Genomic DNA, 55023 nt, shown 5'->3' with positions numbered 1-55023 from the left:
TCTTTTAAGGTGAATTCGGCGCCTTGTTTATCTACAACTGCTGCTTTAATTTTCAATAGATATCACTCCTTAATAGTTATAAATTGTTTTCATTGATAATTATTTCACATAATACTTAATAATTCAATTTATATTCGACCTACAGGGTAAAGTGCTGGATATTTGATAAATATGTAATTGGCGTTTTTCAGTATATGTAGGCGGATTCATGAAAAAGGAACTTATATATCAAAAAATATGTTACCATATTCACAGATGGAAATAGTGAAAGATATTTTAAATAATTAGCGATAGATTAAATTTTAAGCGCCGTTTCAAGCGCGCTTGAAATTTCGATTGATTTGGTAAATAAAGCTGGGGTATGTTCGGATTTTAGTATAAAATGGAGTAAAGCAAAGGAGTCGAAGTAACTGTGACCACAATTCAGGATGTCGCTAAGCGAGCCAACGTTTCAAAGAGCACGGTCTCACAGTACCTAAATCATCATTATAATTTCATGAGTATTGCGACACGAAAAAAGGTGGCGCAAGCAATTGAAGACTTAAATTATGTGCCTAATCAGCTAGCTCGGGGGTTACGACAAAAAAAGACGCATATGGTTGGAATTATTGTTTCAACAATCCGTTCACGCTTTACTACGGAAATCATCGAGGCATTAGAAGCAGAGTTTCAAAAGGTCAATGTGCAAATTCTAGTCTGTAACGTCAATGATGATCCAGAAAAGGAAGGCCGGTACATTACTTCTCTGGTAGCACGGCAAGTCGATGGCATTATCACCTTTCCTTTTCAGGCTAATCAGGCATTATATCAAAATTTAATTGATCAAAAAATTCCATTAGTTTTTTTGGATCGCCAAATTTCTGGTTTATCGCAGACAGTGGATACTATTTTATTGGACAATAAAGCAGCCGTAACTTTAGCGATGGATGAGTTTATGCAGAACGGCCATACTCGTATCGGCATCATCACGTTTCCGTACAAAAAACATCCAATCACAACTCGGGTTGAGCGCATGCAAGGTTACCATGATTATATTGCTACGCACAAGCAACTAATTGATTCACCGGATTATGTAGCAAGTGGTGATATTACACAAATCATGGATTTAGTGGCAAAGATGCGGCATTTGGAACAGCCACCGACTGCACTTTTAGCTGGGAATGATATGATTTTAGAACAAATACTACTTTACGTTCAGAAATATCAATTAAAAATTCCTGACAATTTTTCCTTGATCGGTATCGATAATATTGCCCCGGCAATTTTCTTTTCACCGAGTATTACAACAATTGCTCAGCCAACTTATGAGATGGGGACTAATGCTGCTATCCGCTTGATTTATAAAGTGGGCTATGATGACGTTAAGTTACCAGAAACCTACGAGTTAATTAAGCGTGCTCAGCCACAATTTATGCGCCGTAACTCAGTGAAAAAAATAATAATTTAAAAATTATTATTGACAGGAAATGTAAGCGCTGTTATTATGAATTTGTGAAATACTTGTTGATTAAATTTTATTTAGCAAATATTTTGTAGCGTTGCGCACGCAAGTTGTTGATGATTTTGTAGTCAGTTTTTATTTCTAACAAAACTAAATCGGTTTAGTTATTGATAAGGCTAGTTAGAAAATCCAATTTTTTTGGGAGTTTACTAAATCGATTTAGTTGTTTGCAATAACATGCAATATTAAAGCTTATTTTACCTATTAACAAAAACTAAATCGATTTAGTAGCAAGTGCCTTAGTTCATCTTTTAGCTTAATAGATTTTTCCGTAGCAGAATGGCTATCCATTGTGGAATAGAGGAGGAAAAAACGATGAAGACGTTCTTATCGATTGTTAGTCAACCGTCGATTATCATTGCGCTGGTCACATTTCTGGGCTTATTGTTCCAAAAGAACAAGCCTTCTAAACTGATCACAGGGACAATCATGTCCTTTATGGGTTTCACCATGATCAAAGCTGGTAGTGGGATTTTAAGTGGTGTTTTAACTTATTTTAGTCAGATTTTCAGTCATGCGTTTCATTTAACGGGGATCGTCCCTAGTAATGAAGCTATGATGGCGATGACGTTGGGAAAGCTCGGTTCAACAGCAGCCTTGATGCTGGCTTTAGCCTTAGTACTCAACATTATCATTGCACGTTTCACTAAATTTAAGAACATCTATTTATCACTACAATTGGTTATCTTCATGGCTTTTGCTGTCACTGCAGTATTGACGGATCTTAATTATGGTAAGACAATCACAATTATTATTGGGGCAATTTTTATTGGGTTGTACATGGCAATTATGCCGTACCTTTTACGGAAGTATACGCGAGATGTTGTGGGTAATGATGAATACACAATTGCTCATAGTGGCTCGATTGCGTATTTCATTGGTTCATGGTTAGGTTCAAAATTTGGTAATAAGGACAACGATACTGAAGATATCAAATTAAATGATAGTATCTTGTTTTTGAAGAATCCTAACGTTGCGACAACCTTGACTATGTTTATCTTATTCTTGGTCAGCGGTTTATTCGCTGGGACAGCTTACGTATCTAAACTTGCTGATGGCGCTAATTTTTGGGTTTTCATCATGGAACAATCAGCAATCTTTGCCAGTGGGCTATTCATTGTTAAAGCGGGCGTTAAGCTCTTTATTGAAGAAATCGTACCAGCATTTAAAGGGTTTGCCAAAGTCTTTGCACCAGGCGCAATTGCCAGTGTTGATGTGTTAGTTCTGTTTGAGAAATCACCTAACACAGCTTTAATTGGATTCTTAGTTAGTTTCTTAACTGGGGTTGTCTGTATCTTTATCTTCCCGTTTATCGGTTTACCCGTTATCGTACCTGGCTTAATGGCATGTTTTATCACTGGTGGTGCCGCTGGTATTTACGGGAATGCCACTGGTGGCTTCCGTGGCGCACTGATTTCTAGCTTTGTTGATGGGCTATTATTAGCCATCTTGCCAGCCGTTTCCTTGCCATTGTTCTCATTCTTAGGTGCACAAGGGACAACCTTTGCTGATCCTGACTTTATTGGGATCTCTGCATTAGTTTACTTTATCTTTAAATGGTTCTAGTCTCGTGCTTAGATTTGTATTACTAACTAACGTGTATAATGATTTTAATAAAAATATTAGGAGGAATTTACTATGTTCTATAAATACGATGATATCAAGGTTGATGAAATTGACGAAAACTCATACCGCAAAGTCTTGGCGCACGAAGGCACTTTAATGTATGCCCAAGTTTTCTTCAGAAAAGCAACACCAGATGTTGAGATTCCAACACATCATCATGTGCATGAACAAGTTACTTATATCAAAAAAGGCTCGTTTAAATTCGAAATTGTTTATTCTGATCATACTGATGTACAAGAAGTTCATGTTGGCGACAGTATCTACTTCCCATCAAACGTTGAACATGGCTGCATTCCGTTAGAAGACGATAGTCAAGTTCTAGATTGCTTCACACCACAACGGGAAGATTTTATTTAATGATATATTAGTTGTGTAACGCAAAAAAACGCCGCTGAGTCAGCAACCCTCAGTGGCGTTTTTTACGTTCAATTTAAAGTGGTTGCTTTGTCGGTCGTAACAGAATTTCATTGATATTAACGTTCTCTGGTTGACCAATGGCGTAAGCAACTGCATTGGCAATATCAACGTCGCTTAAGCCGTAAGAGCGTTCATTATTATAAGTGTTTGCACGTACCTTTTCGTCAGTGATGGTTGAATACAATTCTGTTTCAACTGCGCCAGGTGAGACGATCATTGAGCGGATATTATTTTTGCCTTCTTCTTGGCGCAGGCCTTCCATGATCGTCCGTACGGCAAATTTAGTGCCGGCATAAACGGCTGTGTTGGGGTGAACAAAGTGGCCGGCAACGGAATCGGTTGCGATGATCTGGCCGCTACCTTGTTGGCGCATGATTGGAAGTGCAGCTGCGATACCATACAAAACGCCTTTGATATTAACGTCGATCATGCGGTCCCATTCGTCGACCTTTAGTAAATGTAGTTTAGACAGGGGCATTAAGCCAGCATTGTTAAATATGACGTCAAGTCGGCCAAATTTTTCAACCGCTAGATCTACTAGTGCTTGAACTTGTTTATGGTCAGTGACATCTGTTTGTTGTGTGACTGCTTGACCGCCAGCGGTAGTGATTTCGGTCAGTAATTGTTCAAGTCGTTCAGTTCGCCGCGCACCGAGTACCACTTTGGCGCCTTGTTTAGCGAGTTCTTTAGCAGTTGCGGCACCGATACCGCTAGAAGCACCGGTAATGACGACAACTTTGTTTTTGATTGGCATGTGTAGGTTCCTCCTTATATTAGCTATCTATAGTAGATTAAAGAGATTATTTCATGGCTTGTCAACTCAGGCGTAGAAAATTTGATTAGTATCCCGTATACTAAGGCTAGTTTATGCCAGAAGAAAGTGCAGGTGATCATCATCAGCGTCACGTTAGCCCAACCATTAAAAAATCTACTTTTGGCGGCCAATTTAGGCTTGAATCACAAGCATCCGTTGGCCGGCTGGAATATTTTGATGATTTTATACCGCGATAGCACGACCAACGGGGTCCCCAACACGCTGGATTTTTTGGCGCATAAATATAATAGTGAATATTTGGACGTTGACAATCGAGAAGCGCCGATTTCTGATGATGTGTTGAAAAACGTGCTGGCTGTGCTAACTGAGCGCGCTAGGTTAGTCGAAGTTAGTGCGCGCAAAGTGCGCGATCATACTAAAAGTGGTAAACAACTGACTCATCAAACTTCAGTGTATAAAATTACCAGTAGCGGTATTGAGTATTTACGAATGATGCAAAAGGTTGTTGATGCGGAAAGTACAGTGACTGCTAACACGATGCGAATCAACGAGTATTGTCAGTTGCTGGCCAAAATCAGCGGTGCTGGAACTGACGCTGCCACGACACAACTTTATAATGATTTTGCCAATATGCTGGCGGCTTATGAAGATGTGATGAAAGGCATGCATAAGCTGGACGAGGATTTAGATGAGTTGGCCAATGACTTGGCGTTTAATCATGGCAGCAAAGCAGCAGACCATTTACAAGCGATGTTACGGGAAAAGGCGATCCCAGCTTACCGGCAATTGTTGCAGCAAGCACCCCGAATTCAGGGACTAAATGAAATGAGCGATTTTGCTGAGCGTGTGGCGCGTTCGCAACAAGGCGCTGATGATTTAGATGCTGCGCGTGCGGTCGGCGATACAGCAGGGATGTTACGTCGTTTTAATCGGACTAAAGCTTACGTCCAGCGGCAATTACAGCAAATGGCGTTGAGCTTTGATTCCAGTAGTCAGGCAATTGATAGCAGTTTGGACTCGATTTATTTATTGTTCCAAACTATTTTGAACGCCATCAAGTTATTGAGTCAAGAGTTCGAACATGTCCGCAATCAAGCTGTTGATATTAAGGCGTTAACTGGCGAAATCGATGCGTTGTTGCAACAGTTCAACACAATCCCAATTGCGGCAGCATTACCGCGCCATTTGCCCTTTGATCGTGATGTGGAAGATAACGCTGACTTGTTAGAAGCAGCAACTATGGGACCGGTAACTTATGTGGCCAAGCAGCGTGAGCAGCAAATTTTTACTGAAGCGGATAATCCGACAGTAGCGGTGGACAACATGGCTGAAGATGATGGGCAAGCAGCGTTGGCTGAATTTCAACAGTTAGTCATGCACGATGGGCAACACGCAGTTATTGATCATGACTTGACGTTCACTACAATGACGGCGCGGGATGAGGTGGTGCGTTTATTTAGCGCTACTGGATATACCCATTATGCTAGTTTTGCCCCCTTTGGTCGTTCGGTGAAAAAAGTGCAAGTATTGGCGGCAACTCCACCAATTCAATTGCATTGTCAGGGTGAACGCTTCAGTGTTTTTTTGCCTTGTGGCTTTGAAGCTTGGTTTGATTAAGAAGCTAAAGACAACGTTTGAAAATTTCACGTGTTCCCCTTTCGTTTGATTTAAATTCATGCTAAAGTGGATTCATGTTGGTGCTTGAATCCGCTTTTTTAATTGAGATGGTATAATGTGTCGCTAAAAATGGCGTTATTTGTCGTATTAGAAAGTAGGCTAATTAATGGTAGATTTACATGCAAATGAGCGCTTGATCATTAATCAATTGTTTGACCGCGGGATTTTTACAAGTACAATCACACCGGAAATGACTAATAATACAGTTAATGCAATTGCGGCGCTAAAACAACCGCTAGTACAGCGACGAATTACTAACTATTTGACTGATTTATTGGGGATGGGACCTTATAATTATCAGGAAAATTTATTGCTACTGGTTGGTGAGCAACAATTGACAGCTGAGGAAGTTCATGTGCTGTTAGCCACGTTAAAAGCGGTGATCAATGAGCCGAGTATTCAGGCTGATGAAGATGGACGTATTGTGTCTGCACAAACGATTATTCGCCAAGTTCGCAGTGAAGTGGTTGATCTAGATGAGAAGCGTATTTTCCGTTTGATCAAGCGTCTGTTTGTGGAACGGTTCAAGTTATTCACGCCAGAGCAATTAGAACAAGCACCAGGCGACCAAGCGATTTTAGTCGAAGAATATTGGAGCGTTAGCCCTGATTTTACCAGTGTCGCGCAGTGTTTGGTCAATAACTTGCGGACGGCACAACAACGCACGCCATTGACGGAAATTCAGCAGGTTAATCGTGGCTTATTGCGGCGGCGTTTTTTAAGTCCCAAGGTAACACCATATCTATGGACAGTATTAGTAGAAAATAAAGTTAAAATCGCCGAGAAATGGGCACAACTGCAGCGATTTGAATTGGAAATTGGCGATGACTATGCGTTGTTATTAGACCGACAACGGCAGCGTAGTGCGGCTAAACCATACATTATTGCCTTGGCTGTTGCCCGTTCGTTAGGGGCTGGTTTGCCACAGGAACAATTAAACCAGCGGGTGCACCAAATTGTGGAACGTTTATACGGGGCACCGCAAAACGTTAGCATCACGCTAGTTAAAGAAGCACTGTTTGAAAATGCTTTAGCTAGCAAACATGGTCAGAATATTTTGCCGACACCATTGGTTAAGCGTTTTGCCGTGCGTGCAACTGAGGAGGAGAAAATTTGAATTTACCTAATCATTTAACACCAGTCAGCTATCATTTACGTAATTTTAATAAATACGTTCAACTGGATTTAGCTGCCTCACAATTTGGTAATTTAACCTTAGTTGGTGAAAATGCTGCTGGTAAAACCACGTTAGCCAACTGTTTTTTTCCGATGCTGATCGATGGTTCAACTGCTACGCCGTCTTTTAATCCGGCTAAGGGTACCGAAAAAGTTGCTAAGTCAACCAACGCGCGTAATAGCCAACAGGATACGCGCACATTTAAAAGCATGTTGCTCGGTTGGGGACCTAGTGCGATGAAGGTTCGTACTGGCTATAGTTATTTGACGATGCGTTCCATTACACGACAGGTGATCCTGGGTCTAGGGGCGCGGAGGACAGACGATGAAACTTCTGGGGCAACGTGGTGGTTTGCGGTGATCAATGAGTCAGTGACGCGTCCATTGGAGTTGGTGACAACTGATGCACAAGGGCATAGTTTGACTGAAGATGAATTCAAAACCGCTAATGCAGCCTTAGGTGAGCAACTGCGCGTTTTTGCCAGTGCCGGTGATTACCGCGAATACGTTGCTGCCCATGTTTATGGATTCAATGATGGCGCAACGCTAGGGCAATTAGCCAATGTTTATCGGCTATTAGCCTCACCTATTTTAACTGGTGGTAATGCACGGTTTACACCAATTAAGGCGGCCTTGCGCGATGCTCAGCCGAGTATCGATGATTTAATTATTCATAATGCTGCCGGAACGCAGCGAGAAGTTAATCGCAAAAATGGCTTGTTGTTGCGTATTGAGCAGGCACAAAAACGCTTGGCTGCCATGAAGCGAGATATTTTTTGGCGAAATCTAAATCACATCAATGAAATTGGCTTGAAACCATATGGTGCGCTACATGTAGATTACGAGCAGCAAAAGGAAAAGGCGGCGCAGGCACAAGCAGCAATCGCTAAATATGATCAGCAACTTGATTTACTGACCAGTAGTTTAAAGGAAGCACAGACTGAATTACGTAAGTTGGACGTAGCTAAGGCTAAGCAAGCAGTGATTGAACAACAACGAGCGGCGCTAGCGGAACAGATTCAGCGTGATCAGGAGCGCTTGCAGCGATATACCAAACAGCAGGCACAATTAGAAAATTTACAGGTTGAGCTGACGACGATAACGGAACAGATTCAAGCATTGGTAGCTAAGCAACAAGCTGTGAATACTGATCGGTTAGCGCCGCTGCAAGTGAAGTTAAATGGACAAGCGGCACAATTACATGAGTTAGGTCAAGTCTTGGCGCAGCCGGATTTAGCAACCACTAACAAAAAATTCAACACCTATATTCAACGTTTAAACCAGTCGGTTGCACGATACGAAAGTTTAGCACAACAAATCAATAATCTATCGCAAGATGTCGCTATTGTTGGTGACATGCAAACGCAAATGAGCAATAGTATTGAACAGCGCACACAGGGGCCATTAGTTAGTCGTGCTCGCGAAGGTCTGCAGCAGGATAACCGGACGATTCATGAAAACGGCGCAGCTAAAATGAACCAGCAGTTTCAGCAACTAAAGACCCAACGTGACGAACTGTTGACAGCACATTCTGATTTAAAGATTGTTTTAGCAACTGCTGATTTGTTGGCTACTTTAACGACGCAACAGGCACAATTAGCGGCAATTGTGGAACAGCTGACCCAATTTGCGCAACAACAGGTGAGTTTAAAAGCACAGCAAGCGGGTGTACAACAACAAATTAAAACTTTACAAGTCAGTATGGAGCCAAATTTTGAGCCAGCACAAGTACAGCAGACGATTGCGCAACGGCAACAAATGTTGGCGGCGTTAGTGATTGATCATCAGTTAAATGATAAATTAGCTCAGGCCAATCAAGCAGTGATGGATTTAACGGCGGAAGAACATAGTTTATCCGAACGTAAAAGTACCCAGCAAGGCCGCCAGCAAGCTGCAGAGAGTAATATGCGGACTAAGGCAGCACAATTGGCGACTAGCGCAACACAAATTGAGCAGGTGTTAAAAGGATTAGCGCCATATTTACCAGCGGCAACGCATTTACAGACAGTGGACGATGCGAATACTTTTGCTAAAGCCCATGGTAGCGAGATTCGTAATAGTAGATACAGTGACATTGCTGATCGAATTCGTCAGCGAATTCATCGTAGCAACCGGGACGGTGTTGATCGGAGTGCGCTGGATACGTTATTTGCGGAACGTGGCCATGAAGAAATCGCTAGTGCAATGTATCAAGGAGCAGTTGAACAAGACGATGTAACGGCAGTAGCATTCGATATTAACCAGGCACAGTCGATAATGGCAGCTGAATTAGCAGGTGTAACCCAATCGTTGGCTGAGTTGAAAAGTGGTAACGATATGGCAAAAGAGACCTATTTGATTGCGGCAGTGCAACGAATCTCAACGCAGTATCGGGTGATCACCGAATACAATCAAATGTTGGCGGATGGTTTATCGAATACGCAAGGAATTAAATTGCGGGTTGCCTTAACGCCAGTCGATGTTGCAGCGTCAGCGATTACGGAGGCTTGTGATTTAACAGCTGAAAAGCGACCAACGTTACAAGCAGAAATTGAGCGCCGCTTACAACTTTTGGCTAACGATGCTGAGGTTGCCGACGATGACGTACAATTCATGCAGCACGCGCATGACTTATTGGACACGCGCCAGTGGTCGGAATTTCATGTGCAGATCAAGCGGCGCCAAAGTGCGGTTGATGCTTTTGAAGAGGTCGATGATAAGTTTGTTCGTTCTGGTGGATCAGGTGCAGAAAAAGCACAAGCCATGGTCTTGCCGTTGTTGTTAGTGCCTAAAATGTTGTTGCAACAGAGCAATGTTAACGATAAGCCGTATTTAGTAATGTTCGATGAATTTGCGGATAAGCTTGATCCAGAGACAGCAAAGTCGTTTGCCAAGACAATTGCTAATTTTGGCTTTGATTTTATTGCAACCATGCCTAGTGGGGCACAGAATAAAATTTTGGCGGACGGCGTGGCCAATATTGCGTATGAAGTAATCGCGCCAGCACAGCAAAATGATGGTCAATTTCATCAAAATCAGGTGCAACCAGTTTTGAGGTGGCAAAGTCGCGATGAATGATTATCAACAAGAATATGTTCAGGTGACGGGGCGGCGGCTACCAGCCAATGCTAATTTATTGGAGCCGCTGTTTGCCGATATTGCAGCAGGTAAGCAGTTGCCGCCACGAGGCCAACAAGCGGTGACCTTAGGTTTAACGGCTCATACGTTAACGGATGGGCAAACTGATCCAGCGCTGTTTGATTATTACCGCTGGGTGCTGGCCCATTATTTTACAACGGCGCAGATCAATGAGTTAACGGCAAAATTGATTGGGATGGCTTTTACCAGCGCCAATGTTTTCCGAACTGATTTACCGCAGCCGCTCACTTTAAATCCATGGCAGGCACCAGCCATGCATAAATTCCCGCTACAAAATCACCGCGTGATCGTGATTGAAAATAACGGTGTGTTTGTTTATTTGTTGCGTCGCCATCCGCAATGGCCGCTAGTGTTACAAGGCGGTAATGATTTTAATGCGACGTACGTTACTTTGATTCAACGATTAGAGCAGCGTAGTGTGCAATTCACTTATCTTGGTGACTTGGATGGCAAAGGCATTCAAATGGCGGAGCACTTCTTTAAGCAGTTACGGCAAACGCCAATTGAAGTCGTCAGTGCATTGCAACAACCAGCAGCAGTGGCTAAATGGCTAGTTTTACGTGGCAAAACCGACGCTAAGCGCACGCGGCGTTGGCAGGTGGATACGCCGCTATATCAAATGGAAATGGATTCGGTTGTCACGTTAGGCAAATTTGTCGAACAGGAGCAGTTGATTGATATTTACGAACAACAAATTGCGCAGTGGTTAGCTGAAGACTAGCGTACTTTTTTACCGGCCATTAAAACTTAACCTTAGCTAATAAATCAGGTAAAATAGGAACAACAATTGGTAGACAATGAGAAATGCAAATAGAACTTGGAGCGGATTAAATGGCAACAAGAATAATGCCGGTCAAAATTTGGAATCGTGGGCGTGATATTGCGGCTAATGGCAATGTCCAAATTGATTATATCGATAATGTAATGCAAGAAGTTGAAGCAACTGTCTACGGGACTAACCCGTATGGTGTCAGTGTTAACGCAGTTGATCCCGACGCTGATTTTTGTGAGTGCCCTTTTTTTCCAGATAACGGCTATTGCAAGCATATCGCTGCAGTCATCAAGCTATTAAAGACACAAAAACGGCCAATCGAGTCGCTATTTAACCACAACACGGATGATCTTCATTTTGCTGATTTATTTCCAGAAGAATATTTAGATATCAGTGCAGAGTTTGAAGCTAAGTTAGAAGCCAATCCACAAATTGCGGGGACTTTTTATTTGGATAAGCGGCGCTATGATGAACTTCGTGCTAGTCCAGAAGCGTGGAATAACTATTTTAATGGCAAAAAAACGATTGATAAGTTAATGCAAGCAAAAGCTATTCTTTCAGATCATTCTTTATTGCACAAAGCAGCGGATAAGCCCAATGGTAATGATTTTCTGCTGGATTTAGAATTACCAGAGCATCAATATTTTCAGCCTTTGGATAAGGTGACCGCTACTGCATTACGTTTAGAGGTGACCTTATTTATTGATGAAATCAGTATGGGGTGGCAAATCCCTGAGCAGCGGTTAATGATCGAGTTACGAATCGCCGACCAGGTAGATAATAAGTTCTATGTAATCAGCGACATTGATGCCTTCTTGGCTGTATATGCGCATAGTGCTGATTATCAAACTGGCGGTAAACGGCGCTTTAAGCTTTCACATAAGGCGTTCGCGGAACCAGAGCAGCAATTATTAGACGTTTTAACTGCTGTCGATAATGAGATGACTAGAAGTGATACTAATTATTATGGTGGCCGTAAAAATAAATGTTATTTATTGAATAATTATAGTTTTCAGCAGATTCTGCCTACACTTAGTCAGTTAACTGATTTTCGTTTTATTTCGCCTGAAAAGAAGCAGGTTTATAAGCAGATTGAGTTACACGATTTTCAGCCGGATAATGGTTTATTAGTTGGCCATTTAATTACAGTAGAAGATGGCTACGACCTAACGATTGAACGGAATTTTAGCGTTACGCTTGATAATAATAATTATTTGATTCAAGACAATAACTTCTATGCCGCTAATAGTGAACAAATGCGTATTATTATTCAAATTGTTAATGGCTATCAACAAACGTTATCGGATTACAGTGCTTACTACACGCCAGCGACGGCGCTACATTTTCCACAGAATGCGAGTGCACGCTTAAATGATTTTGTGGCCTATTTCAGAAAAGTTGGCGTAATTGAACTGCCAGCACAATTGACGGTTCAGCAGATGACGCCACACTTTGATATTAGTAAGTCGCAACAGACATTACGACTAACCTTAGCCTATGAATATGCTGGTGAAGTGATCGATAGTAATGTTATTAAACAACGCTCAGATATCAGCCGCGATTTAGAAAAGGAAGTACAAGCGCAACAATATTTGGAAAGCTTGGGTTTTCAGCAAGTAGTTGGGCGAATTTGGGTGAAAAGCTTCAAAGATAGCAACATATTATACCGGTTTTTTGTCGAAGAATTACCTAATTTACGCGTAAATGGTGTTGTTACGGTTTCAGATGATTTACAAGCGATGCTACAGGATTCAGCCGAATTAGAACCAGAAATTGATGTTGCCGAAGCGGATGGTTTCTTGGCGGTTAATTTTTCTTTTGCCGGATTAGCTGAAAATGAAGTTGATCAAGTACTGGGCCAGCTAGACGTTGAGCGTCCATTTATTGAACGTGGTGATGGATCGATTGTTGTGCTAGATGATAAGCTGAAAAAAATATCGACCGCGCTAGCTAAAATCCGTGCTCAGGGTAAAGTTAAGCATGGTCAAATTAAAATGCATGCATCACAGGCATTGGCAGTACAGGCGGCCTTAGGAACTACAGCTAACTTTGATGAAAAATTTCAACGCTTAACGATAAACTTAGCCCACCCAGAAAAATTTAAGGTTGCTAAGAGTCGGCCAGTCAACGCTACATTGCGGCCTTATCAAAAAGTGGGCGTTAAGTGGCTAGAAATGCTGGATTCCTACCATTTTGGTGGTATTTTAGCTGATGAGATGGGTTTAGGTAAAACGCTACAGATGATCTCGTTGATCAATAACCATTTAACGACCGACAAAGTGAGTCTAATTGTCTCGCCGGCCTCCCTGATCTATAATTGGCGCGAAGAATTTGCCAAGTTTGCGCCGGACGTAACGGTTGCAGTCGTTGATGGAACAAAGGCACAGCGCCGTGAGTTAATTGCAACTAGTAGCGTCAACGTTTTGATTACAAGCTACAATAGTGCGCGATTAGATACACCTGAGTATAAAAAACGGCAGCTGCAGTATTTAGTGCTGGATGAAGCGCAGTATGTTAAAAACGGTAATACCAAAACGAACCAAAATTTACGTGAACTGACACCACAGAATACCTTTGCGTTATCAGGCACACCGATTGAAAATAGCGCCGAGGAACTCTGGTCAATTTTTGCACTGGTGATGCCAGGTTTGTTGCCAAGCAAAAAAGCTTTTAATAAATTAGCACCAGCGGAAATTGCTGCACGCGTAAAACCATTTATTTTACGCCGTGAAAAATCTGCAGTGTTGAAGGACCTGCCGCCAAAAGTGGAATCCAATTTATATAATGAAATGACTAAGGAACAGAAGTTAGTTTATTTAGCGCAGCTCAAGCAGATGCAGGTCAAAGTTAAAGGAATGTCCAGCGAAAGTTTTGTTAAAAATAAAATTGCAATTCTTGCTGGGCTGACCCGCTTACGGCAAATTTGTGATACACCAGCGCTGTACGTTGAGGATTACAAACATGATTCAGGTAAATTAGAACAATTAAAAGAGATTTTAAATCAAGCTCGTGATAATCAACATCGGGTGCTGGTCTTCTCACAATTTACGAGTATGTTAGATTTAATTGAGCAAGATTTGAATAGACAAAATATGTCTACTTTTATGCTACAAGGTAACACTAAGCCGAAAGAACGGTTGGCTATGGTAGATGCTTTTAATGCTGGTGAAAAGGATGTTTTTCTAATTTCTCTGAAAGCTGGCGGCACTGGCTTAAATCTAACTGGTGCTGACACCGTGATCCTCGTTGATTTGTGGTGGAATCCTGCAGTTGAAGATCAGGCTACTGGCCGAGCTCATCGAATTGGCCAAAAGAAGAAAGTTGAAGTTTATCGCTTGATTACTAAAGGGACGATTGAGGAGCAGATTTATAAGCTACAAGAGAAAAAACGTAATTTTGTTGATCAGGTATTAAGTGGAACTGAGAATAAGGGCTCGTTGACCGAAGAAGAAGTCAAATCAATCTTAGGAATCGAATGAAGTAGTATCATTCTAAAAAATGTGGTCGCGCACTATTATTCTATATTTATTGAGTGATTAGCGGCTGTGGTATACTGGTACGTAAGCGAATACAAGCATTAATGGAGGAATTTTAAATGGCCTATGATTTAAAACAGATCACTAACGAATTAGAAGGACAAGTCAGCGCGTTGAATCAACAATCGATTGCTGACTGGCTACCAAAGTTTCAGTCAATCTATCGAACAGGGATGAGCACAGGCATTAGCGCTGCCTTTTTACGGTATTTAGCAGAAGCAACCGGTATGAAAATGGAAGAGCTGCCGACACAAGTGCCAAACTTTGCGAAGATTTCCAAAGAACGGACTGAACAGGTTTTCAATAAACTAAGCGAAAAGTTAGGCGACCAAGACTCGCAAGATTATGCTATTATGAACGCACGATTGACCAGTTTAATTGCTGTAGCCAAGGATGTAGATACTTGGGAAGAAGCGCAGACCGCTAAAACGTCTAATCTAAATTTGGATGCCTTGCTACATGTCTATTTTTACGGATTTCAATATGGGTTCCAAATTAGTTTTTGGGCAGGCATGGTGGAATACGATTTTGCCTATCAAGGCCGGCAAATTACGCAAAAAGAGGGCGCTGAATTAGCACAATCAGCTGCCGTTGCGGAAACCAACGAACAGATGCAATTTGCGCTGGAACATGATGATATTTTGGCGCAGACTTATTTCTATATTTTGAATTCGTTGAAGTGATCAAGGCTTAAACGATTTATGTAACATGATGTTATTAACAGTAGCCGATTATTGATGAATTACAGCTTAAAATTTTTGTAATTGTTTTAAAAAATAAGAGTTCTTTGTCAAATCCTGTTGATGGCTAGTTCTGTTTTTTGTTTTATTTGATCATTCAAGGATCATAAAAGTATCAACTCGAATCATAAGTGCTGATCATTACAAGCAGTGATTATAGTCGTTGTCACGAAGTCACTAAATTACTCCAAAAAATAACAAGGAATTTTGAAGTAATTAATATGGTACAGGAGTGATGCAGCAAATCTTTAGGGATAAGTAATTACAGTAATAGACAATATATGATAAATTAAAGTTCATTGAAATCAGGTAACGGTCCAAACTGATAAGGTGGTTCTAAAATTGCTATGCGTAATATGGTTTGTTATCAGTTTGAAACAGTGATATAGAAAATGAGATTTTTCAAAAGAACGACATACACATATAGTTAAATTGCGCTTATTATATTCATATTAGTTTACAATGTCCTGCTAAAAGAATACAATGTATTCATATAAAAGGAGGAAATGACTATGGCTAAAAGTACAATTAGTATTCGTGTCGATGAAGATCTGAAGAAAGAAACAGAAAAAACACTGGATAGTATGGGTTTAAATATTACGACGGCGTTTACCATTTTTGCTAAGACCTTGGTTAAAGAACAGAGATTTCCGTTTGAAATTACTGCGGACCCTTTTTATGGAAAAGAAAATCAGGCTTATTTAAAACGGGCAATTAAAGACTTAGAGGATAATGGCGGTAATGCGCATGAATTGATCAATGATTAAATCATGGTATGATCAAGCTTGGACTGACTATATAAATTGGCAAACGGAAGATCGAAAAACACTTAAAAAAATCAATAAATTAATAAAGGATATCGAACGTAATGGTACTAACGGTATTGGTCAAGCTGAAAAATTAAAGGCGGATTATTCCGGCTGGTATAGTCGACGTATTGATAGTAAAAATCGGTTAGTTTATAAAATAAAGGCTGATACTTTATTGATTGCGGCTTGTAAAACGCATTACGGCGATAGATGATAGTAGCATGAAAAATATTTACAAAATTAAAATTATTGATCTTCAAATCTTAATAAGAGTCAAGAAAATCCTAGTTGATGTTTGCTGTAAACAGCTAAAACATAACTAGGATTTTTAGATAGTCACTATACTAAGGTTGGTGTCATTATTGGTAGTGCGGTCAATATTTTGAAACAAGTAGAATTTAAAGGTAATCATAATATGTTGGTTGTCGGATTAAGTCTGGGTGTTTGTATGATACCAGCAACATACCCCAATTTCTATGCAACTTTTCCAGTATTAGTACAGAATATATTTGGTAGTGGGATATTATCTGGTTCGATCACTGCAATTACATTGAATATCTTTTTCAACTTTAAAAAACTAAGAGTTGATATGCGAATTAAATCAACTAAGCAGTTGGTAAAACAAGCTGTTGAACCTGTTCGTATAATTAAATAGTTTTGGCAATAAACTTAATTATAGCTACCGCAAACCATCAACTTAAGATAGAGGAGCGTAACTTGCTGATGATATTAGTCTTTTTAATTAATTTAATCGTTGGTGCATTAGTAGGTGTTAGTGGTATTGCGGGTTTTCTTTTACCTATTTTCTACATTAGCGTTTTACATTTAGATACTTCAGAAGCGTTAGCAATGAGTTTTGCTGCTTTTATCGTCTCAGGAGTTTTTGGTAGTTTTAATTATGCGCGGAAAAAGCTACTGAATTTTAAATTAGCAGGTGTAATGAGTATTGGTAGTTTTTTGGCTAGCTTTTTAGGTGTTAAAGCCAATTTACTTATTTCACCTAGAATTGTCATGTTGATTTTATATGGCGTGGTTTTCTTTGCTGGCTTATCTATCTTATTTCGAAAAGATAAACCAAGAACTGACAGTCATTATAATCAACCATTGCTTGTTGTTATCGGCTTTGTGACGGGCTTTATCTGTGCGGTTACCGGTGCTGGTGGTCCAATCATTGTTTTGCCAATTTTGATCATCTTGGGAATTGAAGTTCATGAAGCGGTTGGAATCGCACTTTTTAACTCGATCTTTATTGGGATTCCAGCTGTCATTGGCTACTTGAATCACTCAAATAGCCAAGCAATTCTTTGGCTATTACCGGTGGCACTGATTGCGCATGGCATTGGTGTTTGGTTCGGCAGTCGTAACGGTGATCGAGTTAATCAACGCTTGTTAAAGTCAGCCATCGCAATTTTTTCAATCAGCATCGCCGCGTATAAATTGTTAGGGGGATTACTTTGATTGATATATTATTGAAGGACAGCACCTATTTTGATGGGAACTTTCAATTGCAACACGGAGACTTAGCGATTCAAAATGGTTATTTTGTGACCTATCAGGGAGAGATTCATTCAAAGCGAGTTTGGTTACCTGGGTTAGTCGATAATCATGTTCAGGACAGTATTATTAATGGTAAGTTTATTATGGTAGATTGAGAATTATTGACAAGTTACGAGGACAAGATAGGATCTGAATACCAGATGCGTCAAGACATAACTTTAGTTCATTAAAAGTGTGATTTTATTTAAGGAGTTACTACACCATCCAATTGATCGTAGCTCTTTATTTTTGATATATAGCGTGATATTATGCAGTGGACGGTCTAACAAAACAAGATACGGAGTAGGGATTTGATTTGAAAAAAGCAGAGTTCATTACGCAAGATTTATTAAGTAAAATATTTCAACATAATTTTGTTGCTGGTAAATTACCCAATCAACGATTGCTTGCACAACAATATTCTGTTTCTAGAGATACGATTCAGAATGCATTGCGTCAGTTAGAAGATATGGGAATCATTAATTCAGTGCAGGGTGCAGGTATTTATGTTAAGGCAAGTGCATTACAAAATCCATTGATCTATAATTCATTAACCAAGAATCCATACAGCCATATCCAGTCAAAAGTTATCTTCTTACATAAGGTGCATGCTTCTCCAGAAGAAAAAAGAGTTTTCAGTTTAAATTCTGATCAATATATTTGGATATTCCAACGAATTAGAATCGTTAATATGCGAATTGTTCAGATTGAAACATCAAAAATGCCATTTTATCTTTTTCAAGACTTGGATGAATCTGTAATTGAACATTCGATTCAAAAATACGTTCAAGGAACAGAACTGGATATTTCCCACTATATCACGAGCTACACCCCAATCGTTATTGATAAGCACCAAGCAGAATTGTTACAATGTAAGCCACATTTACCGGCGATGAAAATAATAAATCGTTGTTTACTAAAAGATGGAAAACTATATGAATATAGTGAAGTTATTGCAATTGATTACACGGCAACTTATTTAGTACCCTTTAATAAAAAAATACATTCTGAACGGCAGGATGATACTAAAACCCACAGATAAAAAGAGTCTAAACATATTAGTTTAGGCTCTTTTTGAGTTAAGGTGTGACTAGTGTTCCATCAGGAATTCGGCTCTGCGTCCATTCATGTGGTCGATATTCAATCGGATATTGATCAATCAGCGCTTCATTAACATCGACACCGATTCCTGGACGGTCGATAGGATAGAAGAAGCCATCTTTTGCTACTGGTGTATGTGGAAATACTTGTTTGATAGTTTCAGGTACTTCAATGTTTTCTTGGATTGCCGCATTATGCAAATGAATATTCAAATGTACGTTTACGGCAATACCAAGTGGTGTCATATCTGAAGGAGTATGCCAAGCCATTCGAATACCCATAGCGTCACAGAAATGTGCTAATTTGAGTGCTGGTGTAATACCACCGATTTGAGAAACATGAACACGCAGAAAATCAATTTGTTGCTCCTTAATAATTGATTGCCATTCCATTGGATTATTGAAAAGTTCGCCGGTTGCAATCGGAGTAGCACTTTGATTACGTAATTGTTTTAACCATGTATTTTGATTAGGAGCAAATAGATCTTCGATAAAATATGGCTGATATTCTTCAACTTGTTTTGCAAATTGAATTGCTTGATTTGGAAATAGTCGTTCATGAACGTCGTGCAAAATTTCAATTTTATTTCCATAGTGCTCACGTAATTCTTTGAACATCTTGAGGGTAGTTTGCATATATTGGTTTTGATCATAATAGGCACCCACCGATGGGTTAATTGTTGTTTTCATATTTTTAGCGTCGCCGCCATAGAATCCAAGCTGACAGCGAATATGGTTATAACCGAGCTGTCGAATTTCATCGATTTTTTGATACAAGTCAGACATATTATCGGCGACAGCGTGAGTGTAGGCTGGGATTGCATCTCTTGATTGACCACCAAACAATTGGTAAAGTGGCATATTAGCCATTTTGCCTTTAATATCCCACAATGCCATATCTACACCTGAAATAGCATTATTTAAAATCGGACCATTACGCCAATAAGCATTGACCATCATTAAATGCCATAAATCTTCAATTTGGTTGGCATCACGTCCAATTAATAGTGGTTTTAGATATTCATCGATAATGGTTTTAACAGCCAATGGTCGCTGCTGAAACGTAGCACAACCAAAACCTTCATAATGTTGTTCAGTTTGTATTTTAACAATCACTAAGTTATGTCGTGCTGGTTTTAAACCGTAGCATATAACATTCGTAATTTTATTTTCACGCATAGAGTCAGTCTCCTTTTTAAAGTTGATGATTATATTGAACCATCAATGAAAAGCGCTGTCAATTTGGCCTGATGTTTCTTGCTATTTTATATAAAAAGCAGTCCAATTTAGATGATATGTCATTGTAAACCCTGATTAATAGGTATATTTTACGGATTTTTTGATTTTAGGTCGGTTTTTATATTTTAAATTGGTGTGATATATTTTTTAAGTAAGCGAAACCAAAATTAATTTAAAATTTATAGTAAAGGATGTTGATTATGGATAAAGTAACGGTGGTCAAAAAAATAGTTAAAGCCGTTGGCGGAAAAGATAATGTCAATAATGCTTGGCATTGCATGACTAGATTAAGATTTAACTTAAAGGATAAAGATTTAATTAATTTTGATTCAATTAATGATTTGCCAGGAGTAGTAGGCTCACAGTATCAAAATGAACAGTTACAAATTGTGATTGGAACCAATGTGGATGAATATTTTCAGCCATTAGCTCAAGAATTAAATCTTGATTCTGATAATAAACAGGATACATCAACTGAGAAAAAGGGACTTGTATCGTTGTTTATGGACACGGTTTCAGGTGTGTTTGGACCAATTGTACCTGCCATTGCTGGAGCCGGGATGATCAAAGGGTTAATGTCTGGCTTAGTTGCTTTAAAAGTTATTTCCGGTACAACTCAAAGCTATCAAGTAATCGATATGCTTGCCAGTGGTGTTTTCACATTCCTGCCATTTTTCGTTGCCGCATCAGCCGCTAAAATATTCAAAACAAATCAATATTTAGCAATAGCAATTGCCGCAACATTACAGTATCCGACCATGACACAAGCAGTAGCTGATGGTAAAATAACTGCATTTCATCTATTTGGTGTGATTCCAATACCCGTATTTAATTATGCTGGTACGGTTATTCCGATTATCTTCGCAGTTCTAGCCTTAAGTTATATTTACCGTTGGGTTGATAAGCGATTACCGGAAGTGCTACGAACTGTATTCACACCGACTATATCGTTGTTTGTTTCTGGTCTCGTTGCCTTAGCTATTATTGGACCTGCTGGGATTTACTTGGGTAATTGGTTGGCTGATGGTGTAAAATGGTTATTTACAATCTCACCTATCTTAGCTGGAGTTATCGTCGGTGCCATCCGTCCAATTGCAATTTTAACTGGTTTACATCATGCAATGACGCCGATTGCCTTACAAAACTTTGCTAATCAGGGTTATGATATGTTAATGCCGATGATGTTTATGGCGAATATGGCAATTACAGGGGCAACGTTTGCAATCTATTTCAAAACAAAAAATAAAAAAGAAAAATCAATTGTCATCTCTGCCGCGGTTTCTGGGCTATTGGGAATCACCGAACCTGCATTATTTGGTGTTTTAACTAAATACAAAAAAGCGTTTATTGCAGCAACTATTGGTAGCTCTGTTGCGTCTGCGTTTATTAGCTTCTTTGGTGTCAGAATTTACGGTTATATTCTTTCTAGTATTTTTAGTTTACCGGCATATATTGGTAAATATTTCATATATGCAGTATTAGGTATTATTATTGCACTGGTAACGTCATTTACAATCACTTACTTCATTGTTAAGCCAGAAGTAGATTCGGCTGAAGCTAAAACAGCGGGTTCATTGAAATTATCAGCTGTTACCAATGGCCAATTTGTACCACTTCAGGAAGTGAAAGATCAGACCTTTGCTAGTAAAGCATTGGGTGATGGTTATGCAATGTATTCAACTGATGGCGCGATTTTTGCACCAGTTGCAGGAACAATTAAAAGCATTTTTCCAACTAAACATGCGATTGGTATCCAAACTGATAATGGCTATGAAATTCTAATTCACATGGGAATTGATACGGTTGAATTAAACGGAGCACCATTTAATATTCTTGTTGCTGAGAATGACCACGTTGATTCAAATACTCAAATTGCACAGATGAATATCGATGAAATAAAAAAGGCTAACAAAGATGATGTTATCATGGTCATCGTTACCAATATTCCACAAAGTAAAGCACTTAAAGTGAACGTAGATAATACGGATAGCCTTGATTTTTCAAAAGAAATTGGTTATTTGGCTTAAATACCAATTAAATAAAACTGCACTGTAACAGCTAATGATTATTAGATGTTACAGTGCAGTTTTTATGTTACGACTTTAAAAATATTTTAAGTTCCTCACTATTCGGATACCCATCACTGTCACCAGCATTCTGTACTGCCAGTGCGCCAATGGCATTGCCGCGCTGTAACGCGGCTTCAACTGATAGTCCTTCTAGGCGTGCGGAAATGAAACCAACTGCGAAGCCGTCGCCAGCGCCGACAGTGTCGACGACGTGGTCAACCTTAAATGTTGGTACGAAGAAAGTTTCACCGGCTGCGTTTTTAGCGAAAGAACCTTTGGTACCGACTTTAACCACGGCTAATTTGACGCCGCGATTGAGATAGAAATTAGCGATGGTCTCGGGATCATTGCTGCCGAGCAGGATTTTACCTTCGTTAGCGCCGGGCATAACGATATCAGCTTGGAAGGCAAAATGATTGAGGGTATCGATCATGTCATCACGGGAAGCCCACAAAGCGGGGCGTAAATTAGGATCAAAGGAGATCGTTATGCCGTGCTCGTGCGCCTTATTCAGCAGGTATTGCAATGTTTGGCGGCTTTGTGCTGATAAGGCGGCGTAAATACCGGAGAGATGCAAATGTTTTAGCCCAGAAAAGTCGATTTCATCGATGACTTGGGTGTTCATTTGGGCGGCAGCAGAGTTTTTGCGGAAATAAAAAGTTGCTGGATCGCCGCTGGAGACACGTTCTTTGAGCTGGAATCCTGTCCATGCATCTTTGGTCGTGTGGACATAATCTGTGGCAATGTTGTTTTCTTTTAGTGCTTTGGTGATGAATTTGCCAAATGGGTCAACGCCGAGTTGCGTGATGTATTGTGTGGCATGATTCAAACGGGCTAAGCCCACCGCAACATTTAATTCAGCGCCAGCTAGATGTTTTTTAAAATGTGTTGCATCAGTCAATGATTGGTCAAGATCAGTGGCACCAAAAACAACTAGCGGTTCACCGATGGTTAAAAATTCGGGCATAACAGATACTTCCTTTCCTTTTAATTAGTATCGATAAAAAAACGGGTGAAGCCAGCGCACGTAATGTGTTGTGGTTTCACCCGAATTTAGATAGAAGGGAGATAAGATTAACGAACTAGATAGCCACCATCAACGGCTAAGATATGACCGCTGACATAGTCAGAAGCACGGCTAGCCAAGAAGACTGCAACGCCCATTAATTCATGAGGTTCAGCCCAGTGGCCAGCGGGGATACGATCAAGGATTTCCTTGTTACGTGCTTTGTCGGCACGGATTGGTGCTGTGTTGGCAGTCTTAATGTAGCCAGGTGCAATGGCGTTGACCTGGATGTTATAAGCACCAAGTTCACTAGCAAATGACTTCGTTAAGCCGGCAACACCATGCTTGGAAGCAGTGTATGAAGGAATGAACTTGCCGCCTTGGAATGAAAGCATTGAGCCGATATTGATGATCTTACCGGATTTTTGCTTAGCAAATTCTTTAGCAACAGCCATTGACATATGATAAACGGCGTTCAAGTTGATGTTGATAACAGCATCCCAGTCAGCATCTTTTGATTCTAACAATGGGTTACGACGAATCATACCAGCATTGTTGATCAAAATATCGATATGACCAAATGTCTTAATTGCTTGAGCAACGACTTCGTCAGGAACTCCAGCTTTAGTCAAGTCAACGTCAGCAAATTCAACTTTGCGGCCGCGTTTTTCGATTAAGCGACGAGTTTCGTCCCATTCAGCTTTACCGAATGTAGGAATGAAAATGTCAGCGCCAGCTTCAGCAAGGGCAACGGCATAGCCTTGACCTAAACCTGTGTTACCACCAGTGATAACGGCAACTTTGCCAGTTAAATCGAAAAAGTTCATTTTGAATGTATCAAGTGCTTTTTCATTTGCTTTAATTTCTTCGGGTGATTGTGCCATAAATTTTAACTTCCTCTCGAATGTGTTTTTTTTAAGTGGAAACGTGCTAATAAAGGCAGATTATTACGTGTAGCTACGCTAGTCAAACGATCCACTGCGTGTATCTTATTGCCTAGCTAGGCTACACTTCATAATCTAAACGCCTTTTTTAGACACTCTAACGTAGTTCGTGCATGCCTACTTGGTCCATGTCATCGTATGTTTGGTTTTCGCCACACATTGCCCAGATGAAGGCATAGTTGGTTGTACCAACGCCACAATGAATTGACCAGCTTGGGTTAACAACGGCTTGTTCAGGTTCTAAGACGATGTGCTTGCTAGCATTTGGTTCGCCCATGAAATGGAAGACCCGCGTGTCAGGATCACTAAATTCAAAGTACATGTATGTTTCCATACGACGAGCATGAGTATGTGCTGGCATGGTATTCCAAGAATTACCTGGTTCCAAGACCGTGTAACCCATTTGTAATTGACAAGTGTCCATTTGTGAAGCATCAATGTACTTGTAAATTGTCCGTTTGTTCATATGTGCTTGGTCGCCCATTGGCATTGCCAGGGCACTAGCAAATGGTAATTTTTTAGTTGGATAAGTTTTGTGTGCTGGTGTTGAAACAACGTAGAACTTAGCTGGGTTAGCGGCATCGTCAGATTCGAAAACAACGTGTTTAGCGCCCATGCCGACATAATAGCCATCATGAGTAACAATGTTGTCTTTCTTACCATCAATTGTGACAGTACCAGTACCACCAATGTTGAAGAAACCAAGTTCGCGGCGTTGTAAGAAATAGTCAACCCCTAATTGTTTGTCCAATTTGATTTCCAAAGGTTCAGTTGTTGGTGTAACGCCACCAAAGATCATGCGATCGTTGTAAGTATAGGTCAACAAGATATCCCCTGGGTTGAACAACTTCTCCATCAAGAATTCATTGCGTAATTCGTCGGTGTTGTAGTGTTCAATATCCTTAGGACTGTGCGCATAGCGTGTTACCATTTCAAAACTCATTTTGCAGCCTCCTGTTTCTTAATAAGAAATAACGTTTCTTAATTACAAATATAGTATAAAGCATATAAAAAAAAATGCAAGCGTTTTTCACTGGCATTTTTCTATAAAGTATTCAAAATCGCGCTTTGTGTGGCTTGGCCGGCTTGGATAAATTTCCGTAAATCGGCTTGGTCAACCCGATAACTGGGAGCGCTAACGCTGAATGCACCGTAAATTTTGCCACGTTTGATCAGCGGAAAACCGACGCAGATAATGTCGAGCTGATTTTCCGCGTCTTCGATGGCATAACCTTTTTCTTGAATCTCTTTTAGGCTGGCGCGTAGTTTTTTCTGGTCGGTGATCGTATTCGGTGTCAGGGCATGTAACGGTGTTTTGATCAGATAGTTATTCAACTTTTCTTCCGGATAACTGGCCAAAATTGTTTTGCCCATTGAGGAAGAATACATGTTCATTTTACCGCCGACGCGCGACACTAATTTAACGCTAGTCGGACTTTCTAATTTTTCCAATAATGTGATCGTATTATCTTCCACGATACCTAAGTTGATAGTCTCGTTAGTACTGTTGCGTAGCGTAGTTAAGTACGGTTCAGCTACGGTTTTGATGTTAAAGGTCGTTGTCGCTTTATCGGCGTATTCGAGAAAAATTGTGCCAAGGTAATACTGTTTTTCTGAGCCTTCACGCCGTACGTAACCGCAGTAATTCAGTGTCTGCAAAATTTTGAACACGGTTGGCTTAGAAATAGTCACGCCAAGACTGATTTCTTTTAAGGTCGGCGGATTTTCTGCCTTAGCTATAAAATCCATAATTTCTTTTGCTTTTAATAAAACCCCACCATATAACGGGGTGCTAGCTGATTCTGCATTCACAATATCACCTGTTCATTTCTTATTTAGAAACAAGAATACACTAAAATTAGTGGGTTGTCATCTTTGAGTGCAGGAAACTTATGGCGAGAAAATAAGTAACTGGTCAGTATAAGTGGCGAAATTGCTGCGGCGTCAGGTTGAAGGCTTTGCGGAAGCGGATGATCAAGTAGTTAGCACTCTCGAAGCCAGACTGATTGGCGACTTGTTCCAATGATAGTTGCGGTTGATTGACTAACAGCCATTTAGCACGACGTAGGCGAATATCAGTTAAATATTGTAATGGCGTTAGGCCGAAAACTTGTTTGAATTGGCGCGTTAAGTGCTGAATTGAATAGCCGGTCAACTGAGCTAATTCCTGATTCGTAACGGCATAGATGTAGTGTTGCTCTAAAAAAAGTTTCGTTTTTAGCAAGTGCTGCATTTGCGTAGGCGCGTATTGTTCGTGGACGGCGGCCCGCAAGCCCAACAAGAAGCGATAGACAAGCACAGATAGCTCAGTCGGATCACTGGTGTTAGTAATATTAGCGCAGTTTTTTGCGATAAATTGATTTAACACCGGTGGTAAATAATTCAAATTTAAATAGTCAGCCAATGGATCAGGTAATAAATCAGCGCTTTTTTGACCGCCAAAAGTGAGATATTGAGTTTCCCAAGGTTGTGCATTTAGCGGTTGATAGCGATGGGTAACGTGCGGTGCGAGCAGAATGCCTTGATTGGCAGGCAATAAAAATTGACGCTGTTTTAATTGGATAATACCGCAACCAGCCGTTGTTTTAAGCCAGTGAAAATAGGGGTAGCCAGCTGGACGTATAACTTCTTGCTGGGGCCAGTTCATACCAACACTTTCAAGGTAAAGGGGCAAGGTGGTATTCATTTGGGTAAAAACAACACGCATTTATTTGGCCTCCAGCAATATGTTCAGATTGTAATACTTTTGTTTCAAATCCTATGACTATTATACGCTTTCAAACGCTATGCTATAGATGATATTTATTTTAATTTGGAGGTAAGCAAATGGTTAAAACAAATTTCGGGCAGATTTTATTTGGTGGCGATTATAATCCTGAGCAGTGGCCTAAAGAGATTTGGTATCAGGACATGCAGCTGTTGACGGAAGCCAAGATTAACGAAGCAACGATCAATGTCTTTTCTTGGGCGCAAGTGCAACCCAGTGAAGAACGCTATGATTTCACAGTTCTAGATCAAATTATTGATTTATTGGTAAAAAATAAATTTAAAATTATTTTAGCAACGGCCACCGCTGCGTTACCCGCGTGGTTGGCAACACGTTATCCTGATGTTAATCGAACTGACTTTGAAGGGCGCCAGCATCGCTTTAGCAGTCGGCATAACGCTTGTCCGAATAGTCCACATTTTCGTTATTATAGTCATAAATTGGCCGCACAACTGGCCGCTCGTTACGGTAAATTAGCCAATGTTATTTGTTGGCATGTCGCTAACGAATATGGTGGCCAATGTTATTGCGATAATTGTGCTAAGGCTTTTCGCGTTTGGTTGCGGCAGCATTACGCAAGTTTGGCGCAATTAAACCAAGCGTGGAATACCAACTTTTGGAGCCATACGTTTACGGACTGGGATCAAATTGTGCCACCGAATGCGTTAGGCGATGCGATTGGCCAAGAAAAAGCAACACTGGCTGGTTTATCAATTGATTATCGACGCTTTATGTCAGATAGCATTTTGCAGAACTTTAAGGATGAGCGCGATGCAATTCGTCAGTTTGATGCTGCTACACCGATCACAACTAATTTGATGGGTACATTTAAAGACTTGGATTATTTCAAATGGGCGCGGGAAATGGATCTGGTATCGTGGGATAATTATCCAGCTTATAATACACCGTTAAGTTTTACCGCAATGTCGCATGATTTAATGCGTGGGTTAAAAGGTGGTCAGCCGTTTATGCTGATGGAGCAAACACCGTCACAACAAAATTGGCAGCCGTATAATTCGTTGAAAAAGCCTGGCCAAATGCGTGCCCTCAGCTATCAGGCATTAGCGCATGGTGCGGATACGGTTCAGTTTTTCCAATTACGGCAATCACGTGGGGCGACAGAAAAATTTCATGGTGCTGTGATCAGTCATGTTAACACGGACAAAACGCGCGTGTTTCAAGAAACTAAAGCTTTGGGCCAAGAACTGCAGCAATTAGGTGATTGCTTTTTAGGGGCGCGTGTTCCTGCTAAAGTGGCAATTATTTTCGATTGGGATAATTACTGGGCGTTGGAATATGCTAGTGGACCTAATGTGCGCTTAAAGTATGTTGCACAGATTCATCAATATTATGCGGCTTTCTACCGGCGTAATATTGCGGTGGATTTCATTCCAACTGAATTATCTGCAGCAGAATTAAAAAAATACGATTTAGTGGTGGCACCAGTTTTGTACATGTTACATCCAGGTGTTGCTGATAATTTAAAGGCTTACGTCAAAACAGGCGGTCATTTATTGACCACCTTTATGAGTGGAATTGCCGACGAGCACGATAACATTTTCTTTGGCGGTTATCCAGGGCCGCTGCGTGACTTACTAGGTATTTGGGTAGAGGAGTTTGATGCATTACCACCAGAGCAGCAGCAAAGCCTTCATTTTGCCCAAGGACCAACGGGTAGCGGTAGCATGATCTGTGATGTGATGCATCTTGAAGGGGCGCAAGCTTTAGCCACTTATGGTGCTGGTAATTTCTATGCTGATACGCCTGTGATCACTAACAATCGTTATGGTAGCGGCCAAGCTTATTACGTTGGTACACAACTAGACACTAAGAGTCTAGATTATTTAGTCAAAACGATCAGCAATCAATTTAATTGGGAGCAGTTTGCGGCACCAAGTACGGTTGAAATCACGCGGCGCGATCAGACTGACTATGCGTATTATTTTATTTTAAATAACGGGGAACAAGCTGAAAACTTAATTTGGCAAAAAGCTGGGGTTGATCTATTAACGCAGCAAGATATAACACCAGGTGAAATTGATTTGCCAGCCTTTGCAGTGAAAATTATTCGCTGTCAAAAATAGCTTTAGCAGATTAAAAAACAGTAAATTTACGATTTCATTACCAGATGATAATGAGATTGTGGTTAACTGTTTTTTTGCTTGAAAAATGGTTTATAATATAGTAATAACAATCTTAATTGGAAGTAAATTGGACGAATGATTTTACAGCGTTGCCGACTTAAAAAATAACGTAGCATATCAATATAGTCGATACGGTGAGTAGTCCATAAATGAAGGGATTTACTATGGCGACGATTAGTGATATTGCAAAACAGGCGCACGTATCGATTTCCACAGTTTCGCGAGTACTAAATTATGATGATTCGCTAAGTGTCACCGAAGCGACTAAACGAAAAGTTTTTGAAACTGCTGAAGCGCTAAATTACACCAAATATAAAACAAAACAACAAAAACGGCGTAAACAAAAAAGTAACAAGTCTTTTGAAAAAAATATTGCGTTATTTCAATGGCGGCAAGAAGATGAAGAATTCGACGATCTGTATTACATGTCGATTCGTGTTGGTGCTGAGCGTGCGGCACAGCGCATGGGTTACAATCTAATCAAGGCCTCAACTGATTCCGCCTTACTAAAGTCGGTGGCTGGCAGTATCTGTATCGGTAAATTTGATGCACCAACAATCAAACGAATTCTACAGTTAAATGAAAATGCTGTGTTTATTGGTTCAAATTTTCCGTTAAAAAATTTCGACACGATCAACAGCGATTATGAGCAGGCAGCTGAGTTAGCTTTAAAGCATCTGCTAAAATTAGGCCATAAGAAAATTGCTTTTATTGGTGCTGAGGAGCACGATAATTTACATGGCTATCGCCAGTACCGAACGCCAGTCGTTAATACCTACCGGGATCTAATGCGCCATTATCAGTTGTTTGATGAGCGTTATTTTTACGTGAATAATAATGCGCGTCTATCCGTTCAATTAGGCCAGAAATTAACCCATGAAGCCCTACGAAGTTGGGAGAAACGTCTGCCAACGGCTATCTTAGCGGCTAACGATGCCATGGCAATTGGTGTGATCAACGAATTAACGGCCCAAAAGATCACTGTTCCGGCACAGATTTCAGTGATTGGAATCAATGATTTATCCTTTGCCCAGTATCTGAACCCGCCACTAACCACAGTTAAGACATTTACCGAGGAAATGGGTGAGGTGGGCATGATCACCTTGCAGCGGCGGATTGAACGACCATCAATTGCTCAACGGATTGTCCTAAGCACTGAATTGGTTATTCGCCAATCAACGGCAGCACCTAGATTAACAGATTAAACAGAAAAAGGGCCCGCTTTTGCGAGTCCTTTTTAAAATGGGCTTAAATCTTATTTGACGGAACGAATTAAGGCAATCAAGATGGCACCAATTACTTCAAGAATAATCGCGAACACGAAAATCTTTTGGTAACCCCAAGTTGAGACAATGGCGGATGCGGATAAGGCACCAACCATTTGTGACAATGTGTTGGCTAAATTGATCAAGCCTAAATCTTTCCCAGCAGTGTCAGAAGAAGGTAAAACGTCTAGATTCAAGGCGCCATCAACGGAATTATAGATCCCGTTACCGACGGCAGCGATGGCCGCGTATGTGTACATTGCCCAAGGATGAACGATGAACAGTGGGAACAAGGCAGCAAAACCAAGTAAGAAAGTAGCGAACATAACTGGTAATTTAATTCGTTTAGCGCGATCGGCTAATGGTCCGGAGATCAAGGCAAAAATCACACCAATAACTAACATCAAAGTTGAGAAGATTGATACTGATTTACCAGCGTTGTGGCTGTTCAAACCCATGTAATCAGTAAATAAATACAAGGTGTATGTTGTGACAATTGTACTACCAACAACCATGAAGAACTTACCGAATAATGCTAAGTAAAAATCACGGGCACCTTTAGTTGGGAAGAAGAAATACTTTGAGAACGTCTTTTTGTTAATAGCAATTGCTGGTTCAGCCATATTAGATTGTTCTCTTGATAACAGCAAGTGAACGATCCCTAAAATGACGGAGATCAAGGCCATTGCGTAAATACCAAACTTAACGTTACCTAAGAATTGTGCTGCTAAAATTGTGAAGGCTTGCTGTGAAATAGTGAAGCCAACGCCATAGAAAGTTGAAGCTGTACCCCGCCATTTTGGGGCGATTCGGTCGGAAATTTGTGCATAGATTGAAGCCGCAACTGCATTTTCACCAGCAGCACAAATGATCCATAAGAAAATAATCGTTGTTACTGAAGAAATATTAGCGATGATCACCATCATGATCGCCATGACTAGGGTGCCAATAGTGATGTAGGGTTTACGTTTACCCCAACGCGACCGAGTGACATCGGAAAGTGCACCGAAAACCAAGTTGGTAATGGCACCAGTGAAGGTAGCGGCGGCACTGATGATCCCAAAAGCCCAAACTTTATTGGCAGGATCAATTTGACTGAATAATTGTGGAATTAAAGTGTTACGGACGGCAATATTAGGGCCGTACCAAACCATTGGTGCTAAGAACATTGCCCAGGAAAACATCCAGGGTAGCTTTGGCTGTTGTTCGTCGCTAACTTTCGCGTTAACAATTTTTGGTGTTTCTTTTTCATCTTTGGCCAAGAGAATTCACTCCTTAATATAAATAAATACAGAATAAAACGCTTTAAATTATGGCTGACGTCAACCGCATATTGTTGCGGTCGACTAAGAATAAATTAGGATAATTCAGATAAAGTGACTTGTTGTTGCTGCTCGCCAATTTTGATGGTGAGTTGGTCGTTGGTCAACGTGGCTTGGATTGGTGTTGCAACATCGACTTTTTGACTTGGGTCGCCAAGATAAGCGGAAAGCAAGACGTATTGACCTGGCTCCAAATGGCCAGTTAATTGTGGTAACACGGTCTTGGGGTAGTAGAAATTCGTATTTGGTTCTGGCTCACCTAACTCAGCTTTCAAATTATCAGTCAGCGAAATGACACCAGTAGTACCAACTGAACTTTGATAGAAACAACTATTAGCGGTTGAGCTAGTTTGTTGTTGCCCATCAGCAGGTGCGCTAAAGCTGCCTTCTAGAATATTCAGTGGCCGTTTACTGTCGATGATGTGAACACGAATATGCCAAGGGTAAACCGGGATGACGAAACTCTTGATTGAAACGTTGTCCCATGGTTGCCATAAACCGTAAATATAGTTAGCGTGAGTCTTGAAATCTTTGTAGCCAAAAACAGTTTGGTAATTATAGTCAGTTTCGGAAATAGCTAATGTGCTATCGAAAGCGCCTTGCTTAGGTAAGACGTTATCTTTGCGTACACTGAACCCAAAGGTAGTCGAGTAAACGAATTTTTCGTATTTTGAAGCACCGTGTGCATGCTCGTGCGAGTGTTGACCAGCAGTGAAAACTTGTAACTCTTGGCCATCTTTACTGTGGACGAGTAGCATGCGACTATAATCATTTTGTTCGATTTCAGGGAAGGCTGGTGCTTCTTCCTTAGCTTGCCAGAAGGGATCATCATCAGGCAAGGCTAGAACGATAAAATTCTTCATTGCCCAATAAGGTGAACCTGGTGCATTGTAGCCTTCTGCCATATTCAAATTAGCATAGCCGTAACCAATGGACAGGAAACCTTCTGGCGTGAAGATTGGCCGCTGGAACCATTGACGCATATTATTTAGTAATAAATATTTAGCTTGACCAAGGGTGACATCTTGCATATCTAAGCCAGTGAAGGCTGCCACCGCCCAAAAAGAAGACTGGGCAAAGCGGTAAACTTGGCTACGACCAAATGGTAATGCGGTACCATCCTTAACAAACCAATCTTTAAAGGGAGCCGCAAACTTAGCGCCACGTTCGCGGAAACTAGCGATATGCGGATTATCTTTTTCAGGTGATAACTTGCTGAACAAGACACCGTAGTATTGCATGCCCCAAGCAATATAATAGTCAATTTGATTGCGATAACCATCAAAATACCAACCATCATCCAAATAGTAGCTATCAATGTCTTTTAAATCTTTATTGATCTGATCGTTGGGCACAGATAGGCCAACAGTTTCGAAAAATGAATTAACCAAAATACGGAAGAATAACCAGTTGGTTGGTGGGATTGTTTTTTCGTTGATTTGATTCAACCATTGATGAATATTAGTTTGCTGTTGCTGAGTTAATTCAGCCCAGAAAAACTTGCGCGTCAGAATTAAAAACGTTGCCAGCGAACCCATTTCAACAAATAATTGGTCATAATCGTCTAGTTTGCCCCAATAATAAGGGGAAGTTGGATCGGTGCCGGCTAGAATACCAGCAGTGGCTGCCTCATAGTATGCCTTATATTGATGCGCCCGCTCTGGTGTGCTGCACAAAGGGCCTAAACCCCATAAGCTACGGAGAAAGCCTTCAACATCGCGTCGTGGCTCGTCATAAACGGCGCCACTACTGCTAATATGCACATGACCTGGTGTTTTTTCATCAGCCATTAATTGATACATCGGTTCGAGTAAGTCGATCAGTGCTTGGGCATAATCGGCCCGTGTTTTAAGCGGATTTTGTTTAACTCGTTCATTGAAGCGATTCATGATCCCATTGGCCTCCTAACCAAAATGTATTGTAAATACCATTAAGTTGATAAATACCTTCTGTGAAGAAATAATCACCATAAATTAAACCAGTGTCCAAATTAGTTTGTTCTGGCCAATGCCCAGTACCGTGACCAATCAAGGCTTGATCATCAGCTGCGGTGGTCGCATGCTCAAACAATCGTTGCAGTAGTGAGGTGCCAGCTTTAGTGTAAAAGGCTTGCTCTTCTGGTGCGGCTAAGCGTCCAATTAATAAGCAACCACAGGCGGCAATTGCTGCCGCAGAAGAATCTGGATAATCGTATTTTGTCTTAGCGGTGTTAGCAGGGATGCGGAAATCCCAGAGCGGTACAGCAACATCCAAAGTATGCAAAATGAAATAATCTGCTACCTTGGAAGCTGCAGCCAAAAATTCTGGCTTTTTAGTGTAGCTATAGGCAATTGCTAAGCCATAAATTGCCCAAGCACAGCCGCGTGACCAAGAACTCATTTCCGCGAAACCTTGACCACCTAATTTTTCGATGACTTCACCAGTTTCAGAATTAAAATTAACCATGTGGTGCACTGACCCATCATCACGAATAAATTCGCGTAGAATAGTTTCTGCGTGTTGTGTTGCGGCAACAGCAAAGCGGGGATCGCCAGTTTCTTCGCTAGCCCAATAAAGTAAGCTAACATTCATCATGCTGTCGATGATCACAATACCACTAGTATCGGCAGCGCCTTGCCAGCTATTCCAGGCTTCTAAGTATTGTCCAGCACTGTTAAAACGGCCCAGCAATAAAGTTGCCGCTAATAGTGCATTAGTTTTAGCCGTTGAATCGTTAGTTAGGTCATAGCGTGCTAAACTAGTTAGTGTCCACATAAAGCCCATATCGTGGTCGAGTTTAGCTGGATCACGGAGTAATGGATCCATTTGTTTTTCCAACTTTTGTGCTAAATCAGCAACTTTTTGCTGTTTAGTCGCGTGAAAGTTATTCCATAAAATACCTGGCCAAAAACCAGCTGTCCACCACTGCGGTTCGGCTAGTTGATACTTGCCTGCTTTAGTCGCGTGGGGAAAACCAGTACCAATGGCAGTTAAGTTACGTTCTGTTTTTGCCTCAATATAAGTTTTTGCTGCTTGTACCCAATTATCTGCCAAATAACTCACCTTCTTAATTTATTATTCCTGTGCTAGCAATTACTGAACAAAGTAGTACTATTAAGGAGCATTAAATTTAAAACATGGCGCTGTAATTGAAATCGTTTTCCATAGATTAGGTTAAATCTTTTTAGTAAAAAAGTAAAGAAAATTTAGGAAAATAATGTGCTAATTTATAGGTACAAATTATTTTCATAAGCTTATTAAATGGCATAAATAACTGTATTATTGATACATAAAAGTATGCAACGTGAAAATGTTTTTAGTAAAATTATGGTTATAAATAGTTGGCATGATATAATTATATCGGTCATATATAAATCGCTTTCTATAACAAATTAAAGTTTGACCGGAAATGTACATAAGGTACTAAATATACGACGCTAAATAATTAATATTGTGAACTTTTAGGAGGAAATTAATTTGTTAAAAATTCAAATTTTAGACAAAACAGAGCAAGTTAAACAAGGTAAAAATGATTACGAGGACTTTCAACGACCACTGGAAAATAGTGGCGCCGATTTTTGCTATATTGCGACGCAGGATTTTCAATACGCTGATCAAGATATTATCCGCGTAACCACTGATCAACCTAACCAATACTTAATGGTTAAGCTTGATGAAACGTTGGACACGACGTTAGTTTATTTACCGGCCAACCAGTGGGACTATCAAATTGATTTAAGCCAGAATGCGTTTGATGCACGGCCAGATAAAGCATTTTCCAGCAAACGGCATTACTTAAGTGTGCGTCGTGCCACTGCAACAGAACGCAAGTCTTATCGTAATTTAGCCCTAAATCTGCATGACCAAAAAGAGTTTACCGGCGCTTACCCACACGCATCTGCTAATGTGGAAACGCGAAACGACGCCACATTTTTTGCCTGCAACGCAATTGATGGCGTGTTAGCCAGCAACATGCATGGTGAATATCCCTATCAATCATGGGGGATTAATCAGCAGACCGACGCGGCGCTAACCATCGACTTTGGTCGTCCAGTAATGCTGGATCAAGCGGCATTAGTTTTACGCGCTGATTTTCCCCACGACAGTTATTGGCCACAGGTGACCTTGCACTTTTCTGATGACAGTGAAGAAGTGGTTCAATTGGAAAAATCTGGTGAACCCCAGTATTTCCAATTTAAAAAGCGCACGGTGACACAGGTAACGGTACTGAATCTACAGAAGGCGGCTGATGAATCGCCATTTCCAGCACTGGATGAAGTTGAATTTTATGGTGTGAATGCAGAATAGAATGTAGCTATTACGACAGAGTAATAATTTAAAAAGCAACTTATAAAAAAGCTATTGTTGAATTTCGTATTAAGAAATTCAACAATAGCTTTTTTTATTACGAAGTAGTGAACCAAATAACGTTCTGGCTATGTCTGATTGATGTTAATTTGATAATTGGTATATATTTTTCAATCCGATTAAGTTCTAAAATTTTATAAAAAAACGGTTGCATATTAATATTGTAAGTTTTATACTTACAAAATCGTATCTTATTGGGAATCGTCATTTCTTTATAGGAAATAAAATGACCAATAAGGTATGGTGGAGAATTAACGGTTTTTCTGAAAATAGTGACTAAAGACTACGGTTACAGGTTTGTCACTAGCTTTCAATACAAAAATAGGGGGATTCTATTTTATGGGCGTTATTAATTACATCATGTCGCTAGGCGCTAGCGTCATGATGCCAATCATTTTTCTGATTTTTGGACTTTTACTCGGTATGGGGATTGGTAAATCGTTGAAATCTGGGTTATCAGTGGGAGTTGGTTTTGTTGGTTTAAGTGTCATCACCCAGTTGTTAGCAGATAATCTAGGGCCAGCGGTTAATTCGATGGTTAAAATTTACCAACTACATTTACATACGCTGGACATTGGTTGGCCAGCAGCATCAACGGTTGCATTTGGGACTGAAGTTGGTGCAATCATTATTCCGTTGGGCTTAGTGGTCAATGTCATTATGTTGGTCACCAAAACAACCAAAACGTTGAATATTGATTTGTGGAATTATTGGCATTTTGCTTTTGTTGGCTCGATTGTTTCGATTGCGACCAATAGTTTCTGGTGGGGTGCCTTTGCAGCAATTATTATTTTCATTATTACGTTAGTTGCTGCGGATCGTTCGCAGCAAAAGGTTGAGAAATTCTACGGCAAAGACTTAAAAGGCATTTCATTACCGCAAGCGTTCTGCGTGACGTTTATTCCGTTTGCAATTGCGATTAATTGGATTATTGAACGCATTCCAGGGTTAAATAAAATCGATATTGATGCGGATAAACTGAAAAATAAATTTGGTATCTTAGGTGATCCAATTTTTCTCGGTGTGATCATCGGTATTTTATTGGGTGTGTTGGCGAGATATCCAGTTGCCAAAACGTTGCAGTTAAGTATTATTCTTAGTGCGGTTATGGTATTGATTCCGCGGATAACCAGCTTATTTATTGAAGGGTTGAGCCCAATCTCTAAGCGGTCACAAGAATTAATTAGCCGTCGTTTCAAAGGACGAACTTTCAATATTGGGATGACGCCAGCGTTAGTTATCGGCCACCCAGTAACCTTAGTTTGTTCGCTATTGTTAGTACCAACCATTCTATTTTTGTCAGTTATCATTCCTGGTAATCAATTTTTACCCTTAGCCAGTTTGTCTGGTTTGATCTATATTTTCCCGCTAGTTTTACCTTACACTAACGGCAATGTGTTGCGGACCTTTTTAGTTGGGCTGATCACGATGATTTTCGGCGTCTTGTCGGCAACTTCGCTGGCCGGTATTTTTACGTCAGCAGTTAAACTGGTTCAAGGCTCACTGATTCCAGCTGGCACATCGTCTGTTGCCAGTGTTGATTTTGCGGCTAGTCCGTTAGCTTGGGTAATTTATGAAGGCACCGCACATTTAACCGTGCTTGGGCCAATTTTGTTATCGCTAGTAGCGTTAGCGTTAATGTTATACAATCGCGCCCAAATCCTTAAAGCGGAAAAACATGAATTAACCGCAGAAAATACTGCAGCTGATTTGTCGACACATGAAACTAACGCTTAAATCGTACCAGAAATATCTGAATCAAGAAGTTCTGCTTGCTTTTTTGGTCAAAGGGTTATACTTTATTAGGTAGATAGGAAATACTAATTCCTATTTGGAAACGCTGGTTTGCTTGATGTTGGTGAAGTAGCAGTTAAAATTGAGAGGATGAAATCAATGCAACGTGTTGAGAATTTGTTGAAATTAGAAAAAGCTGGGGTTATCGCAGTCGTTCGTGGTGAAACCGCTGAAAAAGCAACTAAAATTGCGGATGCCGTTATCGCTGGTGGCGTTAAGGGGATTGAATTAACATTCACCGTACCCCAGGCAGATAAGGTTATCGCTGATTTAGTTGCTCGTTATGGCGATACTGACGCTGTTATTGGCGCTGGTACAGTCTTAGATGCAACCACTGCTCGTTTGGCGATCATGGCTGGTGCTCAGTTTGTCGTTAGCCCAAGCTTTGATGCAGCAGTTGCTAAAATGTGTAACCTGTATCAAATTCCTTACACACCAGGCTGCATGACGATCACTGAAATGCAAACGGCGCTTGAAGCTGGTGCTGATTTGATCAAATTATTCCCTGGTAGTGTTGCTGGTCCTGGCATGGTTAAGGCCGTTTTGGCACCATTCCCACAATTAAGCATTATGCCAACTGGTGGCGTCAACTTAGAGAACATGCACGAATGGTTCGCGGCTGGCGTTACTGCAGTCGGTGCCGGCAGCAACTTAGTCGGCCCAGCTGATCATGACGACTTTGCTGGCGTTACTGAAAATGCCAAGAAGTACATGGCTGAATTAAAGCGCATCAAAGCTGCAAAATAGAGGTAAATAAAAAGTGTTGGCCGCTAGGGTCAACACTTTTTTTGCGCTAAATTTCAGTGGCATGCACGAGCGTTAGCAGGCACGTGAGGCGATCAACTGGTGCAGTCGCCGAATAATTTGGCCAAATGAGCCCCAGTTGTGTCGCTATTTTTTCACAGGCACGAAGGCTAAGTTGCCGCTGCGTGATTGGCTGGAGGTTGCGCACAACAAAGCTTAATAGTTCTTGACCAGTGAGTGGATCATCCAACCGGATTTGGTCGTCACTAATAGTAGCTGGATCGATTAGTTGTGCATCGATTGCCGCCTGCACGTAAGCGGCATCCCATTCGTAGCGGTAAACATCTGCATATTGGCCTTGGTAATCATTTTGGACAAACGGTTTGGCCACAGCAGCTAGTAAATATAAAAATTGGCCGCGGGGCATATTGGCGTAGGGATGCAGATAACGAACACAGGGATCAATTAGGTGTAGGCGTAGTGCAACCTGCAATTCTTTTTGAATTGTGGCTGGTAAAAACTTAGTGTCGCTGTAGCCAAGCACGGGCTGCTTACTGATGGGTTGTTCATTGGCAAAGTGTTTTTCAGTTGGCAGTGTTGCTTGTAACGTGATTGGCTTGGGGGCAGTGGTTATGTAATTAGCGAGTGGTGCAATTTTTTGTTGGGTAATTAATTGGACTAGCCAGTTAGCGGCTAATGCGGCGCCGTAATCATTAGTATGAGCGGCGTCATTGAAGTATTGCGTTAAATCAACTTTCTCCTGTAACGTGCAGAGCTGTTCAAAAGAAAACTGATGTAAATCAATTACTGGAACGTCCAATTCTTGGCCTAGCCGTAACTCGGCTTGCGCGTATTCAGCGAGTAAATCATACTTACCGTTAGCGTCTTGTTTTGGAATGCGACTTAATGAAGTGACTAAAATTGGCGTAGCGCCTTTTGCACGGACGTCCTTAATAAAGCGCCGTAAATTAGTCGAGAAGCCACCATAAGCAGATAAATAGCGGCGTTTTTGGTCGTTGTGGCCAAAATGGAATAGAACGATATCTTGTGGTTGCAACGCTTGTTCGATCAATTGCCAATGACCATCGTCACGGAAGCAAGCTGTCGTCATACCATTGTGTGCTTGGTTATCGATTGCTAAATCAAAATAGGGTGCCAACATTTGCCCCCAGCCGCAGCCATTACTTTGACCAGCATAAGGTAATTTGGCTTCATTATCGGCTACGATCGAATCGCCAGCTAAATATAGCGTCGGCACAGCGGCTTCTTTGATGGAAATAGCACTTAGTGTGGCGTTGCTGGTTAAGCCAAGCACAGAAATGTACATGGTATTGTCGCTAATTGGTGCGGTACCGACGGCTTGATAATAGCTGCCCACGTGTGCATAAAACTCAATGGTTAGTTGCTGGTGTGCAGCTATATGGAGGTGTTCGCGAACTAATTGACGACGACCATAGTACAGATTAAGACTGTTGAGTGCCGTTGCGCCAGCTTGAATAGTTACAGCGATTTGATAGTTACCCGCTTCTGGTACGCAAATGCCGAAGCACAATGGGAGGTGACTTTTGGCCAAACTAACCCCGTTATCGTGTTGCTGTGGTTGCAAGTCTGGGGTCAGTTTTTTATTAGCGATCCAACCACCATTGCCAGGGAATACGTTAACTTCTTGCGGTGAGCTAGGTGGAACAAAACCATATTGTGTGGCTGCGGAGTAGACGGCAGTAGCAGCAACATGGGTACCGTCATTTTCCGTCGTGTTGAATAAAAATTTTTGATAGAACATAGTAGCCTCCATTTCAATAAATACACAGCGCTTACAAGCCTATTTAAAGCCATAACTGCCGCTGCCGGCAATATATTTTATGCGTCAATTGGGTATTAGATATACAGATACACTAGAATTGCTTGCGAAATCGCACACATTAGCAAATAATAGTTATGAAGCGTTTTATAAATGAGAGGAAGTTATCCGATGAATTCATTGAACCAACCATTAACATTAAATAATGGGGTTGTTTTATCTGATCGCGTAGTGATGGCACCGATGACGACGAAAGGCGCTAACTGGGATGGCGTTATTGATCAAAATGATACGCGTTACTTTACGCGCCGTGCCGGAGCGGCTGGATTGCTGATCACTGGCGCCACGGCGGTTAGTGAGCTTGGCGAAAAGTTTCCGTACCAACAATCGCTATATGACGACCATTTTATCCCTGGCTTAGCGGCCGAAGCCAAAGCCATGAAAGCACACGGTAATAAAGCAGTTGTGCAACTATATCATGCAGGGGTCAACGCACAAGTTTCTTTTGAAAAATTGCACAAAGTAGTGGGACCAAGCGCAGTGGCGTTCCATCAGGTTGCTGGGGCGGTAACTGAATTAACTGAAGACGAAGTTTGGCAAGTGGTCGCTCAATTTGGTGCAGCAGCTAAACGGGCATTAGCAGCTGGGTTCGATGGCGTTGAAATTCATGGCGCTTTTGGTCATTTGTTGCAACAATTCTTCTCGCCATATTCCAATAAGCGGACGGATTATTGGGGTGGGACGCTGGCTAAACGGATGCGTTTCCCATTGGAAGTAGTTAAAAGCGTACAAGCGGCAGTTGCGAACAAGCCTGATTTTATTATCGGTTACCGTATCACCTCAACTGAAAAACATACAGATGGTGCAGGTTACGACATTGATGAAACCTTGCAGTTGATCGACCAATTAGCTGAAACTGGGATCAATTATATTCACGCCACTGAACCTGATTTTAATCAGCAGATCAAGGCGCAAATCAACGGGCGGACGGCTTTTATCACTATCGCCCACAGCACCAGTGTGGCCGAAGCGGACGCAGCTTTGGCCAATGCTGACCTGGTAGCGATGGCCCGTGAGTTGATTGCTGAGCCTGACTTTGCGGACAAATTAGCCCATGACCAAGACGTGGAGACGGCGATCACCTCTGCGCAACAAGCCAGCGATTTGGCGTTGCCACCACGGATGGTAACTTGGTTAATTGGCCCTGATGGCGGTGGCTTAGTGCCTGCAGGTAAAAAATACTTAGTTGATATTGCTAAATAGCAAAATGGTCAGCATGATTTTATAAGATCATGCTGACCATTTTTTCTATTTACCAAAACCATAGAAATTTTGTTTTTGGAGACTAGGTTTAATATCCTGGGCACTTTTCCAGTTTGAAAAGTAATCTGGATATTTCTCATGAATCGAGATAGTATCTTCCGCAAATTTAGAGATATGAACGTAGATATTAAATGAGGCAGCATCTGCGTCACCGCTTTTAATTGAATCAAGAATTTTTTGATGTTCGTTAAGAGTTGGATCAATGCGAATATTTGATAATATTTTTAATTGTCGGATACGATTTTGATCGAGTGATACTTGAGCCATTGCTTGTTCAATATACAGCATATTTGCAGCATTATAGATGATATGATGAAAATTATTGTCGTATTCAAAGTATTTTTCGTAGAGATTATGTTCTAATGCTTTACGCTGATTATAGATGTTTTGTTCTAGTAGAAAGGCAACTTTATTTCGGTCATTCAATCCGCAAACCTGTTGTATTGCAGCTTGTTCAAGTAGATTTCGCATATAAAAAGATTCGTATACTCTATTAATATTAATTAATGAAACGTAAGATCCGCGCTGTGGTAGTACTTCTAACAAGCCATTTTCAGCCAATTTTGTACATGCGCGTTGAATAGGCGTACGGCTTATTCCTAAATTTTTTGATAATTGAGTTGGGCTAACACTAGTGCCAGGAGCCAAATCGATGGAAATAATTTTGTTATATAAAACTTCATAAGCGTAATCACTAGCTAAACCTTTGATAGCTTTAAGATTATCTGCCATTTTGTTCACTTCCCAAGTTTCATTATGAAATAAATTTTAATTTATAGTTATAATTCGCAAAGAAGATTATTAATGTGAATCACTAAAGTATCAATTTCATATTCTCTAATATAATAACATTAAATCATTGGTAATTATAATACAGTCTATTGGTACTATTGAAGAAAATTTCTAAATGAACGTATCAAACATGACCGCAGTAAAGATTAGCTGTAGATAGAACAAAAAAATAACATTTACTAGTCTACTATCCTTAAGTGAACGGTTTTATACCTCCCGTAAATTAAATAAAATATGAAGATAAATAGGATGGAAAATGTGGAAATTGATTTGACAGCGATTTCATTAAATGCTAAATTAACGGTGTTGGCGAATACTAGCATGCTAGTATTCAATATTAACATAACATTGGAGGACGAGCTAATGATTAGCATTAAAGATGATTATGTACAGTCTGCTCAGCAATTTGCAGCAGCTGGCGTTACTGTTCCAAAATATCAACAAGCAGACATTGTAGCTAATACTATCAAAAAACCAATTTGGGTGCATTTTGGTGGTGGTAACTTATTCAGATGTTTCCACGCTGCAATTGCACAAAAGTTATTAAATAAGGGCGAACTAACTAGTGGCATTATTGTGGCCGAAACATATGATGAGCAAGTAATAGATGAAATCTATAAACCTTATGCTAATAGAATGCTACAAGTGATCATGAAAAGTGATAATACGTATCAACAAACATTGCTAGCAAGTGTAGCAGACAGCATTTATTACAATAAAGAGAATTTAGCAGGATGGCAAAAGTTAAAATCAATTTTTGAAAATCCCAATCTGCAGTTTGTGACAATGTCAATTACTGAAAAGGGTTATGCGTTAACTGATATTGATGGGCACTTGACCACTCAGGCAGAATCAGATATTAATAATAATCCAGAATTAGCAAGTACGAATATGGGCGCAATTGCTCGATTGTTATTGGCTAGGTATAAGGCTAATGCTGCACCAATTGCAATGGTGAGTACAGATAATTTTTCAGAAAATGGTCAACGTTTTGAAGATGCAATTTTAACTATAGCTAAAGGCTGGAAGAAAAATGATTTAGTTTCGAATGGGTTTATTGACTATTTAGAAGATCCTAAACAAGTTAGTTTTCCTTGGTCAATGATTGATCGAATTACACCCAATCCTTCTGAAACGGTTGCTAAAATTTTAGTAGATAAAGGTGTTGCGGATACCACTATTCTACACACTAGAAAGCATACTAATATAGCACCGTTTGGTAATACTGAAGAAGTTCACTATTTAGTTATCGAAGATTCATTTCCTAATGGCCGTCCTAACTTAGAGGATGCTGGAGTGATTTTGACCGATCGTGAAACAGTTAATGATGCTGATCAAATGAAAGTAACCGCATGTTTAAATCCATTGCATACGTCATTAGCAATTTTTGGTTGTTTGTTAGGATATGATTCAATTGCTGCAGAAGTAGCTAATCCTGATTTGGTTAAATTAATTCGCGGACTAGGTTTTGATGAGGACCTACCTGTAGTTAGAGATCCTAAGATTATCAATCCAACACAATTCATTAATGAATTATTAGATAAGCGTCTACCAAACAAGAATATTCCTGATACACCGCAGAGAATTGCAAGTGATACTTCACAAAAAATTTCAATTCGATATGGTGTAACGATACAGCATTATCTGAATGACCCAACGAAAAATGTTAAAGATTTGAAATACATTCCTTTTATTTTAGCTGGTTGGTGCCGTTATCTATTAGCAGTTGACGATCAAGGTAATGATTTTACTCCTAGTCCAGATCCACTTCTAAAGCAGTTGCAAAACAATTTACGTTCAATCAAATTGGGAGTACAAGATAAAGTCTTAATTCATGAAGCACTACAACCAATCTTAAGTAATAAACAAATCTTTGCTCATGATTTATATGCGATTGGGTTGGGGGATGAAGTAGAGGCTCTATTTAGACAATTAAATGTAGGACCAGGTTCAGTAGCTAGCGCGTTAGCTGAACTATAAGTAGAGAGGAAGAATATCAATATGCAAATGGGGTTTAGATGGTTTGGATCAGCAGATGATCCAATTAAATTGCAACAAATTAAACAAATTCCAGGAGTTAAACAGGTTGTTGGAGCACTCTTTGATGTACCTGTTGGTGAAGTCTGGCCTAAAGCAAAGATTGCAACATTAAAAAAAGGAATTAACGCTGCTGGTTTGCAAATGGACGTTATTGAGTCAGTTAATATTCATGATGATATCAAAATTGGTAAACCAACACGGGATAAATATATTGAAAATTATAAAACAACAATTCGCAATTTGGCAGAGTATGGTGTGAAAGTTATTTGTTATAATTTTATGCCTGTCTTTGATTGGTTACGGACAGATTTACATTATCAATTAGCTGATCAATCTAACGTAATGGCATTTGAAGCTGAAAAATTGACCAGTGATCCACAAGAAATGATTGATCAAATTAAAAATAATTCAAAAGGTTTTATCTTGCCTGGCTGGGAGCCTGAACGTTTGGCCGAAATTAAGCATTTATTTGATGCTTATAAAGATGTTGATGAAAAAAAGCTAACTGATAATTTGAAATATTTCTTGGATGCAATTATTCCAGTTTGCGAGGAATGTGATGTACGTATGGCAATGCATCCAGATGATCCACCACGTCCATTATTCGGGTTACCGCGGATTTATAAAAATCGTGATGATATGGTAAAAATTGAAGAGCTTCATGAATCAAAATATAATAGTTTTACAATTTGTACTGGTAGTTTAGGTGAAAATCCAGATAATGATGTACCTGCCATTATTCGAGAATTTGTACGGAAAGATCGGGCACCATTTATCCATGCTCGCAATATTAAGTATACAAGTAGAGGTAACTTTCACGAGGCAGCTCATTTATCTAGCGAAGGCTCGTTAGACATGTACGATGTGATGAAAGCTATGCACGATAGTGGGTTTGATGGCTATGTGCGCCCTGACCATGGTCGCAATATCTGGGGTGAAGATGGTCGCCCTGGTTATGGCTTGTATGATCGTGCATTAGGTGCAACTTATTTAAATGGTCTATGGGAAGCACTTGAAAAGTCAGATAAATAATAAATACAAAGGGGATTTTAATTATGTTAGCAGCACGTGTTTATGGAACAAAGGATTTACGCTTAGTTGATGTACCAAAACCTCAAATTGAAGCGCCGGATGATGTCATTGTTAAAGTGAAAGTTGTTGGTATCTGCGGTAGTGATAATCATATTTATCTTGGTGAAAATCCATTTGCTAAGTTACCACGGGTAATGGGACATGAATTTGTTGGTGAAATTACTGAAACTGGCAAGAATGTTTCTGAGGTGCAAAGTGGGGACCATGTTGTTGTTGAGCCAATTATTTCTTGTGGTAAGTGTTATGCATGTCGTCAAGGGATGCCCAATGCTTGTGCACATCTAAAAGTATTAGGTGTCCATGTTGATGGTGGGATGCAAGAATATGTTAAGGTGCCGTTCAAACAAATTCATAAAATTAACAGTAAAATTCCATGGACTACAGCTGTATTGTCAGAACCGTATACAATTGCTGGTAATTCAACAATGCGGGCAGAGGTTGGTTTAGGTAAAACAGTACTGATTCAAGGTGCAGGTACAATTGGTCAGTTGGCTTTGCGTGTTGCTAAGGCCAAAGGCGCAACAGTTATGATTACAGATGTTGAAGAATCTAAATTAGAGTTTGCCCGTAAAAATGGGGCAGATCAGACAGTGAACGTTGGCAAAGAAGACTTGAAGCAACGCGTTAATGACTGGACTAATGGTGAAATGGCAAATGTAGTTATTGATGCAGTCGGAGCTGTTAAGACGTTTGAAAGCTGTTTAGATTTAGCTTCAGTTGCTGGTAGAATTGTGCCATTGGGCTTTTCAGAAGATACAGTTCAAATTACACAAAAACCAATTATGCAAAAGCAATTAACTATTTGTGGTTCACGTCACCAGGCATTCCAATTTGAACCAATCATCAAGGCAATTGAACAAGGTCAATTGAATGATAATGGTATTGTTAATCAGCATTTCAACATTAAGGACGTTCAGAAGGCTTTTAATTTAATGAATGAGCATCCAGAACAGGCTCGCAAGATTGTCTTGACATTTGATTGATTTTTGAACACAGAACAACCGTTTTTAAGGAAAGCCGTGAAATTGATGAAAAGTACAGAGGATTATCATATTGAGACAAAGGAATTAGTTAAAGTTGTTGCCAGTGGTTGGATGGGTACTGCTATGGAATTTATGGATTTTCAGCTTTATTCGTTAGCTGCAGCAATTGTTTTTAGCGATATCTTTTTCCCAGAAGCATCTCCGGCAATGGCACTAGTAATGGCGATGGGTACTTATGGTGCGGGCTATGTTGCACGTTTGTTGGGTGCCTATGTATTTGGTCGAATTGGTGACAATGTTGGGCGTAGAACGGTACTCTTTATGACAATTATGCTAATGGGATTAGCGTCTACTGCGATTGGCTTTTTACCAACCTATCAACAAGTAGGTATTTGGGCACCATTGAGTTTGGTTCTTTTACGAATTGTTCAAGGCTTTGGTGCTGGTGCAGAAATTAGTGGTGCTGGGGTTATGGTTGCTGAATTTGCTAAAAAAAAGTAATAGGGGATTAGTTGGTAGCTTTGTCTGTTTAGGTACGGCAACAGGAACATTGTTGGCTAATTTAATTTGGACGGTTATTTTGATGAACTTAAGTAAAAAGAACCTATATGCTTGGGGATGGCGAATTCCGTTCTTTGCTTCATTCTTGATTATGATTGTAGCTATTTTAATCCGAATTTTCATTAAGGAAACACCTGTAATGGAAGAAAAGAAAAGATTGTTGGCTGAGGAACGTGCTAATGGTACCGAGCCAGTTAAAAAGGCAACTCCTACTAAAAAAATAAATAAGAGTTTCTTAGTAGCATTAGGTTTACGTTTTGGTCAAGCAGGTAACAGTGGTATTTTGCAAACTTATATGGCAGGATTCCTAGTAACTTTTCTAAGTATTCAAAAAACGGTTACAACTAATGCTAATATTATTGCCTCCTTAGTTTCGTTTATAACTATTCCGATTGTTGGGTATCTAGGTGATAAGATTGGCCGTCGTAAAATGTATCTTATTCTTTCAGCGGCTATGGCAATTTATGCCATTCCGATGTTACTGATGATTCAGACTAAGAATACGGTTCTATTGACAATTGCTATGGTTATTGGACTTAACGTTGGTGTTCAAGGTATGTTTGCTCTTGAAAATGTTATGTTGGCCGAGTTATTTGGATCAGCCAATCGGATGACTTTGATGGCTTTAGCAAAGGAATGTGCCGGTGTTGTTGCAACAGGTTTTGGTCCGTTGATTGCAGCTAGTTTAGTCTCTGCAGCAACAGGTAGCTGGTGGCCGATTGCTATTATGATAATTGTTTTTTCGTTAATTGATTTTGTAAGCGCTTATTCATCGACTGATCCAACAGGCCGGGATTTAAATGATTTAGAAGATGCTATGGCTGAAACAGAAGTAGTAGATAATACTAATACTTCTGAACCTTCAAAAGATGATACGAAAAATTTGCATACGCTGAAACCGAAAAATCTTTAATTTTTTTAACATACTATAATAATAATTTAGATATATCCTGAGCAAACTAGAAATAATACTCTGTTTTTTGAAAGCTACGTCCTAGTAATTACTTAAGGAAAGTTGGGAAATGATGAATAAAACACAAGATTATCATGTGGATACCAAAGAATTAATCAAAGTTACCGCTAGTGGTTGGATGGGTACCGCTATGGAATTTATGGACTTTCAACTCTATTCATTAGCAGCAGCAATTGTTTTTAGTGATATCTTTTTTCCGGAAGCATCTCCAGCAATGGCATTAGTAATGGCAATGGGAACTTATGGTGCAGGCTATGTTGCTAGATTAGTGGGTGCCTATGTATTTGGCCGACTTGGTGATAAAGTTGGTCGAAGAACAGTATTATTCGTTACTATTATGCTCATGGGATTGGCATCGACAGCAATCGGCTTTTTACCAACCTATCAGCAAGTTGGTATTTGGGCACCACTTGGTCTAGTTTTATTACGTATTTTGCAAGGGTTTGGTGCTGGTGCCGAGATTAGTGGTGCAGGAGTGATGGTTGCCGAGTTTGCTAAACGCAGTAATCGAGGATTAATTGGAAGTTTCGTCTGCTTAGGGACTTCTACAGGGACTCTCTTAGCTAATCTTGTATGGACGATAATATTGACTAATTTAGATGAAAAGAGTCTGTATGCTTGGGGATGGCGGATCCCATTCTTTGCCTCATTTATTATTATGATAATTGCTGTCTTAATTCGACTTTTTATTAAAGAAAGCCCAGTTATGGCAGAGAAGAAAAAACTTCTTGAAGAAGAGCGCGATAATGAATTAACAGTTGCTACTAAAGTACCAGCTAAGTCTAGAAAAGGTGGTAAAAGTCTATTAGTAGCATTAGGACTACGTTTTGGGCAAGCTGGTAATAGCGGTATTTTACAAACCTATATGGCTGGATTTATGGTCACGTTCTTAAGTGTGCAAAAGACAGTTACAACAGATGCAAATATTATCGCCTCGTTAGTTTCATTCATAACAATCCCGTTAGTTGGATATTTAGGTGATAAAATTGGGCGTCGTAAAATGTACATGATCTTATCTGGTGCAATGGTAATCTATGCAATTCCTATGTTATTAATGATTCAGACTAAAAATACAGTTTTATTGACTATTGCCATGGTTATTGGACTGAACGTAGGTGTACAAGGCTTATTCGCCTTGGAAAATGTTATGTTGGCCGAATTATTTGGGTCAAAAAATCGTATGACTTTAATGGCATTGGCAAAAGAAATTGCGGGTGTCATTGCAACTGGTTTTGGTCCATTAATTGCAGCTAGTTTGGTTTCTGCAGCAACTGGTAGTTGGTGGCCAATTGCAATTATGATTATTGCCTTTTCTGTATTCACCTTTATAAGCGCATATCTTTCAACTGATCCGACAGGTCGTGATTTGAATGATTTAGATGATGCAATGTAGAAAATTACTAAGAATAAGAAAAGGACATTGACTTCAGCTTTTGAAGTCAATGTCCTTTTTGCTTACCGATCAATCGTCGGCAAGTGTTGATAGGATTCTTTGTATTTCTTGTAGAAGTAGTTCTTGTTGGAAAAACCAACTTCAGTAATGATCCGCGAAATAGGAATTTTGGTCGAGGTAATTAGCAAATGGGCACGACTTAAGCGCTGCTTGTTCAGTAGTTCAGTGAAAGTGTTGCCGGTTTTAGCCTTGATCAAGTTGCTAAGATAATTTTTGTTGTAGCTTAATTTTTTGGCCACGGAGTCCAAAGTCACGGTGTCGTAGTGATGATCGATTTCATTTAGGACTTGGAAAATCACCGGTTCAGAGTATTGATCCATGCCGGCGTCGATCAACGTATTTTTATAATCACGAGTTAAGGTCAAAAATAGAATTGGTAAATAACTACTAATGATCTCATCCGAATATTCGCGGGGGAAAAAGTATTCGTTCATGATCGTTTCAATGACCGTGGAAACACCTGTTTTACCAGTATTGCGGAAAATCAAAGATTTAAGGTGATTAAAATCGCCAGTGGAGATATTGAGTAAAAAGCTGAAAAGCGCACTTTGCGAATTCTTTAACTTATTTAGTAGATCAATATGAATGTCTTTAGTACGGAATAAAATATTGATTAGGATATCATTTTCGCCCAGATAATCGATTGAATGTTTAGAGCCAACATCCAATAAGACGACATCACCGGTTTGTAAGGTTGTCGGCACGCCATCAATTGTTTGCTGACACGAGCCAGAATACACGTAATTTAATTCTAAAAATTGATGCGAGTGTAATGGATAAGGGGCAAAACGGTTATGTTTGCTAATGAAGATCTCCTTATTGGCGAAAAAATAATTATCGGTTAATCGCAGCGTATTACGCGTTTCGTCCAATGATGTTTCTGGGATGTCCATAGTAAACTGATGTGAATTTTTCTGTGCCTGCTCGACAGCAGTTTCACGATAAAGTAGTTCGTTTAAATTTGAATTCACAGCTGACCGCGCCTCCTAAAATTGTTCAAAAATATTGTAATCACTGTAAATCTGTTACGTTTTATTGCTCAAAATTATAAATAGACAAAAAAATTAGTATATAAATAGCGTTTAACCAATTTGTTAGCGCTTTATGGTTATCTTTATTTATGATACAACTAATTCTGTATTTTTACCACTAAACTCAGATCTAATATCAATTGTTTTTAGTAAAATGTGCGCGTGAAACCTAATGGAATGGGTATTCAATAAACTTATTGTAGCAGTAAAAAAAGCTTGCTTTTAATTTCACAATCAGCTGTTGACAAATGCGAATTATGCGCTTATTATGAAAACGTTAACAGATAAAGGGGCATACATGGATGGCAACGATTAAAACAATTGCTAAGATAGCGGGAGTTTCACATACAACTGTTTCCCGTGCGTTGAATGGCAATCCGGCGGTCAAAGAAAAGACCCGCCAGAAAATTCAAAAAATTGCTACAGAATTAGGCTACTCGCCTAATTTAAGTGCTCGTGGATTGGTGAATAATAAAACATATACGATTGGTTTGTTCTTCTCCAGTATCCAAACGGGGACATCCACTAGTTTTTTAACCGAAGTGATCACACGCTTACATAATGCTTTGGATAAAGAATATATGCTATCGGTTAACGGCATCGACGATCTCAGTAATTATAATATTGCTGTTAAATCGCGGTTAGATGGGGTTGTTGTGGTTAGTCAATCGCAAAATGATGATGAATTTATCGATTTTGTTAAGAAAAACGGGTTACCGCTAGTTGTGTTAAATCGACTATTGCAGCGTCACGATGTGGCTAATGTCGGTTTTGACGATTACGCTGGCACCTATCAAGCAATGGAATACGCTGTTCGCTTAGGCCATAAGACTTTTGGCATGATCGAAGGAATTGACAGTTTTGAATCGTCATCGATCCGGCGAAAGGCCTTCCTCGATTGCGTCAACAAGCACCACTTAAACATCTTGTCTGATGCGGTTGTGCCGGGTACTTATGATGCCAGCAGTGGCTATCGGGCAATGAAGCAGATTTTACTTTTACCTGAGTTTCCAACTTTAATTTTCTGTGCTAACGATGATATGGCAATTGGCGCTTTAAAAGCTTGTCATGAGCTAAATGTCCGCGTACCAGAGGACATTTCCTTAATTGGTTTTGATGATTCCGTCTATGCTGCATTTATTAATCCAGCATTAACGACGATTCGTAAACCAATTGATAAGCTAAGCGAACTTGGGTTACAGATGTTTGATCAAGTTATGAATAATCCAGAATATCAGTTAGAAACAAAGCTAGTCTCACCAGAATTAATTATTCGCGATTCGGTTAAAAATTTGAATGCCACAGACTAAATTAAGTGGTGTTTTATTTTTAATTAAAAATGTTAACGTGTGCATTAAAAATAATATAAGGAGTGTTATTTATGAGTGAAGCAACATTAGAACGCTTAAACGCTAATTTTCGTAAACAGGCTAAATATCCAACTAAGGTCATTCAATTTGGCGAAGGCAACTTTTTAAGAGCTTTTGTCGATTGGCAGATTCAGCAAATGAACAATCAAGGACTCTTCAACGGTGGTGTTAAGGTGGTTCAGCCGATCGATAAGGGCATGACTAAAATGCTGGACGAACAAGATGACTTATACACCGTTTTACTAGAAGGTAAATTAGCTGGCAAAAAGGTCCAAAGTCATGAAGTCGTTGAATCAATCAACGGAACGGTGCGGCCTTACGAAGATTTTCAAAGCTATTTGGACTTAGCCAAGGATGATAATATTCAGTTTATTTTCTCTAATACAACTGAAGCCGGCATCAGTTACGATGCAAACGATAAACTAACTGATCAACCGCAAAATTCTTATCCTGGTAAGTTAACTGCTTTGCTATATGAACGCTTCAAATTAGGCAAGAAAGGGTTCCAAATTATTCCTTGCGAATTGATCAATCATAATGGTAATACCTTGAAAAAAATTATCTTGCAGTACGCCGCTGATTGGAATTTAGGTCAAGGCTTCATCGACTGGATCAACCAAGAAAATGATTTCTATGCGACTTTAGTTGATCGTATCGTGCCTGGTTATCCCCGTGATCGCGCCGCTGATTTGGAACAAGAATGGGGCTACCGCGATTCATTGATGGTTAAAGCTGAACCGTTTTTGATCTTTGTCATTGAAGGTGACCAGAAGTTAAAGCAATTATTACCATTAAAGGATGCCGGCATCAATGTGGTCGTTACTGACGATATGCAACCCTACCGCAATCGGAAAGTTTCCTTGTTGAATGGACCGCATACAACGATGTCACCAATTGCTCGGTTGGCCGGTATCGATACCGTTGGCAAAGTAATGAACGATAAAGATTTCTACAAATTCGTTAATGATGAAATGTATCAAGAAATTATTCCAACGGTTCAATTGCCACAAGCAGAATTAGAAACCTATGCGGAAGGGGTTAAGGAACGTTTCGAAAACCCATTCGTCAATCATGAATTGGCTTCAATTGCGTTAAACAGTATTTCTAAATTCCAAGCACGGCTATTACCAACATTTAAGCGCTATGTTGCGAAGAACAATAAGTTGCCGCAACGGATCACATTGGCGCTGGCTGCTTATCTGAAAATTTATGCGGGTAAGGCTGACTTTGAACCTAGCGATACGCCAGAAATCTTAGCTGCTTTTGATAAAATTAAAGGTGCTACTGATTATGTTCAGTTAGCGTTACAAAATGACGCTTTCTGGGGTGAAGATTTGACTAAATACGCTGGACTGGAAGCGCAGGTCAATCGTGATTTGACGGTTCTGGATCAAGCTGGTGCACGGCAAGCGGTCCAAAATATTAACGCTGGAGGCGAAGTTTAATGAACCAATTCATTATTTTAAATCCTAGTGACACTGTTGCTGTTGCGTTGCAAGATATTCCAGCAGGCACTGAATTAAAAACACCACAAGGCACCGTAACAACACGCGAGGAAGTTAAGCGTGGGCATAAAATTGCGCTGAAGTCTTTTGCCGTTGGTGACAACGTGGTTAAATATGGCTTTCCGATTGGCCATGCAACAACGGCAGTTGCAGCAGGCGCGTGGATGCACACGCAAAACTTGAAAACAAATTTAGACGGTGAGCTAACGTACACTTATCAGCCACAAAAGTTGCCTAACGTCTACGCTGATAAAAAAGACAGTCGCACGTTTATGGGTTATAAGCGGCCAAATGGCAAGGTGGGTATTCGTAATGATTTGTACATCATCCCAACAGTTGGCTGTATCAATCCGTTGTTGGATATCGTTGTCCAACAGTTTAAAGCGTTGCATCCTGATAATGGCTCATTTGACAATGTAATTTTGCTGAAACATCCCTATGGCTGCTCACAGCTTGGTGATGATTTTGAGCAAACTCGTAAGATCTTAGTTGATGCCGCCTTACAGCCGAATGCTGGTGGTGTGCTGATATTTGGCCTTGGTTGTGAAAATAATCAAATGGATGGCATGGAAAAAGCTATCGAGGCGCAAGGCGGTATTGATCCGCAGCGAATGAAGTTTTTGATTTCACAAGAGGTCGATGATGAACTTGGCTTAGCACTAGACTATTTGGAAGAATTAAACGATGCTGCCGCTGATGATGTGCGGACACCACAGCCATTAAGTGAACTAAAAATTGGCTTGAAATGCGGTGGCTCCGACGGCTTATCCGGCGTAACGGCTAATCCATTGTTAGGCCAATTATCCGATTTTGTGACGGCACAGGGCGGCTCAACCGTTTTGAGCGAAGTGCCAGAAATGTTTGGCGCAGAAACGATTTTGATGTCACGGGCTAAAGACGAAGCAACGTTTGAAAAAATCGTTAAGTTGATCAATGGTTTTAAGGCGTATTTTGAATCCTTCCATCAACCAATTTACGAAAATCCTTCACCGGGCAACAAAGAAGGTGGCATTTCGACTTTGGAAGATAAATCGTTAGGTTGTACGCAAAAATCAGGCCATTCACCGGTTAATGATGTGTTGCAATATGGTGAAAAGATTCGCCAATCCGGCTTAACTTTATTACAATCACCAGGCAATGATTTGGTGTCTTCTTCTGCGGAAGCTTCAGCAGATTGCCAAATGGTCTTGTTTACTACCGGCCGTGGGACGCCATTTGCTACCTATGTACCTACTGTTAAAGTCGCATCTAATTCTTATATTGCGAACAAAAAGCCACGCTGGATCGACTTTGATGCTGGCCAATTGTTGGAGAAATCAATGGCTGATTTAGCTGACGAATTCATTCAATATATTATCGATGTCGCTAGCGGTGAAAAAACTAATAACGAAAAGTATGGCATTCACGGTTTAGCTATTTTCAAAACTGGGGTTACTGAATAATTACACAAGCGTTTTATGCTGGTATGTGTGATAAATTAACTGCTGATCCAAGCGGTTAATTTTATGTCACAACTAGCTCAATAATTAACAAATATAAAAGGGGACTTAAACATGTTTTTGGACAAGGATTTCTTATTGACCACCGATACGGCAAAACGACTTTATCATCAACACGCAGAAGGTATGCCAATCATTGACTATCACTGTCACTTG

Annotated in this window: 45 protein-coding genes (1 of these 45 cut by a window edge); 32 read left to right on the top strand and 13 right to left on the bottom strand. The window is 40.1% G+C overall.

The window, feature by feature from the left end; translation table 11 throughout:
* Positions 1 to 412 precede the first annotated feature (412 nt).
* The 3 genes from EKM80_RS01955 to EKM80_RS01945 all read left to right on the top strand — a co-directional run bounded on the left by EKM80_RS01955 (position 413) and on the right by EKM80_RS01945 (position 3484).
* Complete coding sequence (locus EKM80_RS01955; protein WP_125551436.1) at positions 413 to 1447, top strand: LacI family DNA-binding transcriptional regulator; 1035 nt, start codon at positions 413 to 415, stop codon at positions 1445 to 1447.
* A 369-nt stretch (positions 1448 to 1816) separates the two neighbouring features.
* Complete coding sequence (locus EKM80_RS01950; RefSeq protein WP_125551435.1) at positions 1817 to 3067, top strand: PTS ascorbate transporter subunit IIC; 1251 nt, start codon at positions 1817 to 1819, stop codon at positions 3065 to 3067.
* A gap of 72 nt (positions 3068 to 3139) precedes the next feature.
* A complete protein-coding gene (locus tag EKM80_RS01945; protein WP_125551434.1) occupies positions 3140 to 3484 on the top strand; it encodes a cupin domain-containing protein in 345 nt (114 codons plus the stop codon).
* 73 nt (positions 3485 to 3557) lie between these two features.
* Here EKM80_RS01945 and EKM80_RS01940 read toward each other — a convergent pair whose 3' ends face one another.
* Positions 3558 to 4298 (bottom strand): SDR family oxidoreductase, encoded by a 741-nt coding sequence (locus EKM80_RS01940; protein ID WP_125551433.1) that lies wholly within the window; start codon positions 4296 to 4298, stop codon positions 3558 to 3560.
* A 141-nt stretch (positions 4299 to 4439) separates the two neighbouring features.
* Here EKM80_RS01940 and EKM80_RS01935 point away from each other — a divergent pair, with 141 nt between their 5' ends.
* From EKM80_RS01935 to EKM80_RS01880, 12 genes are all read left to right on the top strand, one after another.
* Positions 4440 to 5936, top strand: a complete 1497-nt coding sequence (locus EKM80_RS01935; RefSeq protein WP_191985920.1) for a hypothetical protein — start codon at positions 4440 to 4442, stop codon at positions 5934 to 5936.
* 166 nt (positions 5937 to 6102) lie between these two features.
* Positions 6103 to 7113 carry a hypothetical protein gene (locus EKM80_RS01930; protein ID WP_125551432.1) on the top strand — a complete coding sequence of 337 codons (1011 nt, stop codon included), beginning with the start codon at positions 6103 to 6105 and terminating at the stop codon, positions 7111 to 7113.
* On the top strand, positions 7110 to 10229 hold the full coding sequence (locus tag EKM80_RS14810; protein ID WP_164509483.1) for an SbcC/MukB-like Walker B domain-containing protein: 3120 nt from the start codon (positions 7110 to 7112) through the stop codon (positions 10227 to 10229). Before EKM80_RS01930 ends, EKM80_RS14810 begins: the two co-directional genes overlap by 4 nt.
* A complete protein-coding gene (locus EKM80_RS01920) occupies positions 10222 to 11031 on the top strand; it encodes a DUF2399 domain-containing protein (protein ID WP_125551431.1) in 810 nt (269 codons plus the stop codon). Before EKM80_RS14810 ends, EKM80_RS01920 begins: the two co-directional genes overlap by 8 nt.
* Before the next feature lie 110 nt (positions 11032 to 11141).
* A complete protein-coding gene (locus tag EKM80_RS01915; RefSeq protein ID WP_125551430.1) occupies positions 11142 to 14561 on the top strand; it encodes a DEAD/DEAH box helicase in 3420 nt (1139 codons plus the stop codon).
* A gap of 116 nt (positions 14562 to 14677) precedes the next feature.
* Positions 14678 to 15301 (top strand): hypothetical protein, encoded by a 624-nt coding sequence (locus tag EKM80_RS01910; RefSeq protein WP_125551429.1) that lies wholly within the window; start codon positions 14678 to 14680, stop codon positions 15299 to 15301.
* A 569-nt stretch (positions 15302 to 15870) separates the two neighbouring features.
* On the top strand, positions 15871 to 16125 hold the full coding sequence (locus EKM80_RS01905) for a type II toxin-antitoxin system RelB/DinJ family antitoxin (RefSeq protein ID WP_125551428.1): 255 nt from the start codon (positions 15871 to 15873) through the stop codon (positions 16123 to 16125).
* Positions 16118 to 16381: a Txe/YoeB family addiction module toxin gene (locus tag EKM80_RS01900; RefSeq protein WP_125551427.1), complete on the top strand. Its 264-nt coding sequence runs from the start codon at positions 16118 to 16120 to the stop codon at positions 16379 to 16381. Before EKM80_RS01905 ends, EKM80_RS01900 begins: the two co-directional genes overlap by 8 nt.
* 168 nt (positions 16382 to 16549) lie before the next feature.
* On the top strand, positions 16550 to 16822 hold the full coding sequence (locus EKM80_RS01895) for a hypothetical protein (RefSeq protein ID WP_225418782.1): 273 nt from the start codon (positions 16550 to 16552) through the stop codon (positions 16820 to 16822).
* A gap of 68 nt (positions 16823 to 16890) precedes the next feature.
* The gene (locus EKM80_RS01890) at positions 16891 to 17625 is read left to right on the top strand and encodes a sulfite exporter TauE/SafE family protein (RefSeq protein ID WP_125551425.1); all 735 of its coding nucleotides are present in this window, start codon (positions 16891 to 16893) and stop codon (positions 17623 to 17625) included.
* Positions 17622 to 17819, top strand: coding sequence for a hypothetical protein (locus EKM80_RS01885; protein WP_125551424.1), 198 nt, complete (start codon positions 17622 to 17624; stop codon positions 17817 to 17819). Before EKM80_RS01890 ends, EKM80_RS01885 begins: the two co-directional genes overlap by 4 nt.
* A 200-nt stretch (positions 17820 to 18019) precedes the next feature.
* The gene (locus EKM80_RS01880; protein WP_125551423.1) at positions 18020 to 18745 is read left to right on the top strand and encodes a GntR family transcriptional regulator; all 726 of its coding nucleotides are present in this window, start codon (positions 18020 to 18022) and stop codon (positions 18743 to 18745) included.
* A 37-nt stretch (positions 18746 to 18782) separates the two neighbouring features.
* Here EKM80_RS01880 and EKM80_RS01875 read toward each other — a convergent pair whose 3' ends face one another.
* The gene (locus tag EKM80_RS01875) at positions 18783 to 19982 is read right to left on the bottom strand and encodes an enolase C-terminal domain-like protein (protein ID WP_125551422.1); all 1200 of its coding nucleotides are present in this window, start codon (positions 19980 to 19982) and stop codon (positions 18783 to 18785) included.
* A gap of 260 nt (positions 19983 to 20242) precedes the next feature.
* Between EKM80_RS01875 and EKM80_RS01870 the strand changes: the two genes are divergently transcribed.
* On the top strand, positions 20243 to 22069 hold the full coding sequence (locus tag EKM80_RS01870) for a glucose PTS transporter subunit IIA (RefSeq protein ID WP_125551421.1): 1827 nt from the start codon (positions 20243 to 20245) through the stop codon (positions 22067 to 22069).
* A 67-nt stretch (positions 22070 to 22136) separates the two neighbouring features.
* Here the strand turns inward: EKM80_RS01870 and EKM80_RS01865 are convergent, their stop codons facing one another.
* The 5 genes from EKM80_RS01865 to EKM80_RS01845 all read right to left on the bottom strand — a co-directional run bounded on the left by EKM80_RS01865 (position 22137) and on the right by EKM80_RS01845 (position 26768).
* Positions 22137 to 23078: a sugar kinase gene (locus EKM80_RS01865; protein WP_125551420.1), complete on the bottom strand. Its 942-nt coding sequence runs from the start codon at positions 23076 to 23078 to the stop codon at positions 22137 to 22139.
* Between the two features lie 107 nt (positions 23079 to 23185).
* Positions 23186 to 24001, bottom strand: coding sequence for a 2-dehydro-3-deoxy-D-gluconate 5-dehydrogenase KduD (kduD, locus tag EKM80_RS01860; RefSeq protein WP_125551419.1), 816 nt, complete (start codon positions 23999 to 24001; stop codon positions 23186 to 23188).
* Between the two features lie 157 nt (positions 24002 to 24158).
* Entirely contained in the window at positions 24159 to 25004 is an 846-nt protein-coding gene (gene kduI, locus EKM80_RS01855; RefSeq protein ID WP_125551418.1) for a 5-dehydro-4-deoxy-D-glucuronate isomerase, read from the bottom strand.
* Positions 25005 to 25105: 101 nt separating this feature from the next.
* Positions 25106 to 25873 carry an IclR family transcriptional regulator gene (locus tag EKM80_RS01850; RefSeq protein WP_125551417.1) on the bottom strand — a complete coding sequence of 256 codons (768 nt, stop codon included), beginning with the start codon at positions 25871 to 25873 and terminating at the stop codon, positions 25106 to 25108.
* A gap of 103 nt (positions 25874 to 25976) precedes the next feature.
* The gene (locus tag EKM80_RS01845) at positions 25977 to 26768 is read right to left on the bottom strand and encodes an AraC family transcriptional regulator (protein ID WP_125551416.1); all 792 of its coding nucleotides are present in this window, start codon (positions 26766 to 26768) and stop codon (positions 25977 to 25979) included.
* A gap of 119 nt (positions 26769 to 26887) precedes the next feature.
* Here EKM80_RS01845 and EKM80_RS01840 point away from each other — a divergent pair, with 119 nt between their 5' ends.
* On the top strand, positions 26888 to 28912 hold the full coding sequence (locus tag EKM80_RS01840) for a beta-galactosidase (protein ID WP_125551415.1): 2025 nt from the start codon (positions 26888 to 26890) through the stop codon (positions 28910 to 28912).
* Between the two features lie 224 nt (positions 28913 to 29136).
* Positions 29137 to 30177 carry a LacI family DNA-binding transcriptional regulator gene (locus EKM80_RS01835; RefSeq protein ID WP_125551414.1) on the top strand — a complete coding sequence of 347 codons (1041 nt, stop codon included), beginning with the start codon at positions 29137 to 29139 and terminating at the stop codon, positions 30175 to 30177.
* 50 nt (positions 30178 to 30227) lie between these two features.
* On the opposite strand, the gene EKM80_RS01830 is transcribed toward EKM80_RS01835, so the two are convergent.
* From EKM80_RS01830 to EKM80_RS01820, 3 genes are all read right to left on the bottom strand, one after another.
* Positions 30228 to 31499, bottom strand: a complete 1272-nt coding sequence (locus tag EKM80_RS01830) for an MFS transporter (protein ID WP_225418781.1) — start codon at positions 31497 to 31499, stop codon at positions 30228 to 30230.
* Positions 31500 to 31594: 95 nt separating this feature from the next.
* Complete coding sequence (locus EKM80_RS01825) at positions 31595 to 33448, bottom strand: DUF2264 domain-containing protein (RefSeq protein WP_125551413.1); 1854 nt, start codon at positions 33446 to 33448, stop codon at positions 31595 to 31597.
* Complete coding sequence (locus EKM80_RS01820) at positions 33432 to 34592, bottom strand: glycoside hydrolase family 88 protein (protein WP_125551412.1); 1161 nt, start codon at positions 34590 to 34592, stop codon at positions 33432 to 33434. The genes EKM80_RS01825 and EKM80_RS01820 overlap by 17 nt, the downstream gene beginning before the upstream one ends.
* A gap of 417 nt (positions 34593 to 35009) precedes the next feature.
* On the opposite strand from EKM80_RS01820, the gene EKM80_RS01815 reads away from it, so the two are divergent.
* From EKM80_RS01815 to EKM80_RS01805, 3 genes are all read left to right on the top strand, one after another.
* Positions 35010 to 35846, top strand: a complete 837-nt coding sequence (locus EKM80_RS01815; protein ID WP_125551411.1) for a hypothetical protein — start codon at positions 35010 to 35012, stop codon at positions 35844 to 35846.
* Between the two features lie 399 nt (positions 35847 to 36245).
* On the top strand, positions 36246 to 37643 hold the full coding sequence (locus tag EKM80_RS01810; RefSeq protein ID WP_125551410.1) for a PTS galactitol transporter subunit IIC: 1398 nt from the start codon (positions 36246 to 36248) through the stop codon (positions 37641 to 37643).
* Between the two features lie 156 nt (positions 37644 to 37799).
* Positions 37800 to 38447 (top strand): bifunctional 4-hydroxy-2-oxoglutarate aldolase/2-dehydro-3-deoxy-phosphogluconate aldolase, encoded by a 648-nt coding sequence (locus tag EKM80_RS01805; RefSeq protein ID WP_125551409.1) that lies wholly within the window; start codon positions 37800 to 37802, stop codon positions 38445 to 38447.
* Positions 38448 to 38493: 46 nt separating this feature from the next.
* Here EKM80_RS01805 and EKM80_RS01800 read toward each other — a convergent pair whose 3' ends face one another.
* Positions 38494 to 40227 carry a rhamnogalacturonan acetylesterase gene (locus tag EKM80_RS01800; protein ID WP_164509482.1) on the bottom strand — a complete coding sequence of 578 codons (1734 nt, stop codon included), beginning with the start codon at positions 40225 to 40227 and terminating at the stop codon, positions 38494 to 38496.
* A gap of 189 nt (positions 40228 to 40416) precedes the next feature.
* Between EKM80_RS01800 and EKM80_RS01795 the strand changes: the two genes are divergently transcribed.
* Positions 40417 to 41508: an oxidoreductase gene (locus EKM80_RS01795; protein WP_164509481.1), complete on the top strand. Its 1092-nt coding sequence runs from the start codon at positions 40417 to 40419 to the stop codon at positions 41506 to 41508.
* A 45-nt stretch (positions 41509 to 41553) separates the two neighbouring features.
* On the opposite strand, the gene EKM80_RS01790 is transcribed toward EKM80_RS01795, so the two are convergent.
* Entirely contained in the window at positions 41554 to 42300 is a 747-nt protein-coding gene (locus tag EKM80_RS01790) for a GntR family transcriptional regulator (protein ID WP_125551406.1), read from the bottom strand.
* A gap of 423 nt (positions 42301 to 42723) precedes the next feature.
* Here EKM80_RS01790 and EKM80_RS01785 point away from each other — a divergent pair, with 423 nt between their 5' ends.
* The 6 genes from EKM80_RS01785 to EKM80_RS01765 all read left to right on the top strand — a co-directional run bounded on the left by EKM80_RS01785 (position 42724) and on the right by EKM80_RS01765 (position 49402).
* Complete coding sequence (locus EKM80_RS01785; RefSeq protein ID WP_125551441.1) at positions 42724 to 44340, top strand: mannitol dehydrogenase family protein; 1617 nt, start codon at positions 42724 to 42726, stop codon at positions 44338 to 44340.
* Between the two features lie 21 nt (positions 44341 to 44361).
* Complete coding sequence (uxuA, locus tag EKM80_RS01780; protein WP_125551405.1) at positions 44362 to 45432, top strand: mannonate dehydratase; 1071 nt, start codon at positions 44362 to 44364, stop codon at positions 45430 to 45432.
* Between the two features lie 23 nt (positions 45433 to 45455).
* Positions 45456 to 46475, top strand: coding sequence for a zinc-binding alcohol dehydrogenase family protein (locus EKM80_RS01775; protein WP_125551404.1), 1020 nt, complete (start codon positions 45456 to 45458; stop codon positions 46473 to 46475).
* A gap of 45 nt (positions 46476 to 46520) precedes the next feature.
* Positions 46521 to 46976 carry an MFS transporter gene (locus tag EKM80_RS15100; protein WP_263853726.1) on the top strand — a complete coding sequence of 152 codons (456 nt, stop codon included), beginning with the start codon at positions 46521 to 46523 and terminating at the stop codon, positions 46974 to 46976.
* Complete coding sequence (locus tag EKM80_RS01770) at positions 46921 to 47949, top strand: MFS transporter (protein ID WP_263853725.1); 1029 nt, start codon at positions 46921 to 46923, stop codon at positions 47947 to 47949. The genes EKM80_RS15100 and EKM80_RS01770 overlap by 56 nt, the downstream gene beginning before the upstream one ends.
* Positions 47950 to 48058: 109 nt before the next feature.
* Positions 48059 to 49402 (top strand): MFS transporter, encoded by a 1344-nt coding sequence (locus EKM80_RS01765; protein ID WP_225418780.1) that lies wholly within the window; start codon positions 48059 to 48061, stop codon positions 49400 to 49402.
* A 62-nt stretch (positions 49403 to 49464) separates the two neighbouring features.
* On the opposite strand, the gene EKM80_RS01760 is transcribed toward EKM80_RS01765, so the two are convergent.
* A complete protein-coding gene (locus tag EKM80_RS01760; protein WP_125551403.1) occupies positions 49465 to 50433 on the bottom strand; it encodes a helix-turn-helix domain-containing protein in 969 nt (322 codons plus the stop codon).
* Positions 50434 to 50795: 362 nt separating this feature from the next.
* On the opposite strand from EKM80_RS01760, the gene EKM80_RS01755 reads away from it, so the two are divergent.
* From EKM80_RS01755 to uxaC, 4 genes are all read left to right on the top strand, one after another.
* Positions 50796 to 51803 carry a LacI family DNA-binding transcriptional regulator gene (locus EKM80_RS01755; RefSeq protein ID WP_125551402.1) on the top strand — a complete coding sequence of 336 codons (1008 nt, stop codon included), beginning with the start codon at positions 50796 to 50798 and terminating at the stop codon, positions 51801 to 51803.
* 71 nt (positions 51804 to 51874) lie between these two features.
* Positions 51875 to 53308 (top strand): tagaturonate reductase, encoded by a 1434-nt coding sequence (locus EKM80_RS01750; protein WP_125551401.1) that lies wholly within the window; start codon positions 51875 to 51877, stop codon positions 53306 to 53308.
* Positions 53308 to 54810, top strand: a complete 1503-nt coding sequence (locus EKM80_RS01745; protein WP_125551400.1) for a UxaA family hydrolase — start codon at positions 53308 to 53310, stop codon at positions 54808 to 54810. Before EKM80_RS01750 ends, EKM80_RS01745 begins: the two co-directional genes overlap by 1 nt.
* Positions 54811 to 54921: 111 nt before the next feature.
* Positions 54922 to 55023, top strand: partial view of a glucuronate isomerase gene (uxaC, locus tag EKM80_RS01740; protein ID WP_125551399.1) — the beginning only. It continues 1314 nt past the right edge of the window; the window shows 102 of its 1416 coding nt (coding positions 1-102); the start codon lies at positions 54922 to 54924; its stop codon lies off the right edge, out of view.

Source organism: Loigolactobacillus jiayinensis (assembly GCF_003946445.1).
GTDB classification, from domain to species: Bacteria; Bacillota; Bacilli; order Lactobacillales; family Lactobacillaceae; genus Loigolactobacillus; species Loigolactobacillus jiayinensis.
The sequence above is the reverse complement of the archived record's forward strand: the minus strand, read 5'-3'. Positions and strand labels throughout refer to the sequence as shown.

Coding starts and splice junctions, on each gene's coding strand:
- EKM80_RS01775 (WP_125551404.1), top strand. CDS start 45,456: ATGTTAGCAGCACGTGTTTATGGAACAAAGGATTTACGCTTAGTTGAT.
- EKM80_RS01825 (WP_125551413.1), bottom strand. CDS start 33,448: ATGAATCGCTTCAATGAACGAGTTAAACAAAATCCGCTTAAAACACGG.
- EKM80_RS01745 (WP_125551400.1), top strand. CDS start 53,308: ATGAACCAATTCATTATTTTAAATCCTAGTGACACTGTTGCTGTTGCG.
- EKM80_RS01845 (WP_125551416.1), bottom strand. CDS start 26,768: ATGCGTGTTGTTTTTACCCAAATGAATACCACCTTGCCCCTTTACCTT.
- EKM80_RS01940 (WP_125551433.1), bottom strand. CDS start 4,298: ATGCCAATCAAAAACAAAGTTGTCGTCATTACCGGTGCTTCTAGCGGT.
- kduD (WP_125551419.1), bottom strand. CDS start 24,001: ATGGCACAATCACCCGAAGAAATTAAAGCAAATGAAAAAGCACTTGAT.
- EKM80_RS15100 (WP_263853726.1), top strand. CDS start 46,521: ATGAAAAGTACAGAGGATTATCATATTGAGACAAAGGAATTAGTTAAA.
- EKM80_RS01930 (WP_125551432.1), top strand. CDS start 6,103: ATGGTAGATTTACATGCAAATGAGCGCTTGATCATTAATCAATTGTTT.
- EKM80_RS01810 (WP_125551410.1), top strand. CDS start 36,246: ATGGGCGTTATTAATTACATCATGTCGCTAGGCGCTAGCGTCATGATG.
- EKM80_RS01870 (WP_125551421.1), top strand. CDS start 20,243: ATGGATAAAGTAACGGTGGTCAAAAAAATAGTTAAAGCCGTTGGCGGA.
- EKM80_RS01805 (WP_125551409.1), top strand. CDS start 37,800: ATGCAACGTGTTGAGAATTTGTTGAAATTAGAAAAAGCTGGGGTTATC.
- EKM80_RS01785 (WP_125551441.1), top strand. CDS start 42,724: ATGATTAGCATTAAAGATGATTATGTACAGTCTGCTCAGCAATTTGCA.
- EKM80_RS01890 (WP_125551425.1), top strand. CDS start 16,891: ATGATATTAGTCTTTTTAATTAATTTAATCGTTGGTGCATTAGTAGGT.
- kduI (WP_125551418.1), bottom strand. CDS start 25,004: ATGAGTTTTGAAATGGTAACACGCTATGCGCACAGTCCTAAGGATATT.
- EKM80_RS01835 (WP_125551414.1), top strand. CDS start 29,137: ATGGCGACGATTAGTGATATTGCAAAACAGGCGCACGTATCGATTTCC.
- EKM80_RS01945 (WP_125551434.1), top strand. CDS start 3,140: ATGTTCTATAAATACGATGATATCAAGGTTGATGAAATTGACGAAAAC.
- EKM80_RS01765 (WP_225418780.1), top strand. CDS start 48,059: ATGATGAATAAAACACAAGATTATCATGTGGATACCAAAGAATTAATC.
- EKM80_RS01865 (WP_125551420.1), bottom strand. CDS start 23,078: ATGCCCGAATTTTTAACCATCGGTGAACCGCTAGTTGTTTTTGGTGCC.
- uxuA (WP_125551405.1), top strand. CDS start 44,362: ATGCAAATGGGGTTTAGATGGTTTGGATCAGCAGATGATCCAATTAAA.
- EKM80_RS01900 (WP_125551427.1), top strand. CDS start 16,118: ATGATTAAATCATGGTATGATCAAGCTTGGACTGACTATATAAATTGG.
- EKM80_RS01920 (WP_125551431.1), top strand. CDS start 10,222: ATGAATGATTATCAACAAGAATATGTTCAGGTGACGGGGCGGCGGCTA.
- EKM80_RS01875 (WP_125551422.1), bottom strand. CDS start 19,982: ATGCGTGAAAATAAAATTACGAATGTTATATGCTACGGTTTAAAACCA.
- EKM80_RS01800 (WP_164509482.1), bottom strand. CDS start 40,227: ATGTTCTATCAAAAATTTTTATTCAACACGACGGAAAATGACGGTACC.
- EKM80_RS01915 (WP_125551430.1), top strand. CDS start 11,142: ATGGCAACAAGAATAATGCCGGTCAAAATTTGGAATCGTGGGCGTGAT.
- EKM80_RS01750 (WP_125551401.1), top strand. CDS start 51,875: ATGAGTGAAGCAACATTAGAACGCTTAAACGCTAATTTTCGTAAACAG.
- EKM80_RS01910 (WP_125551429.1), top strand. CDS start 14,678: ATGGCCTATGATTTAAAACAGATCACTAACGAATTAGAAGGACAAGTC.
- EKM80_RS01790 (WP_125551406.1), bottom strand. CDS start 42,300: ATGGCAGATAATCTTAAAGCTATCAAAGGTTTAGCTAGTGATTACGCT.
- EKM80_RS01755 (WP_125551402.1), top strand. CDS start 50,796: ATGGCAACGATTAAAACAATTGCTAAGATAGCGGGAGTTTCACATACA.
- EKM80_RS01950 (WP_125551435.1), top strand. CDS start 1,817: ATGAAGACGTTCTTATCGATTGTTAGTCAACCGTCGATTATCATTGCG.
- EKM80_RS01840 (WP_125551415.1), top strand. CDS start 26,888: ATGGTTAAAACAAATTTCGGGCAGATTTTATTTGGTGGCGATTATAAT.
- EKM80_RS01795 (WP_164509481.1), top strand. CDS start 40,417: ATGAATTCATTGAACCAACCATTAACATTAAATAATGGGGTTGTTTTA.
- EKM80_RS01905 (WP_125551428.1), top strand. CDS start 15,871: ATGGCTAAAAGTACAATTAGTATTCGTGTCGATGAAGATCTGAAGAAA.